This window comes from Pseudarthrobacter sp. NPDC058196, from assembly GCF_042882685.1.
Lineage (GTDB): Bacteria > Actinomycetota > Actinomycetes > Actinomycetales > Micrococcaceae > Arthrobacter.
The window spans coordinates 1-56,049 of sequence record NZ_JBHVVN010000015.1 but is presented as its reverse complement, the minus strand read 5'-3'; the positions used below and the strand labels follow the sequence as shown (position 1 = coordinate 56,049).

55 protein-coding genes are annotated in these 56,049 nt (G+C 66.0%); 33 read left to right on the top strand and 22 right to left on the bottom strand.

All coding sequences use genetic code 11. From position 1 onward, the window contains the following. The first annotated feature begins 80 nt into the window (after window positions 1-80). Window positions 81-1,328, top strand: a complete 1,248-nt coding sequence (locus ACFVVC_RS19440) for an MFS transporter (RefSeq protein WP_387457055.1) — start codon at window positions 81-83, stop codon at window positions 1,326-1,328. A 39-nt stretch (window positions 1,329-1,367) separates the two neighbouring features. Here the strand turns inward: ACFVVC_RS19440 and ACFVVC_RS19435 are convergent, their stop codons facing one another. After that, window positions 1,368-1,871: an Lrp/AsnC family transcriptional regulator gene (locus ACFVVC_RS19435; protein ID WP_018760349.1), complete on the bottom strand. Its 504-nt coding sequence runs from the start codon at window positions 1,869-1,871 to the stop codon at window positions 1,368-1,370. Window positions 1,872-2,012: 141 nt separating this feature from the next. Beyond that, window positions 2,013-3,251 carry an MFS transporter gene (locus ACFVVC_RS19430; RefSeq protein ID WP_387457052.1) on the bottom strand — a complete coding sequence of 413 codons (1,239 nt, stop codon included), beginning with the start codon at window positions 3,249-3,251 and terminating at the stop codon, window positions 2,013-2,015. Window positions 3,252-3,409: 158 nt separating this feature from the next. Here ACFVVC_RS19430 and ACFVVC_RS19425 point away from each other — a divergent pair, with 158 nt between their 5' ends. Then, window positions 3,410-4,393: a LysR family transcriptional regulator gene (locus ACFVVC_RS19425; RefSeq protein ID WP_387457049.1), complete on the top strand. Its 984-nt coding sequence runs from the start codon at window positions 3,410-3,412 to the stop codon at window positions 4,391-4,393. After that, complete coding sequence (locus ACFVVC_RS19420; RefSeq protein WP_387457046.1) at window positions 4,390-5,337, top strand: N-acetylglucosamine kinase; 948 nt, start codon at window positions 4,390-4,392, stop codon at window positions 5,335-5,337. The genes ACFVVC_RS19425 and ACFVVC_RS19420 overlap by 4 nt, the downstream gene beginning before the upstream one ends. Here ACFVVC_RS19420 and ACFVVC_RS19415 read toward each other — a convergent pair. Then, window positions 5,334-6,353, bottom strand: coding sequence for a pirin family protein (locus tag ACFVVC_RS19415; protein WP_387457043.1), 1,020 nt, complete (start codon window positions 6,351-6,353; stop codon window positions 5,334-5,336). The two genes, ACFVVC_RS19420 and ACFVVC_RS19415, sit on opposite strands and share 4 nt — an antisense overlap. Window positions 6,354-6,583: 230 nt before the next feature. Between ACFVVC_RS19415 and ACFVVC_RS19410 the strand changes: the two genes are divergently transcribed. The 6 genes from ACFVVC_RS19410 (at window position 6,584) to ACFVVC_RS19385 (ending at window position 12,379) form a co-directional block, all read left to right on the top strand. Then, complete coding sequence (locus ACFVVC_RS19410; protein ID WP_387457040.1) at window positions 6,584-7,684, top strand: ABC transporter ATP-binding protein; 1,101 nt, start codon at window positions 6,584-6,586, stop codon at window positions 7,682-7,684. Beyond that, window positions 7,684-8,406 carry an ABC transporter permease gene (locus ACFVVC_RS19405; protein WP_387457037.1) on the top strand — a complete coding sequence of 241 codons (723 nt, stop codon included), beginning with the start codon at window positions 7,684-7,686 and terminating at the stop codon, window positions 8,404-8,406. Before ACFVVC_RS19410 ends, ACFVVC_RS19405 begins: the two co-directional genes overlap by 1 nt. Then, a complete protein-coding gene (locus ACFVVC_RS19400) occupies window positions 8,403-9,149 on the top strand; it encodes an ABC transporter permease (protein ID WP_387457035.1) in 747 nt (248 codons plus the stop codon). Before ACFVVC_RS19405 ends, ACFVVC_RS19400 begins: the two co-directional genes overlap by 4 nt. Further along, window positions 9,146-10,108, top strand: a complete 963-nt coding sequence (locus ACFVVC_RS19395; protein WP_387457032.1) for an ABC transporter substrate-binding protein — start codon at window positions 9,146-9,148, stop codon at window positions 10,106-10,108. Before ACFVVC_RS19400 ends, ACFVVC_RS19395 begins: the two co-directional genes overlap by 4 nt. A 143-nt stretch (window positions 10,109-10,251) precedes the next feature. Beyond that, window positions 10,252-11,472, top strand: coding sequence for a pyridoxal phosphate-dependent aminotransferase (locus tag ACFVVC_RS19390; protein ID WP_387457029.1), 1,221 nt, complete (start codon window positions 10,252-10,254; stop codon window positions 11,470-11,472). Window positions 11,473-11,524: 52 nt separating this feature from the next. Further along, a complete protein-coding gene (locus ACFVVC_RS19385; RefSeq protein WP_387457026.1) occupies window positions 11,525-12,379 on the top strand; it encodes a polyphosphate kinase 2 family protein in 855 nt (284 codons plus the stop codon). Between the two features lie 17 nt (window positions 12,380-12,396). On the opposite strand, the gene ACFVVC_RS19380 is transcribed toward ACFVVC_RS19385, so the two are convergent. Together ACFVVC_RS19380 and xseA are read right to left on the bottom strand one after the other, a co-directional pair. Next, window positions 12,397-12,615: an exodeoxyribonuclease VII small subunit gene (locus ACFVVC_RS19380; RefSeq protein ID WP_387457023.1), complete on the bottom strand. Its 219-nt coding sequence runs from the start codon at window positions 12,613-12,615 to the stop codon at window positions 12,397-12,399. After that, entirely contained in the window at window positions 12,612-13,946 is a 1,335-nt protein-coding gene (gene xseA / locus ACFVVC_RS19375; RefSeq protein ID WP_387457020.1) for an exodeoxyribonuclease VII large subunit, read from the bottom strand. Before xseA ends, ACFVVC_RS19380 begins: the two co-directional genes overlap by 4 nt. A 162-nt stretch (window positions 13,947-14,108) precedes the next feature. On the opposite strand from xseA, the gene ACFVVC_RS19370 reads away from it, so the two are divergent. Both ACFVVC_RS19370 and ACFVVC_RS19365 read left to right on the top strand, forming a co-directional pair. After that, the gene (locus ACFVVC_RS19370; protein ID WP_387457017.1) at window positions 14,109-14,960 is read left to right on the top strand and encodes a hypothetical protein; all 852 of its coding nucleotides are present in this window, start codon (window positions 14,109-14,111) and stop codon (window positions 14,958-14,960) included. Between the two features lie 9 nt (window positions 14,961-14,969). Next, a complete protein-coding gene (locus ACFVVC_RS19365; RefSeq protein WP_387457014.1) occupies window positions 14,970-16,049 on the top strand; it encodes a 4-hydroxy-3-methylbut-2-enyl diphosphate reductase in 1,080 nt (359 codons plus the stop codon). 131 nt (window positions 16,050-16,180) lie between these two features. Here ACFVVC_RS19365 and ACFVVC_RS19360 read toward each other — a convergent pair whose 3' ends face one another. Further along, on the bottom strand, window positions 16,181-17,407 hold the full coding sequence (locus ACFVVC_RS19360) for a DNA recombination protein RmuC (protein WP_387457011.1): 1,227 nt from the start codon (window positions 17,405-17,407) through the stop codon (window positions 16,181-16,183). Between the two features lie 90 nt (window positions 17,408-17,497). Here ACFVVC_RS19360 and ychF point away from each other — a divergent pair, with 90 nt between their 5' ends. Further along, window positions 17,498-18,583, top strand: coding sequence for a redox-regulated ATPase YchF (ychF, locus tag ACFVVC_RS19355; protein WP_387457008.1), 1,086 nt, complete (start codon window positions 17,498-17,500; stop codon window positions 18,581-18,583). A gap of 138 nt (window positions 18,584-18,721) precedes the next feature. Here ychF and ACFVVC_RS19350 read toward each other — a convergent pair whose 3' ends face one another. From ACFVVC_RS19350 to ACFVVC_RS19340, 3 genes are read right to left on the bottom strand one after another with little or no spacing between them, the layout of a single operon-like run. Then, entirely contained in the window at window positions 18,722-19,489 is a 768-nt protein-coding gene (locus ACFVVC_RS19350; protein WP_387457005.1) for an SCO1664 family protein, read from the bottom strand. Beyond that, window positions 19,489-20,031: a DUF3090 domain-containing protein gene (locus tag ACFVVC_RS19345; protein WP_387457002.1), complete on the bottom strand. Its 543-nt coding sequence runs from the start codon at window positions 20,029-20,031 to the stop codon at window positions 19,489-19,491. The genes ACFVVC_RS19350 and ACFVVC_RS19345 overlap by 1 nt, the downstream gene beginning before the upstream one ends. Window positions 20,032-20,055: 24 nt before the next feature. Beyond that, window positions 20,056-20,748 (bottom strand): histidine phosphatase family protein, encoded by a 693-nt coding sequence (locus tag ACFVVC_RS19340; protein WP_387456999.1) that lies wholly within the window; start codon window positions 20,746-20,748, stop codon window positions 20,056-20,058. Window positions 20,749-20,881: 133 nt separating this feature from the next. Here ACFVVC_RS19340 and ACFVVC_RS19335 point away from each other — a divergent pair, with 133 nt between their 5' ends. From ACFVVC_RS19335 to ACFVVC_RS19310, 6 genes are all read left to right on the top strand, one after another. After that, window positions 20,882-22,513, top strand: coding sequence for a cryptochrome/photolyase family protein (locus ACFVVC_RS19335; RefSeq protein WP_387456996.1), 1,632 nt, complete (start codon window positions 20,882-20,884; stop codon window positions 22,511-22,513). A 90-nt stretch (window positions 22,514-22,603) separates the two neighbouring features. Then, window positions 22,604-24,364, top strand: coding sequence for an ABC transporter family substrate-binding protein (locus tag ACFVVC_RS19330; protein ID WP_387456993.1), 1,761 nt, complete (start codon window positions 22,604-22,606; stop codon window positions 24,362-24,364). Window positions 24,365-24,655: 291 nt separating this feature from the next. After that, window positions 24,656-26,338: an ABC transporter substrate-binding protein gene (locus ACFVVC_RS19325; protein WP_387456990.1), complete on the top strand. Its 1,683-nt coding sequence runs from the start codon at window positions 24,656-24,658 to the stop codon at window positions 26,336-26,338. Between the two features lie 124 nt (window positions 26,339-26,462). Then, window positions 26,463-27,392: an ABC transporter permease gene (locus ACFVVC_RS19320; protein ID WP_018760325.1), complete on the top strand. Its 930-nt coding sequence runs from the start codon at window positions 26,463-26,465 to the stop codon at window positions 27,390-27,392. Beyond that, a complete protein-coding gene (locus ACFVVC_RS19315; protein WP_387456987.1) occupies window positions 27,382-28,326 on the top strand; it encodes an ABC transporter permease in 945 nt (314 codons plus the stop codon). The genes ACFVVC_RS19320 and ACFVVC_RS19315 overlap by 11 nt, the downstream gene beginning before the upstream one ends. A gap of 11 nt (window positions 28,327-28,337) precedes the next feature. Next, window positions 28,338-30,044, top strand: coding sequence for a dipeptide ABC transporter ATP-binding protein (locus ACFVVC_RS19310; protein ID WP_387456984.1), 1,707 nt, complete (start codon window positions 28,338-28,340; stop codon window positions 30,042-30,044). Between the two features lie 58 nt (window positions 30,045-30,102). Here ACFVVC_RS19310 and ACFVVC_RS19305 read toward each other — a convergent pair whose 3' ends face one another. Then, window positions 30,103-30,984, bottom strand: coding sequence for an SGNH/GDSL hydrolase family protein (locus ACFVVC_RS19305; RefSeq protein WP_387457157.1), 882 nt, complete (start codon window positions 30,982-30,984; stop codon window positions 30,103-30,105). Between the two features lie 271 nt (window positions 30,985-31,255). Here ACFVVC_RS19305 and typA point away from each other — a divergent pair, with 271 nt between their 5' ends. Beyond that, window positions 31,256-33,184, top strand: a complete 1,929-nt coding sequence (typA, locus tag ACFVVC_RS19300) for a translational GTPase TypA (protein ID WP_387456981.1) — start codon at window positions 31,256-31,258, stop codon at window positions 33,182-33,184. A gap of 119 nt (window positions 33,185-33,303) precedes the next feature. Here typA and ACFVVC_RS19295 read toward each other — a convergent pair whose 3' ends face one another. Then, complete coding sequence (locus tag ACFVVC_RS19295; protein WP_387456978.1) at window positions 33,304-33,540, bottom strand: hypothetical protein; 237 nt, start codon at window positions 33,538-33,540, stop codon at window positions 33,304-33,306. A 136-nt stretch (window positions 33,541-33,676) separates the two neighbouring features. Here ACFVVC_RS19295 and fdxA point away from each other — a divergent pair, with 136 nt between their 5' ends. The 3 genes from fdxA (at window position 33,677) to ACFVVC_RS19280 (ending at window position 36,693) form a co-directional block, all read left to right on the top strand. Continuing rightward, the gene (gene fdxA / locus ACFVVC_RS19290; protein ID WP_009356972.1) at window positions 33,677-34,003 is read left to right on the top strand and encodes a ferredoxin; all 327 of its coding nucleotides are present in this window, start codon (window positions 33,677-33,679) and stop codon (window positions 34,001-34,003) included. A gap of 14 nt (window positions 34,004-34,017) precedes the next feature. Further along, on the top strand, window positions 34,018-35,169 hold the full coding sequence (gene dapC, locus ACFVVC_RS19285; RefSeq protein WP_387456975.1) for a succinyldiaminopimelate transaminase: 1,152 nt from the start codon (window positions 34,018-34,020) through the stop codon (window positions 35,167-35,169). Between the two features lie 237 nt (window positions 35,170-35,406). After that, complete coding sequence (locus ACFVVC_RS19280) at window positions 35,407-36,693, top strand: citrate synthase (protein WP_018760317.1); 1,287 nt, start codon at window positions 35,407-35,409, stop codon at window positions 36,691-36,693. A gap of 196 nt (window positions 36,694-36,889) precedes the next feature. Here ACFVVC_RS19280 and galE read toward each other — a convergent pair whose 3' ends face one another. Beyond that, window positions 36,890-37,903 carry a UDP-glucose 4-epimerase GalE gene (gene galE / locus ACFVVC_RS19275; RefSeq protein WP_387456970.1) on the bottom strand — a complete coding sequence of 338 codons (1,014 nt, stop codon included), beginning with the start codon at window positions 37,901-37,903 and terminating at the stop codon, window positions 36,890-36,892. A 101-nt stretch (window positions 37,904-38,004) separates the two neighbouring features. On the opposite strand from galE, the gene ACFVVC_RS19270 reads away from it, so the two are divergent. Together ACFVVC_RS19270 and ACFVVC_RS19265 are read left to right on the top strand one after the other, a co-directional pair. Continuing rightward, the gene (locus ACFVVC_RS19270; protein ID WP_387456968.1) at window positions 38,005-38,610 is read left to right on the top strand and encodes a TetR/AcrR family transcriptional regulator; all 606 of its coding nucleotides are present in this window, start codon (window positions 38,005-38,007) and stop codon (window positions 38,608-38,610) included. A 120-nt stretch (window positions 38,611-38,730) separates the two neighbouring features. Further along, a complete protein-coding gene (locus ACFVVC_RS19265; protein ID WP_387456965.1) occupies window positions 38,731-39,342 on the top strand; it encodes a hypothetical protein in 612 nt (203 codons plus the stop codon). A 10-nt stretch (window positions 39,343-39,352) separates the two neighbouring features. On the opposite strand, the gene ACFVVC_RS19260 is transcribed toward ACFVVC_RS19265, so the two are convergent. Both ACFVVC_RS19260 and dapD read right to left on the bottom strand, forming a co-directional pair. Beyond that, entirely contained in the window at window positions 39,353-40,210 is an 858-nt protein-coding gene (locus ACFVVC_RS19260; protein ID WP_387456963.1) for a hypothetical protein, read from the bottom strand. A gap of 7 nt (window positions 40,211-40,217) precedes the next feature. Further along, window positions 40,218-41,240, bottom strand: coding sequence for a 2,3,4,5-tetrahydropyridine-2,6-dicarboxylate N-succinyltransferase (dapD, locus tag ACFVVC_RS19255; protein WP_387456960.1), 1,023 nt, complete (start codon window positions 41,238-41,240; stop codon window positions 40,218-40,220). A gap of 51 nt (window positions 41,241-41,291) precedes the next feature. On the opposite strand from dapD, the gene dapE reads away from it, so the two are divergent. Further along, window positions 41,292-42,461 (top strand): succinyl-diaminopimelate desuccinylase, encoded by a 1,170-nt coding sequence (dapE, locus tag ACFVVC_RS19250; protein WP_387456957.1) that lies wholly within the window; start codon window positions 41,292-41,294, stop codon window positions 42,459-42,461. Between the two features lie 75 nt (window positions 42,462-42,536). Here the strand turns inward: dapE and ACFVVC_RS19245 are convergent, their stop codons facing one another. From ACFVVC_RS19245 to ACFVVC_RS19230, 4 genes are all read right to left on the bottom strand, one after another. Further along, on the bottom strand, window positions 42,537-43,388 hold the full coding sequence (locus tag ACFVVC_RS19245; protein ID WP_285248739.1) for an amino acid ABC transporter permease: 852 nt from the start codon (window positions 43,386-43,388) through the stop codon (window positions 42,537-42,539). Continuing rightward, on the bottom strand, window positions 43,385-44,032 hold the full coding sequence (locus ACFVVC_RS19240; protein WP_387456954.1) for an amino acid ABC transporter permease: 648 nt from the start codon (window positions 44,030-44,032) through the stop codon (window positions 43,385-43,387). Before ACFVVC_RS19240 ends, ACFVVC_RS19245 begins: the two co-directional genes overlap by 4 nt. A gap of 62 nt (window positions 44,033-44,094) precedes the next feature. Next, entirely contained in the window at window positions 44,095-44,997 is a 903-nt protein-coding gene (locus ACFVVC_RS19235; protein WP_387456951.1) for a glutamate ABC transporter substrate-binding protein, read from the bottom strand. Window positions 44,998-45,049: 52 nt separating this feature from the next. Further along, the gene (locus tag ACFVVC_RS19230) at window positions 45,050-45,805 is read right to left on the bottom strand and encodes an amino acid ABC transporter ATP-binding protein (RefSeq protein WP_387456948.1); all 756 of its coding nucleotides are present in this window, start codon (window positions 45,803-45,805) and stop codon (window positions 45,050-45,052) included. A gap of 104 nt (window positions 45,806-45,909) precedes the next feature. Here ACFVVC_RS19230 and ACFVVC_RS19225 point away from each other — a divergent pair, with 104 nt between their 5' ends. The 4 genes from ACFVVC_RS19225 (at window position 45,910) to ACFVVC_RS19210 (ending at window position 48,864) form a co-directional block, all read left to right on the top strand. Next, a complete protein-coding gene (locus ACFVVC_RS19225; protein WP_387456945.1) occupies window positions 45,910-46,692 on the top strand; it encodes a TIGR00730 family Rossman fold protein in 783 nt (260 codons plus the stop codon). 69 nt (window positions 46,693-46,761) lie between these two features. Continuing rightward, window positions 46,762-47,211, top strand: a complete 450-nt coding sequence (locus ACFVVC_RS19220; RefSeq protein WP_387456943.1) for a DivIVA domain-containing protein — start codon at window positions 46,762-46,764, stop codon at window positions 47,209-47,211. Continuing rightward, the gene (locus tag ACFVVC_RS19215) at window positions 47,208-48,464 is read left to right on the top strand and encodes a hypothetical protein (protein WP_387456940.1); all 1,257 of its coding nucleotides are present in this window, start codon (window positions 47,208-47,210) and stop codon (window positions 48,462-48,464) included. Before ACFVVC_RS19220 ends, ACFVVC_RS19215 begins: the two co-directional genes overlap by 4 nt. A gap of 232 nt (window positions 48,465-48,696) precedes the next feature. After that, complete coding sequence (locus ACFVVC_RS19210; protein WP_009357720.1) at window positions 48,697-48,864, top strand: DUF3117 domain-containing protein; 168 nt, start codon at window positions 48,697-48,699, stop codon at window positions 48,862-48,864. A gap of 55 nt (window positions 48,865-48,919) precedes the next feature. Here ACFVVC_RS19210 and ACFVVC_RS19205 read toward each other — a convergent pair whose 3' ends face one another. Continuing rightward, complete coding sequence (locus ACFVVC_RS19205; RefSeq protein WP_285248745.1) at window positions 48,920-49,552, bottom strand: O-methyltransferase; 633 nt, start codon at window positions 49,550-49,552, stop codon at window positions 48,920-48,922. Window positions 49,553-49,781: 229 nt separating this feature from the next. On the opposite strand from ACFVVC_RS19205, the gene sigE reads away from it, so the two are divergent. The 3 genes from sigE to ACFVVC_RS19190 all read left to right on the top strand — a co-directional run bounded on the left by sigE (window position 49,782) and on the right by ACFVVC_RS19190 (window position 51,714). Beyond that, entirely contained in the window at window positions 49,782-50,396 is a 615-nt protein-coding gene (sigE, locus tag ACFVVC_RS19200; protein ID WP_387456937.1) for an RNA polymerase sigma factor SigE, read from the top strand. Between the two features lie 7 nt (window positions 50,397-50,403). Further along, on the top strand, window positions 50,404-51,240 hold the full coding sequence (locus ACFVVC_RS19195) for an anti-sigma factor (protein ID WP_387456934.1): 837 nt from the start codon (window positions 50,404-50,406) through the stop codon (window positions 51,238-51,240). Window positions 51,241-51,309: 69 nt separating this feature from the next. Next, window positions 51,310-51,714 (top strand): Sec-independent protein translocase TatB, encoded by a 405-nt coding sequence (locus ACFVVC_RS19190; RefSeq protein WP_387456931.1) that lies wholly within the window; start codon window positions 51,310-51,312, stop codon window positions 51,712-51,714. An 8-nt stretch (window positions 51,715-51,722) separates the two neighbouring features. Here the strand turns inward: ACFVVC_RS19190 and ACFVVC_RS19185 are convergent, their stop codons facing one another. The 3 genes from ACFVVC_RS19185 to ACFVVC_RS19175 form a co-directional block, all read right to left on the bottom strand. Further along, entirely contained in the window at window positions 51,723-52,868 is a 1,146-nt protein-coding gene (locus tag ACFVVC_RS19185) for an Mrp/NBP35 family ATP-binding protein (RefSeq protein WP_387457154.1), read from the bottom strand. A 67-nt stretch (window positions 52,869-52,935) separates the two neighbouring features. Further along, the gene (locus ACFVVC_RS19180; protein WP_387456928.1) at window positions 52,936-53,634 is read right to left on the bottom strand and encodes a DUF1003 domain-containing protein; all 699 of its coding nucleotides are present in this window, start codon (window positions 53,632-53,634) and stop codon (window positions 52,936-52,938) included. After that, entirely contained in the window at window positions 53,618-54,901 is a 1,284-nt protein-coding gene (locus tag ACFVVC_RS19175) for a magnesium transporter MgtE N-terminal domain-containing protein (protein WP_387456926.1), read from the bottom strand. The genes ACFVVC_RS19180 and ACFVVC_RS19175 overlap by 17 nt, the downstream gene beginning before the upstream one ends. Window positions 54,902-54,978: 77 nt before the next feature. On the opposite strand from ACFVVC_RS19175, the gene ACFVVC_RS19170 reads away from it, so the two are divergent. Beyond that, the gene (locus ACFVVC_RS19170; protein ID WP_387456923.1) at window positions 54,979-55,953 is read left to right on the top strand and encodes a general stress protein; all 975 of its coding nucleotides are present in this window, start codon (window positions 54,979-54,981) and stop codon (window positions 55,951-55,953) included. Window positions 55,954-56,049 lie beyond the last annotated feature (96 nt).

Genomic DNA, 56,049 nt, shown 5'->3' with positions numbered 1-56,049 from the left:
GCACCCTTGAAGCATCACAGTTGTATCCGCGCCGGCGTCCCACAAGGACTGGCCGCTGCGGCGATCCCTAAGGCGGCACGATGACGGTCTTCAGCGAACTGCGCATGCGCCCCACAGCGGCAACGCGCGCCGGGTGGAATGCCTCCACCACGGCCCGGCTGGTTATTTCGGGTGCGGTCATTTTCATGCTCCTCGTGGGCGCCAACCTGGCCACACCGCTGTACCCCCTCCTGCAGTCCAGCCTTGGACTCTCGAGCCTGGATGTCACTGCAGCGTTCGCCAGCTACGTCCTCGCGCTGGTGGGAACATTGCTGCTGGCCGGCCACTGGTCGGACCACATCGGACGGCGGGCAGCCCTCTTGGTGGCTGTGCTGATGGGTCTGGCCGGCGGCTGGATCTTTGCGGAAGCGCAGACGCTGGGAGCGCTCTGTGCCGGCCGGGCCCTGCAGGGAACTGCTGTGGCACTTGCCACCGGAGCCAGTGCCGCCGCCCTGCGGGAGCTGCTCCCGTCCCGGCCGGAGTGGGCATCCCGCTTCACGCTCCTGGCGTCCTCGGGGGGCGTCGCCGCCGGCCCGGTTATCGGCGGCCTGCTGTCGCTGCTTCCCGGCGCCACCACGGCCCCGTACGTCGTCCACTCCCTGCTGCTTGCCGGGCTCCTCGTTCCGCTCTACCTGATCCGCGCACGCCCCGCCATCGTGGCCCCGGCCTCGACCCGGCCGCTCCACGCCCTGGCGCCCCGGCGCCCTTCAGTTTCACGCCAGGCGCGCGGAGCCTTCTGGCTGGCGTCCGGCGTCGGCTTCCTCAGCTTCGCTGTGTTCGGCTTCAGTCTCTCGCTGGCTCCGGGCTATTTCGCCCAGGTCCTTGCTACGGATTCCCGGCCGCTGATCGGCGTCCTGGCAGGGTTGCCGCTGGGGGCTTCGGCCATGAGCCAGCTGGTCACCGTGCGCAGCCGGTTCACAGTGCCGGCAGGCCTCGCCGTCCTTGGCGTTTCGGTGGTGATGCTGGGAGCTGCCGGCGCCTGGCACAGCCCGGTGCTGCTGGTGGCCGCGGCGGTCGCCGCCGGAGTGGGGCAGGGACTGGCGTTCCGGACCGTATTCAATGACGTCGCGGCCAGGGTGGAGCCGGCGCGGCACGCCCAGATCATCAGCACCGTCTATGTCATTACGTATCTGGGAAGCGCGGTCCCGGTCCTTGGCCTGGGGTGGGCCGGCACGGCGATGGGGATGGGCGCCGCGGTCCAGGGTTTCGTGCTGTTGTGCGGCGCGGCGGCGCTGGTTCTTTCCGCCAGGACGTTCGTCCAGTCAGTCAGGCGGCGCGCCGCCGCCTGACGGCATGGCCGGGTAATCCGGTCACAGCCTGGTGCCCCACTACTCCGGGAGCGGTCCGTGATTGCCTTGGATGTGCTCGAAGACCAGGGTGGTTTCGGTATGGCCCACGACGGGGTCGGTCGCCAGGTTGTCCAGCACCCAGTCCCGCAAGTCTTCGGTGCTGCCGACGGCGATGTGCAGCAGGTAGTCCACCGAGCCGGACGTGTGGAAGGTGGAGAGCACAGCCGGCAGATGCGGTACGCGGGCCGTGAAACGGTCGATTTGGTCGCGGTCATGGGCCCGAAGCCGTACGGCCACCAGCGCCTGCACGGACCTGCCGATCGCCGACAGGCTCAACTTTGCCTCGTAGCCCTGCACAATGCCCCGCTCGGACAGGGCCCGCGTGCGCATCAGGGCTGTCGACGGCGCAATGCCCACCATTTCGGCGAGTTGCTTGTTGGAGATCCGGGCATCGGCCACAAGGGCTGCCAGGAGCCTCTCGTCAATGGCATCCAAGGGTTCCAGGTGCGCCCCGGGCCTGATGTTCCTGGCATTCGTGCTCACTGCGTTTCCTTCCAAAGGGTCCTCTGTTCATCCTAGACCGCAGAAACGCCGTCATCCGCGGTGCCGGAGCACGCCCCGCCGAACATTCAGGCTGCCCGCCGGGGCCTTGAAGCCCGTTAATTCGAGTATGGTGCGGAGCCGTCAGGCGGCGGCGGGGTCCGTTCCGGGATGGACGACGGCGACAGTTGCGGCCGTCAGGCAGGCCAGGACGATCACTGCTCCCGCCAGGGCGTTCCAGCCCCAAGCCTGGAAGACCAGGCCGCCGGCCCAGCCGAGCAGGCTGGAGCCAAGGTAATACGCCAGGTTGTACAGCGACGCTGCCTGGGCCCGGCCGGTGCTGGCTATGGCGCCCGTCCAGCCGGAGCCGATGCTGTGGGCCGCGAAGAAACCGCCGGTAAACACCACCAGGCCGGCCAGGATCAGCACCAGGTTTGAGGTCAGGGTCAGGGCGAGTCCTGCCATGGCAAGGGCAAGCCCTGCCAGGAGGACGTTGCGACGCCCGAACCGCGTGGTCATGGTGGCTGCCGAGCGGGAGGAGAACGTCCCTGAGAGGTACGCCAGGAAGATCAGGCTGATCAGGGTGGCCGGGAGTCCGAAGGGTGCGCCCGACAACCGGAAACCCAGGTAATTGTAGACGGCCACGAAACCGCCCATCATCAGGAAGGCCTGTGCATAGATGGCCAGCAAGCGGACATTGCGCAGGTGGCCGCCGAGCATCTGCAGGGCTCCGCGGAGTCCGGACGCTTGGGCGCGGACGAAACCCTGCGCCTTGGGTACGAGGACCAGGAACGCGACGGCGGCGGCCGTCGCGAGCAGGGAAACGGCCAGGGCCGCGGTCCGCCATCCCCAGAGCTCGCCAACCGGGCCCGCCACGAGGCGCCCGGACAGGCCGCCCAAGGTGGTCCCGGCTACGTAGCTTCCTGCCGCGAGCGCCGCGTGGGCTTTGCTGACCTCCTCGTTGAGATAGGCGATGGCAATCGCAGGGATGCCGCCCAAGGCCATTCCTTCCAGCAGGCGCAGGACCAGCAGCATCGCGAACCCGGAGGACAGCGGCACCAGCAGTCCCAGGACAGTGGCAGCGGAGATGCCCCACGCCATGGCTTTGACCCGGCCGATCCTGTCGGCCAGGAATGACCAGGGAATGACGGTGGCGGCCAGGCCAACGGTGGCCAGCGAGATGGTGAGGGCGGCTTCGGCGGCGGTGACCTGCAGGTCGGATGCCAGCAGCGGGAGGACGGCCTGCGTGGAGTAGAGCTGAGCGAACGTCGCCACACCGGCGCAGGACAGTCCGGCGAGGATCCGCCCGTAGGCCTTGGATCCCTTCGCGTGGCCGGTCCAGCGTGGGGGAGCGGCAGTGCCGCCGCGCTGAGTCTGTGGCATCCTGCCAGCGTAGTCCCGGTGCAACTGATGCATCCAATGCATGTTTTATGCAGAACTTATAGCAAAATTGAATAGACTGGCGGTGTGCGCCGCCGGGTGACCCAAATGGACCGGCCCCCAGGGCAGGCGCCCGTATTGGGCGAGGAAGGAAACGGGCAGTGGAACCGGACCGTAAGCAACTGGCGCAGCTCCTTCCGCTTCTTCCGGTGCTGGCCGAACTCGGCCGGACCGAGCACGTCACGGAAACCGCGGAGCTGCTGGGCGTACCCCAATCAACGGTGAGCCGGGCGCTGGCCCGGGCGAGCGCCGCCGTCGGCACCGAGCTCCTGGTGCGGGACGGCCGCGGGGTCCGCCTGACCCCTGCCGCCCGCACACTCCTGCCCTACATCGAGCAGGCGCTCGCGGAGTTCCAAGCCGGACTGGACCTGGTGCGCAATGAGTCCGAGGTGGTCCGCGGCACGGTTTCCGTGTCCTTCCAACACACCTTCGGCGAGGCCATGCTGCCCCTGCTGATCAGCACCTTCCGCGCCCGGCATCCCGGGACCGGGTTCCGGCTGAGCCAGGGCGCCAGGGACGCCTGCCTTGAGGAGCTGACAGCAGGGGAAGCCGATCTGGCCCTAACGGCCCCGGTTGCCGTCCCCGGACGCACCATCGATTCGGCGCCGCTGTACCGTGAGCCGCTCCGGCTGGTGGTCCACCATGGCCACCCGCTGGCGCAGCAGCGGCTGGCCCGGCTGGCTGACATCCGGACCGAGCCATTCGTGGCGCTCGGCCCTGGCTATGGACTGCGTTCACTGACCGACGCCCTGTTCCGGGACGCCGGGTTCCGGCCGCGAATCGCCTTCGAAAGCCAGGACTCCCATACTGTCCGCGGACTCGTCTCGGCCGGCCTTGGCGTTGGCATCCTGCCGCCCGCCGCAGGGACACCGGGGCGAAGCGGGCGCCCCGAAACAGGCGACCTCGGCTGGGTGGAAGTACCGCTGGATTCCCCACTGGCCTTCCGGGAGGTCGGCGTCAGCTGGCGGCGCCGGAAACCCGGCGCCGAGCCTGTGCCGGCGCGGTTGTTTCGCGAACTGGTGGTGGCCGAAGGGCCGGGCCTGGTGGCAAGCCTGGCCACCCGGGCAAGTACCCTTGTGACGTGACGAACACCCAGAATCCCTCCACCACCCACGTCGGGCAGGCTGCAGATCCCGCCAATCCACTGCACGGCATCACCATCGGGCTGGACATCGGCGGCACCAAGACGCACGGCGTCCGCTTCGAGAACGGAATCCCCGTCGCCGACGAATCCGCCGGAAGCTCCAACGTTCAGAACGTCACCCGGGACGAAGCAGCCCGCAACCTGGCGGACCTCTTCGCCCGGATCGGGGCCGGCCCCGTGGCACGGGTCTATGCCGGATCCGGTGGCATCGACACCGACGAGGACGCTGCCGCCCTTGCCGGGCTGATCCAGCCGCTCGTCCCGGGGGCCACCGTCACCGTTGTGCACGACTCGCGACTGCTGCTTGCAGCCGGAAGGGCCGGAACAGGAGTGGCGGTCATTGCGGGCACCGGCTCGGCCGCCTGGGGCCGCAATGCCGACGGCGGCGAGGCCAGAGCCGGAGGCTGGGGCTACCTCCTCGGGGATGAAGGCAGCGGGTATTGGCTGGGCCGGGAAGCTGTGCGGCACAGCCTGCGCCGGATGAACCAAGGACTGCCAATCGATCCGCTCACCTCCGCCTTGCTCAAGAGCTGCGGACTGGACCACCCGAACAAGCTCATTGCGCTGTTCCACTCACCCGAAACAGGGAGGCGGTTCTGGGCGCAGCAGGCCAGGCACGTCGTGGCGGCGGCTGCCGCCGGACACGCGGACAGCGAAGCCTTGCTGGGCCAGGCCGGCAAGGACCTTGCCGGCCTGGCCGGACAAGTGCTGGGGCAGCTGGGACTCGACGGGCCGGTGATCCTTGGGGGCGGCCTGGGCATGAACGTGGTGCCCCTGCAGGAATCCTTCCGCCGGAACCTGGCCGACGCCGGCATCACCGACGTCAGGGTCCTGGACCAGGAACCCGTCTTCGGTGTGCTGGAGTTGGTGGCGGGGGCCGCCTAGTCCACGGTGCGCTTCCTGGGCGTCAGCCGGACCCCCGGAAGCGGCGGGGCCGGGATGCGGCCGGCTTCCGCACCGGCATCCGGCCCGTGTCCACGCACCAGGCCGTAGCGGGCGCCGGCGGCCATGGCTTCCGGAAGGGCTGCCTGGGCCTCCCAGTCCTCGCGGGCCTGTTCCATTTCCTCGTGCGTGCGGCCCACGAAGTTCCACCACATCAACAGTTCCTCGCCGAAAGGCTCACCGCCGATCAGCAGGAACCGGGTGCCGGGGCGTGCCTGAACCTTCAACTCGCTCCGGCCCGCGCCCAGGTAGCCCAGCGGTCCCGCAGGCAGATCCTGCCCGTCCACCGCCAGGCCGCCGTCGAGCACCAGGACACCGTGCTCAAAGTCCGGGTTCAGCGGCAGCACCGCGTCCCCTTCACAGGCGACATCTGCGCCCACGATCGGCGAGTACATCGTGGCGGGGGACACCACGCCGCCAAACTCACCCACCATCACCGTGGCGGCGAAGCCGCTGCCGCCCGCCACCGGCAACTCCCGGTGCTGTTCGAAGGCCGGCGCCCGGTGCCGGTCGGCATCGGGAAGGGCAACCCAAAGCTGCAGGCCCCGCTGCAGCGGCAACCCGTTGCCGTCGGCGGGAAGCACCGCGAACTCGGAGTGCGACACCCCGTGCCCGGCGGTCATGATGTTCAACTCTCCGGGCCGCACCACCACGTCGCTGCCCACGCTGTCCCGGTGCCGGATCTGTCCCGCCAGGGGCCACGTCACGGTCTGCAGACCGATGTGTGGATGGGGAAGGACCGACATCGCCGTCCGGTCCGGACCAAAACTGTCCAGGAAGCACCAGGCCCCGATCGTCGGCAACCCGCGCTGCGGCAGCGTGCGTTTGACGTTCATGGCGCGCACCCCGCCCAGCGGCACCTCGCGCTCGGGCCACAACTGCAGGCAGGGCCCGGATCGCCCTTCCGACGGGGCCGGGGGACAGATCTCCTGTTGGGGTGAAACTTCCAAGTTGGTCACGCCTCCACTTTAGGCGCGCCCCGGCCGGCCCGGCACGCACGTTTCCCCGCCCGGATACCCATCCGCACCTGCGGGGGCACCGAATGGTCACAGTAGGGATTCCTTTGCGGGGTTTGGGGCCAGATCTGGTGAAGCCGGCCCCCGATTGGGTTACCGTAACTATCAGCGTGCTGATGGCAATGTCGCGGTGCTGGGATCAGCCCGTCCGAGAGAACAGGTAAGTCCGCACCATGGACCAGGCGATGATCGAGTTCCAGAGCGTCACCAAGCAGTATCCGGGCGGCCAGCCTGCCGTGGACGGGTTGTCCATGTCCATCGCCAAGGGCACTGTCACCGTCTTTGTCGGTCCTTCAGGCTGCGGCAAGACGACGTCGCTGCGGATGATCAACCGCATGGTGGAACCAACCTCCGGAACCATCACGGTGGACGGAAAGGACGTCACCTCCGTTCCGGCCGCGGAACTGCGGCGCTCCATGGGCTACGTCATGCAGTCCGCGGGACTGTTGCCGCACCGCTCGGTGCTGGACAACATCGCCACCGTGCCCAGGTTGAACGGTGTCTCCAAGGCTGAAGCCCGCAAACGCGCCGTGGAACTCCTGGACGTGGTGGGCCTCGCCTCGTCCCTCGGCAAGCGCTACCCCTCCCAGCTCTCCGGCGGCCAGCAGCAGCGGGTGGGCGTGGCCCGCGCCCTCGCAGCAGACCCGCCCGTGCTGCTTATGGACGAGCCTTTCAGTGCCGTGGACCCCGTTGTGCGTGACGAACTCCAGCAGGAGCTGTTGCGGCTGCAGAAGGACCTCGCCAAGACCATCGTCTTCGTCACCCACGATATTGATGAGGCCACCATCCTGGGGGACAAGGTGGCCGTCTTTGCCACCGGCGGCAAACTGGCCCAATACGCCACGCCCGAGGAGATCCTGCGGGCGCCCGCCAACAATTTCGTCGCCTCCTTCGTGGGGCGCGACCGCGGCTTCCGCCACCTGGGATTCACCCCGTCCGACGGCGTGCTCCTGCACCCGGTGCCCACAATCATCCGCGGCGCCGGAGGGAACGTGTCGGACCACGGCGCGGCTGATGGCTGGCAGCTGGTGGTGGATGCAGACAAGCGGCCCCTGGGCTGGTCGGCGCCCGGCACCGAAACTGAACTTGTTCCCGGCGGGTCGCTCTTCCGCCCCGGTGAGAGCCTGCGGCGGGCCCTGGACGCGGCCCTGTCGTCGCCGTCGGGCCTTGGCGTTGCCGTGGACCCCGACGGCCGGGTGCTGGGGGTAGTCCGTGGCGGCGAGGTCCTGGCACTGATCGAGGAAGCGCGGCAGCTGCGGCAGGCGGCACTCTGATGGAGTGGTTCCTGGCCAACAGCGGCATGGTCTTCGAGCGCGGCAGCCAGCACCTGGTCCTGGCGCTCGTTCCCATGATCCTGGGACTGGTGATTTCCATTCCGCTCGCCCAGCTGGCCCGGCAAAATGGTGCCCTGCGCTCCGTGGTGCTGACGGCGTCGTCCCTGCTGTACACCATCCCCTCGCTGGCACTGTTCATCATCCTCCCCACCATCCTGGGCACCCGCATCCTTGACCCCCTCAATGTGGTGGTCGCGCTCACCATCTATGCTGTGGCGCTGCTGGTCCGCGCGGCGCTGGACGCCTTCGACTCCGTGGATGCCGAGGTCAGCCAGGCCGCCCAGGCCATGGGGTTCAAACCACTTGCACGCTTCCTGAAGGTCGACCTGCCGCTGTCCCTTCCCGTGATGTTCGCCGGCTTGCGGGTAGTGTCGGTCAGCAATATTTCCCTGGTCAGCGTTGCCGCCCTGCTGGGGATTGGCAACCTGGGCATGCTCTTCACTGACGGGCTCCAGCGCGACTTCGTCACCGAAGTGGTGGTGGGGATCATCGCCATCCTGGTACTGGCGCTGGTGATGGATGCCCTCCTCGTCCTGCTTGAACGCGTCCTCACGCCTTGGGAACGGACGGGCAAACGGAGCGGCCGCGGGGACGGCGGCCGACCCACGGCGTCCGCCGCCGTGGGTCCCCTCGCCGCAAGCGGGACGGGAGAGCGAGCGTGAGCAACGTCGTCTCCGATACCGCCGCCTGGCTCGCCGATCCGACGCACTGGTCCGGGAGCATGGGCATCCCCACCCGGCTGGGCGAGCACCTGCAGTACACCGGGCTGGTCATGCTGATCGCCTCCGCCATTGCCGTTCCCGTTGGATTGTTCGTTGGCCACACCGGGCGGGGGAGGGTGGCCGTGGTGGCCTTGGCCGGTGCGCTGCGCGCCCTGCCCACGCTGGGCCTGCTGATCCTGTTCGTGCTGCTGGCCGGGATTGGGCTGATGCCCCCCATCTGGGCCTTGGTGATCCTCACCGTCCCGCCGCTCCTGGCCGGGACCTATGCCGGTATTTCCAGCGTGGACCGCAATGTGGTGGACGCCGCCCGGGCAATGGGCATGACCGAACTGCAGGTCCTGTTCCGGGCCGAGTTGCCCAATGCCCTGACGGTCATGTTCGGCGGTTTTCGGACCGGCGTGCTGCAGGTGATCGCCACCGTTTCCGTGGTTGCTTACATCAACCTTGGGGGCCTGGGCCGCTACCTCTTCGACGGCCTGGTCCTGAGCGACTTCCCCCAGATGCTTGGAGGTTCCCTGCTCATCGCTGTCCTGGCCATCGCCGTGGACCTGGTCCTGTCCCTATTCCAGAGGCTGTTCCTGGCAACAGGCGCCTCGAAGCAGTCCCACCGCAGCCAGGAGGCTGCGGTTGATCTCACAGACCCCGTGGTTGCGGAGACTGTTGTACAAGGAGGTAAGTCATGAAAGATAGCCGTCCCCCACGCCTCGGCAGGCGGGCCTTCGGCGGCCTGGCCGCCGGGCTTGGCCTGGCAGTGGCGCTGTCCGCCTGCGGTGGTTCGTCCAACCCGCTGAGCAACGCACCGGCATCCAGCGGCGGCGCCTCCGGTGAGGCAACGTCCCTGGTGGTCGGTTCCGCTGATTTCCCGGAGAGCCAAATCATCGCCGAACTGTATGCCGGCGCCCTGAATGCCAACGGAATCACCGCCACCACCAAACCGAACATCGGCTCCCGTGAGGTCTACTTCAAGGCCGTCCAGGACGGTTCCGTGGACGTGGTGCCGGACTACAGCGGCAACCTGCTGCTCTACGTGAACAAGGAAGCCACCGAGGTTTCCGCCGGCGACATCGCCAAGGCCCTGCCGGGCAAGCTCCCGGACGGCCTGGCGGTGCTCGACGCGTCCAAGGCAGAGGACAAGGACGCCATGGTGGTCACCAAGGCAACGGCGGAGAAGTACCAGCTGAAGTCCATCGACGACCTCGCCAAGGTCTGCAGCGACATCGTGGTGGGTGCCCCGGCCACGTTCGGTGAGCGCGCCTACGGCCTGCCGGGCCTGAAGAAGAACTACAACTGCGTGCCCAAGAAGCTGGAGCCCTTCAGCGACGGCGGCGGCCCGGTGACGCTCAAGGCGCTCCTTGAGAATCAGGTACAGGTGGCCGATATCTACACCACCACGCCATCGATCGCCGACAACGACCTGGTGGTACTCGAGGACCCCAAGAACAACTTCATTGCCCAGCAGGTCCTGCCGCTGTACAGCAAGGCGAAGATGACGGACAAGGCCAAGCAGGCCCTGAACTCCGTGTCCAGCATCCTCACCACAGATGACCTCATCAACCTCAACCGGGCTGTCAGCGGCAGCCAGAAGCAGGATGCCAAGACGGCAGCAGCCGCCTGGCTCAAAGACAAGGGCATCGTCAAGTAACAGCTGACCTTCCCCGCCTGCCCGGGAGGATCAACAGGTGATCACGACGGCGGCTGCCGGACTTCCAAAGGTCCGGCAGCCGCCGTCGTCCGTGTGGCGGAGGTCTCAACGGTGATGCATCCTTCCTGTGGCATATTTGAGGGATGGCAGAATTCAGGCAGTCCACAAAGCTCAACAACGTCCTGTATGACATCCGTGGACCGATCCTGCAGGCCGCCCAGCAGATGGAAGCGGAGGGCCACAGGATCCTCAAGCTGAACATCGGCAACCCTGCGCCGTTTGGATTCGAGGCGCCCGACGCCATCCTGGTGGACATGATCCGCCACCTGCCCCACGCCCAGGGCTACAGTGACTCCCGCGGCATCTTTTCCGCACGTACCGCCGTGTCGCAGTACTACCAGACCCGCGGTATCCAGAACATCCACGTTGATGACATCTACCTGGGTAACGGCGTCAGCGAGCTCATCACCATGTCCTTGATGGCGTTGCTGGATTCCGGTGACGAGGTCCTCATCCCCACGCCGGACTACCCGCTCTGGACCGCTTCCGTGGCGCTCGCCGGAGGCAAGCCGGTCCACTACCTGTGCGATGAGGAAACCGGCTGGCAGCCGGACCTTGAGGACATGGAAGCGAAGATCACGCCCCGAACCAAGGGAATCGTGGTCATCAACCCGAACAACCCCACCGGGGCCGTTTACCCCGAAGCCACGCTCAAGCGCATCGTGGAACTGGCCGAGAAGCACGGGCTGGTGGTCTTTGCCGATGAGATCTACGAGAAAATCCTGTACGAAGACGCCGTCCACGTGAACCTCGCCAAGCTCACCGGCGACGACGTCCTGTGCCTGACCTTCAGCGGCCTGTCCAAGGCGTACCGGGTGTGTGGCTACCGGGCCGGGTGGATGGCGATCTCCGGGCCCAAGAAGGAAGCCGCCGACTACCTCGAGGGCATCAACCTGCTGGCCAACATGCGCCTCTGCGCCAACGTCCCGGCCCAGCACGCCATTCAGACGGCACTCGGCGGCTACCAGAGCATCAACGACCTCATCCTTCCGGGCGGCCGCCTGCTGGAACAGCGCAACAAGGCCTACGACATGCTGAACGCGATTCCAGGTGTCAGCACGCAGCAGGCACGGGGCGCCCTGTACCTCTTTCCGCGCCTTGACCCGGAGGTCTACCACATCAGGGATGACGAGAAGTTTGTCCTCGACCTCCTGAGGGAACAGAAGATCCTGGTGTCGCATGGCCGTGCATTCAACTGGGTACGGCCGGACCACTTCCGCATGGTCACGCTGCCGAACGTGAAGGACATTGAGGAAGCCATCGGCCGGATGGGGGACTTCCTAAGCCGGTACCAAGGGAACTAGCCTGTGGTCACGGGCGCACCGCGTCCGTGACCCCTCCCAGGGAAGGACCCCCGTGGCCAGCATCGTCGGTTTCGACCAGCACCCCTCTGACACCCTGCGCGTTGGCAAGGGATTTTCCCTGGCCGGGGTGGACCCTGATGCCACTCCGGGCTACGGCGGCAACAAGGCCGACGGCGAAGCGCTGCTGGCTGACCTGGACGGGAAACTCACGGAGATGCAGGAGAAGCTGTTCGCGGAGTCGCGGTTCGGCGGGAAGAAGCGGATCCTGCTGGTCCTGCAGGCGATGGACACCGCAGGCAAGGGCGGCATCGTCAACCACGTCATGGCCACCATGGACCCGCAAGGCGTGCAGTTCAAGGCATTCAAGGCCCCCTCCGAGCAGGAGAAGTCCTACGATTTCCTCTGGCGCATCGAGAAGGAGGTACCGGCGGCCGGAATGGTGGGGATCTTCGACCGCTCCCATTACGAGGACGTCCTCATCCACCGGGTCCACAACTGGGCGACGCCGGACGAAATCACCCGGCGCTACCGGGCCATCAACGAATTCGAGGCACGCCAGACCGACGCCGGCACCAGGATCGTCAAAGTGATGCTCAACATCAGCAGGGATGAGCAGAAGTCCCGGCTGTTGGCCCGCCTGGACAATCCTGCCAAGCACTGGAAGTACAGCAGCGGTGACTTGAAGGAGCGGGCTTTCTGGGACGACTACATGGCGGCCTACCAGGCTGCCTTTGACGCAACCAGCACGGCTGCGGCCCCCTGGTACGTGGTTCCGGCCAACAAGAAGTGGTACGCCCGGATCGCCGTGCAGCAGTTGGTGATGTCGGCACTGTCCGATGTTCGCCTGGAGTGGCCTAAAGCAGAGTTCGATGTGGACATCGAACGGGAGCTCGTAGCCCGGTCCTGACCGGGAGCTGCGGCGGCTTAGAGCGGCTGGTCGCGCGCGGCGGCCAACCTCTTCCTTGCGCCCTCCAGCCACTCCTCGCAGCGTGTGGCCAGCGCCTCCCCGCGCTCCCACAATGCCAGAGATTCTTCCAGGCTTGCCCCGCCGGCCTCGAGCCTGCCCACCACCGCGATGAGCTGCTCCCGGGCTTCCTCATAGCTCAGCCCCGCGACGTCCGGCTCCGGTTTTTGTTCGGTCATGCTTTCTCTTCCAATCCCTGGTGATGGTCTGGGTTACCTGGTTGCAGCGCCCCGGTGGACGTGGCGCCAAAACGGCCCTCCGCCACCCGGATGGACAAAGCGGAGCCTGCCGGCGCCTCAGCGGGGCGGCGGACGACGGCATGCCCGGACGCTGCAATCCGGGCGCTCTGGTCACCTGCCAGTTCGACGACGGCGTACCCCCGGTCGAGCGTCTTCTGCGGGGACAGTGCGCGTACCTGGGCTTTGAGGTGCTCCAGCTGGTCGGCCGCCCGGACCACCGTGGAATTCACGGCCGCCGAGGAACGTCGCAGCAGCCGCTCTATTTCCTCGGCGCGGACGGAAACCATACCTTCGGGTGCTGCCATCACGGGCCGTGAGTGGAGCGCCGCCAGGCGGTCCGACTCGCGGTCCACCAGCCGTTCCATGCAGCGTCGCAGCTGTTCCCGTGCCTGGCGGACGCCTGCCAGTTCTTCGGAGACTTCCGGAACGATCCGCTTGGCAGCGTCGGTAGGCGTGGAGGCCCGAAGATCGGCAACGTAGTCCAGCAATGGACGGTCCGCCTCATGCCCGATGGCACTGACCACGGGGGTTACCGCCGCAGCCACTGCCCGGACCAGGTCCTCGCTGTTGAACGGCAGGAGGTCTTCCAGGGCTCCGCCGCCCCTGGCAATGACAATGACGTCAACCTCCGGCAGCGCGTCCAGTTCACGGAGTGCGCGGACAACCTGGGACACAGCGGTGTTTCCCTGCACCGCCACTTCACGGATCTCAAACTCCACTGCCGGCCACCGCAGTGCTGCGTTGCGCAGGATGTCTTTCTTCGCGTCCGAGTCGCGGCCGGTGATCAGGCCGATGCGATGCGGCAGCAACGGCAGGGGCTTCTTCCGGGAGTCGGCGAACAGGCCCTCCGCCGCGAGGGCCTGGCGCAGCCGTTCGATCCTTGCCAGAAGGTCGCCCAGGCCGACGGGACGGATATCCCGCACCAGCATGTTCAACCTGCCGGTCTTCATCCAGAACTCGGGCTTCAGCAGTGCCACCACCCGTGAGCCGCGCTCCAGCGGAAGGTTCTGCCGCTCCAGCACTTTCGTCCAGACCGACGCCGGCAGGGATACTTCCGCATCGACGTCGCGAAGGGTGATGTACGCGTTGGTGCCGCGGCGGTTCAGTTCGATGACCTGGCCTTCCACCCACGCCGACGGGGTCCGGTCGATGTGCGCCTTCAGCTTCTGCGACAACAGCTGGAGTGGCCAGGGATTATCCGGGCTGGTTTCCGCTGCGGTGGCCGGCAAAGTCGTGGACGCGGTACCTGGAAGGGACGCCTGGTCAGACATGCGGACGCCGGTGCGGGGCTGGTGCTGCGGGCATGGGGTCCTTCAACTGTTGTGGGGCGGACAATCAACCTTATCCATAAGGTGTAGCACCCGGGGCTGACACGGACTGCCCGGCCGGCCTGCCTAGGATGGAGTGAGGCCCCCAACCCCGAAGGACCTGCCGTGCGCACTTTCATTTCCGCCATCGCCACCGTGCTGGGCATCCTCCTGGCATCCGTCGCCGTACCTGCCATGTGGGTGGACCGGAACATCATCCAGGAAGACGGATTCGTCCGGCTCGCGGCACCCCTGGGCAAGAACGCGGACTTCCAGAAGAAACTCGCTGCCGCGGCCGTGGGAACGATCGATACCGGTTCGGTTCCCGGCGCCCTGTCGGGGCTGGTCGATTCAGTCCTGGCGAAGGCCGCGGAGTCCTTGACCCAGCTTCCCGGCTACCCCGCAGCGTGGGAGGAAACCCTGCGCAGGAGCCACCGCCTGAGCTTCGCAAGCCCCTCGGGGGAGTCCTCCGGCAACGCTCCGGCGTCGTCGCTGACCCTTGACGTGGCCCCGCTGGTTGCCCTCGGCTCGGAGGAAATCTCCCGTACCACCCGGCTTCCCCTCAACCCGCCGGACCAAACGTTGATCAACGTGGGCCAGCCCGCACACCGCGAGTGGGCGGAGCGGCTGGCCACTTACGCGCCCATGGGCTACATCGCCGCCTTCGGTTCCGGCATTGCGTTCCTGTTGGCACTCGTTGCAGCCCGCCGCCGCTGGACCGTGCTGTTCGTCGGAGGCCTTGGCGGCCTGGCACTCGCCGGGCTCTGGTCGCTCGGACTGCAACTGGGATCGGCCCGTGCCTCGGCCACGGACACGGGCAGCTCGGTGGCGAACATGTTCCGCGACGAATTCGTGGGCGTGGCCGCGGCAGACTTCCAGGCGTGGGTCGGCGCCACGGCGGCGACCGGCGGCGTCCTGGTGGCAGTGGCGATTGTGACGTTGTTCGCCTCCCGGAAACGGGTGCGGGCCAGCCGGTAGCATGGAGGGATGACCACCTCGGCTGTACCCCTTTCGATGCCAACCGTTCCGCGCCGGCGCCGCTCGCCCCAGGACGTGGCGGCGGCGGCCCCCGTGAACGGAACCAAGAAAGTACTGCTGGCCGCCCCGCGTGGCTATTGCGCCGGTGTTGACCGGGCAGTGATCGCCGTCGAGAAGGCGCTGGAGCACTACGGGCCGCCCGTGTACGTCCGCAAGCAGATCGTCCACAACGTCCACGTGGTCAGCTCGCTCGAGGAAAAAGGCGCCATCTTCGTGGACGAGACCGACGAAGTCCCGGAGGGCGCGCTGGTGATCTTCTCGGCCCACGGCGTTTCCCCGGCCGTCGTCGAATCGGCAGAGAGCCGCGGACTCCGAACCATCGATGCCACTTGCCCCCTGGTCACCAAGGTGCACAAGGAGGCCGTCCGCTTCGCCAAGGACGACTTCGACATCCTGCTGATCGGCCACGACGGCCACGAGGAAGTGGAAGGCACCTCCGGTGAAGCGCCGGACCACATCCAGATCATCAATGGACCCCACGAGGTGGACAAGGTGACCGTCCGCGATCCGGAGAAGGTCATCTGGCTGTCCCAGACCACCCTCAGCGTGGACGAGACCATGGAAACCGTCCGGTTGCTCAAGGACCGGTTCCCCACCCTGCAGGACCCGCCCAGCGATGACATCTGCTATGCCACGACAAACCGCCAGGTGGCCATCAAGAAGATCGCACCCAAGGCGGACCTGGTGATCGTGGTGGGCTCCGCCAACTCCTCCAACTCGGTCCGGCTGGTGGAGGTGGCGCTGGAATACGGCGCCAAGGCCTCGTACCGGGTGGACTTCGCGAACGAGGTTGACGAAGCCTGGTTTGAAGGCGTCGCCACCGTGGGCGTCACCTCCGGCGCCTCAGTTCCGGAGGTCCTGGTGCAGGACGTCCTCCGGTTGCTGGCCGACTACGGCTACGGTGCGGTGGAAGAAGTGGTCACCGCCGAAGAGGACCTGCTGTTCTCGCTGCCTAAGGAGCTCCGTGCAACCCTCAAGGAAGCCGGCGACGTCAGCCGCGCCCTGGGTGGCCGCCGGAACCGCAGCTGACCACCACCGCAGCTGAGGAACATCGCGCCTGAGGACCCATCGCAGCAGGCAGATGGTGGCAGGGCAAGTGTGAAAAGGAAGGGCCGGGCAGTCTTGAACTGCCCGGCCCTTCCGGCATCCACGGACGGTCCTCAGGCCGCTTCGTCATCGCCCTGGAGTTCGGGCGCCACCAGCGCGCGCGGCGTTGCCTCCACCAGGGCAGGCGTAACGAGGCCTGAATCTTCCAGGGTGTTAAGCTTCCGGGCCGTGGGCAGGATCCGCGCTTCCAGGGTGCCCACCATGGCGTTGTAGCGATCCACTGACGACTTCAGGGACGAGCCGAGTTTTCCGACGTTCTCACCCAGCGTCCCCATCCGGTCGTACAGCTGCCGCGCGAGCTCGAACAGTTCGCGTGCGCTGTCTGTCAGGACATCCTGGCGCCAGGTGAACGCCACGGACTTCAGGACCGCCAGAAGGGTGCTTGGCGAGGCGAGGACCACGTTCCGCGACAATGCGTGGTCCAGCAGTCCGGCGTCTGCCGTCAGCGCCGCCGCAAGAATCGATTCTGCGGGAATAAAGCAAACCACCAGCTCAGGGGAATTCCCCGGGATGTCCCAGTACTTCTTGGTGCCCAAAGCGTCCACATGTGCCCTCAACGCCTTGGCGTGCGCCGCCTGCAGCGCCTGGCTGCGGGCATCATTCCCGGACCGCGCCACGGACGGCTGGAGCGTGCGGGGATCCGCCACACCGAGATCCTGAGCCTCCAGGTAGGACGACAACGGCACTTTGGCGTCCACCACCAGTTGCTTCCCGCCCGGCAACTGCACCACCAGATCGGGGCGGACGGACGAATCGTGCCCCGCACTGTGTGCCTGCTCCACGAAGTCCACGTGGCGGAGCATCCCCGCAGCCTCCACGACCCGCCGAAGCTGTACCTCGCCCCATTGGCCCCTGGCGCTGTTTGACCGCAAAGCCGATTCCAGCGCGTGCGTGGAGCGGATCAGCTGTTCGTCGGACAGCCGGGCTTCCTGCAATTGCTGTGCCAGCTGGCCATACTGTTCCACCCGGTCCCGTTCCAGGAGTGCCACCTGTTGTTGGACCGCGGACAGTTTTTCCGCCACCGGGGCCAGGGCGCGCAGCACGCTGCCGTCCTGCGTCCGGGCCTCACCCAGCTCACGGTTCTGGACAGCCAAAAGCCGCCGCTCGGCGTCGGCCGCCGCCAGCTGGGCCGTCACCTCCGAAAGCCGGGACGAGACTGCGTCAAAGTCCGCCTCCAGTCCGCGGGAGTTCCTGCGCAGCAGGACGTACGTGGCCGCGGCACCGGCGAGTGCGCCCAGCAGCAACATCAGAAGGGCCAGAATCAAGGCAAAAGCATCCATGGCTTCACTGTTGCACGGGCCTCTGACAATCACGGCCAGTGACATCCCCGGGTACTGGCTGCAGGGACCCGGCAGGTAGAATCAATGCTCGTGGCTCTTACTATTGGCATCGTCGGACTGCCCAACGTCGGCAAATCAACTCTTTTCAACGCACTGACCCGCAACCAGGTGCTCGCGGCGAACTACCCGTTCGCCACGATCGAGCCCAACGTCGGTGTCGTCAACCTGCCGGACCCGCGGCTGGAGAAGCTGGCTGCCATCTTCGGCTCCCAGCGTGTGCTTCCCGCCGCCGTGTCCTTCGTCGACATCGCCGGCATCGTCAAGGGCGCCTCGGAGGGTGAAGGGCTGGGAAACCAGTTCCTGGCCAACATCCGTGAGGCTGAGGCGATCGCCCAGGTGGTCCGCGTGTTCGATGATCCCGACGTCATCCACGTCGACGGCAAGGTGGACCCCCGGTCCGACATGGAAACCATCAACACCGAGCTGATCCTCGCCGACCTGCAGACGATTGAAAAGGCCGTCCCGCGGATCGAAAAAGAAGTCAAGATCAAGAAGCGCGAAGCCGCCGAACTGGCCGCCGTCAAGGCCGCCCAGGCGGTGCTGGAACGTGGCGACACGATCTTCTCCTCGATCAAGAGCGACAAGCTGGAGATGGAGCACCTGAAGGAACTCGGCCTGCTGACCGCCAAGCCGTTCATCTACGTGTTCAACGCCGACGAGGGAATCCTCGGAAGCCCCGAGAAGCAGGCTGAGCTGCGCGCCCTGGTGGCCCCGGCCGACTGCATCTTCCTCGACGCGAAGCTGGAATCGGACCTCGTCGAACTCGACGAGGACGAAGCCCGCGAGATGCTCGAGATGAACGGCCAGGACGAATCAGGCCTCGACCAGCTCGCCCGTGTCGGCTTCCACACCCTTGGGCTGCAGACGTACCTCACCGCCGGGCCGAAGGAAACCCGCGCCTGGACCATCCGGCAGGGCGATACAGCACCGCAGGCTGCCGGTGTCATCCACTCCGACTTCCAGCGCGGATTCATCAAGGCCGAGGTGGTGTCCTTCAACGACCTCGTTGAAGCAGGCTCCATGGCCGAGGCAAAGTCCCGCGGCAAGGTCCGGATCGAAGGCAAGGAATACGTCATGGCCGACGGCGACGTGGTGGAGTTCCGCTTCAACGTCTAGTCCTGGAGCTCCGGAGACCACCTGCGATGGCCGCTAAGAACGGTGGTTCTTAGCGGCCATCGCGCTGAGTCACCGATTGCCGGGCATCACGCGGCCGCCCTTTCGCCCAGTGGCCGCGAAGCCGGCAACGTCGGGTCCTCAGAACAGCGGCCAAGGCACCGCCGACATCTCGCCGCTCGGAGCCGGAAACCGCCCCGCCAGGCGCAACCGGGCACAGCGCGCGGCGAGCGATGCGATTTCTTCGGCGCTGATCAGGTCCGCCAGGGTCCGGCCCAGTTCACCGTGAAGACCTTCGCTGACACGGTCGATGCCGGCGTGTTCGTCGGCGGTCAGGGCCTCTCCCAGCCATCCCCACAGCACCGTGCGGAGCTTGTGTTCGCTGTGAAAGGTGAGCCCGTGGTCCACACCGTGCCGGTGTCCGCGGGGCATGGCAAGGACGTGGTCGCCCTTGCGGTCGGCGTTATTGACGATGATGTCGAACACTGCCATGCGCCTGAGGGCCGGCGAGTCTTCGTGGACGAGCGCGACCATCCGTCCACGCTCATCCTGTCCTTCGAGGATTTGTTTCCAGCCCGTCTCCGGCACCTGCTCCGTCGCGACAAGGTCCACGGGGCTTTGGGCGGGATCCCGCTCCTGCCAGAGCTGGACCATTCCTTCTCCCATCGGACCGTCGCGCAGCCAGGTGTGGGGCACGATGTCCCAGCCCAGGACCTGCGAGACCCGGTAGGCGGCGACCTCCCTGTGGGCCAGGGATCCCGCGGGAAAATCCCACAGCGGCCTCTCGCCTGCAATCGGCTTATAGACGACGACCACGTCGCCGATGCTGCCCAGGAACGTAGCGTTTGAGGCCGTCGTGATGCGTCCGGTGAGGGTCAGCTCGGCGGCCATCAGGTCCGGCGCCGGCATCAGGCCTCGGGAAGGGTGCAGGTGTGCCCGTCGGCGTCTATGGGGTAGCCGCAGATCGGGCACGCTGGACGTCCGGCGCCCACGATCTCGCGGGTACGCTTGGCGAAGGCACGGGCCGTGCCGACAGGCATCCGCACCACCAGCATTTCCGACTCGTCGGAGTCCTCGTCCAACGATTCGTCGTCATCAGCATCAGTGATGGGATGCGCCTCAATCACCACCTGGGCCGTGGTGGGGTCCCACCCCAAGCTCATGGCCCCGGTGCGGAACTGCTCCTGGACGGCCTCGAGCTGGTCGTTATCGACAAGTTCAGGGGGCGTGCCCGTGGGAATGCTGAAGGGGTTGCCCTCGACGGCGATGAGCTGGTCGAGGATTTCGTCGATCTTCTCCGCGAGCAGGGCGGACTGCTGCTTTTCCATGGCGATACTCACCACCTGCGACCCTGCGCGGACCTGAAGGTAGAACGTACGCGCCCCCGGCTGGCCAATGGTGCCAACAACCACCCGATCGGGCCAGTCAAACTCGTGAACACGTGTAGGCATGTCAGTATTCTAGGCACATGAGGTTCACGGCGCCTTGTGCCCTGCGCCACCGCCCACCGGCGCATCGACGGCGTCCACGCCGTTCGCCAGCCACGACAGGTCACCCGCATCGGTGTTGGTGGCGTAGACGCTCGGCCGGTTGGCGCCGTAGCGCACGACCGATACCGACGCGGGACCCACGTTGATCCGCTGGAACAGATCAAGGTGCATGCCGAGCGCGTCAGCGAGGATTGACTTGATGATGTCGCCGTGGCTCACCGCCGCCCAGACGGCCCCTGGCCCGTACTCGGCTTCGAAGGCTGCGTCGTGGCGTCGGACAGCTGCCACCGACCGCGCCTGCATTGCAGCCATGGATTCGCCGCCCGGAAAGACGACGGCGGACGGTTGCGACTGCACGACCGGCCACAGAGCCTCTGTCGCGAGTTCGCTGAGCAGGCGGCCCTGCCACTGGCCGTAGTCGCACTCGGTGAGATCCGGATCGGTTGGCGCATGTGGCGCACCGGCCTGGCGATCCAGGATGAACCGGGCGGTCTGCAGGCACCGCTCAAGGGGGCTGGACACCACCCCGACCAATGGCACGGGCGCGAGCCGGTCCCCGGCCAGAGCTGCCTGGTCCCGCCCGATCTGGTCCAGGCTGACGCCGGCGGCCCGGCCGGCCAGCAGTCCCGTGGCATTGGCTGTGGTGCGGCCGTGCCGCACGAGGATAACGGTCGCCATGCACCCAGCCTAACCACCTTGTCGATCCATCCTGGGCAGTGGCCCACCGGGAATTCCGCACCATGGGGTGGCCGGGCATTCGAGATTTGCAGCGGCGGCTCCGGCCGAAGCCGAGGCACCCTATGGTTTCCATATGACCGATGGACCATGCCTGAGACTCGTGCTGCCCCATCAGCTCTTCGAGAAACACTGGGAAGAGACAGGCACGGACACCGTCTTCGTACTCATTGAGCATGATCTCTACTTCCGCCAGTACTCCTTCCATTCCCACAAGCTGGTCCTGCACCGCGCGTCCATGGCCAGGTTTGCCCGCAGGCTGCGCGGGCTCGGGTACGACGTGGTGGTCCTCGCCAGTGACCGGAACAGGACGTCCCGTGTCCAGCTTGCCGAGCTGGTCAGGCAACGTCGCCCGCGGTCAGTTACCTGTTTCGACGTCGTCGACGACTGGCTCGAGCGGGACCTGACGGCAGGCCTGGCCGACGGCGGGTACCGGCTACGCACGGAAGACGTCCTCGAGACGCCGAACTTCCTGACCACCCGCACGCAGGTCGAGGACTGGTTCACCCATAACCGGCCACGGATGCAGGACTTCTACGTCTGGCAGCGCCGGCGGCTGGACGTCCTGGTTGATAACGGCGAACCCGCCGGCGGCAAATGGTCCTTCGACGCGGAGAACCGCAAAAAGCTTCCGCGGGGCCATGTTCCCCCTACCGTAAGCCGTTTCAGGGACCATCCCGCTCTCCATCGGCAAGGCGCCTTCGACCTTGATGCGCTGGCGGAGTCCTCCCTCCCGGCCGGAAGCCGACACGGCGACGAGGCATCCCGCGACGTCGGCCTCGCGATTGACTGGGTGGCGCAGGAATTCCCGGATGCCCCGGGCGACCCTGGCCTGTTCGCCTGGCCCACCACGACCCGGGAGGCCCGGGAACATCTGCAGGAATTTGTTACAGAGCGCCTGGGCGGCTTCGGACCCTACGAAGACGCGATCTCGGCCGAGCATCCGTTCATCAACCACGGCCTCCTTACTCCGGTCCTGAACATCGGCCTGCTGGATCCGCGCGAAGTCCTCCAAGCTGCCCTGGACGGCGCCGGCGACAACACGCCTCTGGCCTCCCTTGAAGGATTCGTGCGGCAGGTGATCGGCTGGCGCGAGTATATGCGGGCCACCTATCGGTTGCGGGGGCGCCGGATGCGCACCGCCAACCTGCTCAACCACCGGAACCGGCCCGGTGCGGGCTGGTGGGATGCCGGGACAGGGCTGGCCCCCGTGGACCTGGTCATATCGCGCGTGTTGGCCACCGGTTATGCCCACCACATCGAACGGCTGATGGTGCTGGGCAACGCCATGTCCCTGCTGCGGATCCACCCTGACGATGTCTATGCGTGGTTCATGGAAATGTTCATCGACGCCTATGACTGGGTGATGGTCCCCAATGTCTACGCCATGAGCCAGTTCGCTGCGGGGGCGGACATCACCACCAAACCCTACGTCTCGGGCAGCAACTACCTGCGGAAGATGTCGGACCTGCCGGCGGGGGAGTGGATGGCTGACTGGGACGGGTTGTACTGGTCGTTCATCGACGACCACCGCCCGGTCTTCGAGCGGAATCCGCGCTCGCGGATGGTCGTGTCTTTGTTGGACAAGATGGATCCGGCGGTCAGGGACAGCCACCGGGCCCGTGCCAGCGCGCTGTTGGACGAACCCGGCCGGGACCGGCTGGTCCGTAAGCCCCCGAATAATGGCGAGGGGGACAGGATTCGATGACTGGGCAGCGGCACCGCGTATCCTGATTTCACAGGGCGTGCTCATGGCGGCCCGTTGCCCTCCGGAGAGGGAAATCACAAAGGAGGCGGCATGCCGGTCAGGCAGCTGATGCAACTGCTCACTGCTGCGGTGGCGGCCGCCCTGATTCTGTCCGGATGTTCCGGCGGGGGCGCCCCGTCAGTGGTGGTGGGGGAGGCCAAACGCGGCGGCAGCGTGACCGTCGCGGAAGTGAACGCCTTCTCCTCCTTCAACCCGTACAGCGCAAACGGCAACACCGATATCAACACGAAGATCGGCGCCATCACGCACTCCGGCTTCTTCTTCCTCGATGACAGCTCCAAGGTGGTCCGCAACGACAAGTTCGGGCACTACGAGAAAGTTTCGGACCAGCCGCTCAAAGTGAAATACACCGTCAACGAGGGAGTGAAGTGGTCCGACGGGGCTCCGGTAGGCGCAGCCGACCTGCTGTTGAGCTGGGCCGCCGGATCCGGCTATTTCGACGACGTCGACCCCGGCACCGGGAAAGGCGCCAAATACTTCGCAACAGCCTCCAACGCCACCGGCCTGGCAGGCACGGTCTTTCCGGAACTCGGCTCGGACGGCAGGTCCATCACCATCGAATACGCCGCGCCGTACGCAGACTGGGAAGTGGCGTTCGACGTCGGGCTCCCCGCCCACGTGGTCGCGGCCAAGAGCGGGCTCAGCGACGAAGGAGACCTGGTCAACCTCCTCAAGGACACGCCGCGCGGCAATCCTGAGAAGCCGGTGACCGTCCCGGCGCTCAAGAAGGTCAGCGACTTCTGGAACACCGGTTTCGACACGAAGAAAATTCCGGATGATCCGGCGCTCTACCTCTCCAATGGCCCCTACATCGTCCGGGACATCGTCCCGGAGGTCTCCATGAAACTGGTCCGGAACCGGGATTACACGTGGGGCCAGGAACCTTGGCTGGACGAAATTAACGTCCGGTTCACCGGGGCCGTTCCTGCCGCCGTCGATGCCTTGCGCAACGGGCAGGCGGACATCATTTCGCCACAGCCGTCCGCTGCCACCGATGCGCTGCTCACGGGCCTGTCAGGGCAGGGCATCACCGTGCAACGGTACAAGCAGGCCGGCTACGACCACCTCGACCTGAACTTCACCGGGCCATTCAAGGACAAGGACGTCCGGGAGGCCTTCCTCAAAACGGTTCCCCGGCAGGACATCGTGGATGCCGTGCTGGGTGGCCAGGCGCCGGACAACAAACCCCTCGATTCACAAGTCTTCCTTCCCGATCAGCCCAAATATGCCGACACCGTGAAGAAGAATGGTTCCTCGGATTACGCCGAAGTGGACATCGACGCCGCCAAAAGCCTCCTGAAGGGGGCCACGCCCACCGTCCGGATCCTCTACAACCGGGACAACCCCAACCGCGCCAAGGCCTTCACCCTGATCCGGGCCTCGGCCGAACGTGCGGGCTTCCGGGTGGAAGACGGCGGCCAGGCAAGCGCCGACTGGGCCGCAGCGCTCAGCCGCGGCGGCTATGATGCGGCGTTGTCCGGGTGGATCGGCACGGAAGCGGGGGTCAGCCGGGTGCCGCAGATCTTCCGCACCGGTGGCGGCAGCAACTTCACTGGCTACTCCGACGTCGACGCGGACAAGGTGATGGCGCAACTGGCCGTGACCACCGACCTTGGCAAACAGGACGAACTCCTCGCCGACATTGACAGGCACGTCTGGGAGGACGCGTACGGCCTGCCGCTGTACCAGACCCTGGGCACCACCGCGTTCAACTCCCGGGTTACCGGCGTGAAAACCAGCCCCGGCCCGGTGGGTGTCTGGTGGAATGTCTGGGACTGGCGCCTGGCCTAGGCCGGAAGCCCCCCTCCGCGGCGGACGGGCACGACGGAACGTGAACGATCACGGCCCCGATTCGCCGTCTGGCGTACCGGCGAGTAGCATGTGACGTGCGTAACTGCCCACCACTCGCGGGGTATTTGACTGCTCCGGTCACGGTTTGGCAACGGAGTACCAGTATCCGGACTTCGTGCGGTTAGGCTAACCCGTATATGTAGGTTTCGTCACAGCGCTCAGCTGTGTCCAACCTGCGGGGAAGCACAAGATTTCCCCAATATCTCTCTCCCACAACTCATAGGAGGCGGAATGCGTTTTACGCGCACTTCCAAAGCACTGGGCATCGTGGCAATCGCCGCGCTTGCCCTGACCGGGTGCGGCGGCGGCGGCAGCACTGGCGGGTCCAGCACTGCTGCCGGCGATCCGAACAAGGTCATCACCGCTTACAGCAACGAGCCACAAAACCCGTTGCTGCCGGCGAACACCAATGAGGTTTACGGCGGCCGCGTCGTAAACCTGCTTTTCGAAGGTCTCCGCAGCTACGACGCCAACGGCAAGGCAGTGAACGCACTGGCCGATTCCATCGATTCGTCCGACGCGCAGAACTGGACCATCAAGGTCAAGCAGGGCCAGAAGTTCACCAACGGGGAAGCCATCACGGCCAAGACCTTCGTTGACTCCTGGAACTTCGCCGCGAACTCCAAGAACCTGCAGAACAACGGATTCTTCTTCGAGTCCATCGCCGGCTACGACGACGTCTCGGCCGTGAACTCGGTGAAGGGTGCTGACGGCAAGACCACCACCACCCCGGCTCCCAAGGCCGACACGATGTCCGGACTGCAGGCAACCGATGATTCCACCATCACGGTCAAGCTCGCCCAGCCTGAGGCCGACTGGTCCCTGCGCCTTGGCTACTCCGCCTTCTACCCGCTTCCTTCCGCCGCCCTGGCCGACCCCAAGACCTTCGGTGAAAACCCGGTAGGCAACGGTCCCTACAAGTTCGAAAAGCAGGGCTCCTGGGTTCACGACCAGTCCATCACCCTGGTGAAGAACGCCGACTACAAGGGCACCCGCGAGGCCAAGAACGGCGGTGTGACCTTCAAGTTCTACACCGATCCGGGCCCCGCATACACGGACCTGCAGTCGGACAACCTGGACATCACTGACGTCCTGCCGTCCAACGCGCTGAAGACCTACGTCAACGACTTCCCGGACCGCAACGCCACCAAGGCTGTTGCCACCGACTCCACCCTGAACATCCCGGGTTACAACCCGAACTTCCAGGGTGAAGCCGGCAAGCTGCGCCGCCAGGCTCTGTCCTACGCCATCAACCGCGAGGAAATCGCCAAGGTTGTCTTCAACGGCACCCGCACGCCGGCCAAGGCCTTCGCTCCGCCGGTCATCGACGGCTTCAAGGAAGGCCTCAAGGGCAGCGAAGTCCTGAAGTTCGATGCCGCCAAGGCCAAGGATCTGTGGGCCCAGGCTGACAAGATCCAGCCGTACGACGCCTCCAAGCCGCTCCAGATTGCCTCCAACACTGATGGTGGCAACAAGGAATGGATCGACGCTGTTGCCAACGGCTTCAAGAACAACCTCGGCATCCAGGCTGAAATCCAGCCGTTCGCCAAGTTCGCCGAGGTCCTCAACCTGCGCAAGTCCCAGCAGCTGCCGGGCCTGACCCGCGCAGGCTGGCAGGGTGACTACCCGTCGCTCTACAACTTCCTGGGACCGGTATGGGCCACGGGCGCTTCCTCCAACTACGAGAAGTACTCCAACCCGGAGTTCGACAAGCTGCTGAAGGAAGGCCTGGCAGCCAAGAGCACGGACGAGGCCAACGCCAAGTTCAACCAGGCCCAGGAGATCCTGTTCCAGGACCTGCCCGGCCTGCCGCTCTGGGACCAGGCACGCCCGATCGTGTGGAGCAACAACATCGTGAAGGCCGAGACCGGCTGGAACGGTGAAATCCTCTACTACGGCATCACCGCCAAGTAGGCCCAGATCTAACTTGCCGAAGGCTGATGGGGGTTCCGGTTACGTCCGGGCCCCCATTGGCTTGCAAGCGGCAGGAAGGCATTCATGAACGCGTTTTTCCCCCTACCGGAAGGCAGGTGATCCTGTGATCCGGTTTATCCTGCGCCGACTCCTGCAGGTGATCCCTGTATTCCTCGGCACGACCCTCCTGGTGTACTACATGGTGTTCGCGCTGCCCGGCGATCCCATCGCCGCGCTCTTCGGCGACCGCCAGCCCCCGCAGGCAGTCATTGACACCCTGCGCAGCCAGTACCACCTGGACCAGCCCTTCTGGGTCCAGTACGGCCTGTTCCTCAAGAACCTCTTCACCTTCAACCTGGGCAACGACTTCACAGGCCAGCCCATCGCGGCAAGCCTTGCCCGGGTCTTCCCCGTCACGGCCATGCTGGCCGTCGAGGCGTTGGCCATCCAGGCAATCTTTGGCGTCGCTTTCGGCGTGTTCGCAGGCCTGCGCCGCGGCGGCTGGTTCGACTCCACGGTCCTGGTGGCTTCGCTGGTGGTCATCGCCGTTCCCACGTTTGTATTGGGCTTCGTCTTCCAGCTCGTCTTTGGCGTCAAGCTCGGCTGGGCAAAACCCACCGTGGGCGCCAACGCCGACTGGGTAACCCTGCTGCTGCCGGCAGTGGTCCTGGGGCTCGTCTCCTTTGCCTACGTTCTCCGCCTGACGCGTGCGTCCGTGAGCGAGAACATGAACGCCGATTACGTGCGGACCGCCACCGCCAAGGGGCTCTCGCGGCCCCGGGTGGTCCTGGCGCACATCCTGCGCAACTCGCTCATCCCTGTGGTTACCTACCTCGGCGCCAACCTTGGCGGCCTGATGGGCGGTGCCATCGTTACCGAGGGCATCTTCAACGTTCCCGGCGTTGGCAACAAGCTCTACCAGGCAGTCCTCCGCAGTGAAGGCCCCACCATCGTCTCCATCGTCAGCGTGCTGGTGCTGGTGTTCGTGGTGGCCAACCTGCTTGTCGATCTCCTGTACGCCTGGCTTGACCCGAGGATCCGCTATGACCAGTAATAAAAACCACTTTGTGGCACCCATCGACGAGACCCCGCTGCAGGCAACGGACGCCGTCAAGACGGACCAGGCCCCGCTCAGCCTGTGGGCGGACGCCTGGCGCAAGCTCCGCCGTCGTCCGCTGTTTATCATCTCGGCACTGTTGATCCTTGCCTTGGTCGTGATTGCGCTGTTCCCCGGCCTGTTCACGTCCACGCCCCCCAACGAGGGCTGCGAACTGGCCAACTCCGAAGGCGGCCCCACCGCCGGGCACCCGTTCGGTTTCACCTTCCAGGGCTGTGACGTCTACTCCAGGGTCATCCATGGCACGCAGGCGTCGCTTTCCGTGGGCCTGCTTTCGGTCCTGTGCGTCCTGGTCATCGGTGTGACGCTCGGCGCCCTCGCCGGCTATTACGGTGGCTGGATCGACGCCGTGCTCGCACGCCTTGGCGACATCTTCTTCGCCCTGCCGCTGGTCCTGGGTGCGCTGGTCATCACGCAGCTTCCGGTGTTCCGCGAGAACAAGAGCGTGTGGACCGTAGTGTTCGTCATATCGCTCCTCGCATGGCCGCAGATGGCCCGCATTACCCGCGGCGCAGTGATTGAGGTGCGCAACTCGGACTTCGTCACGGCGGCACGTGCGCTGGGCGTGTCCAAGTTCGGCGCACTGATCCGGCACGTCCTGCCGAACGCCCTGGCACCGATCATCGTCCTTGCCACCCTGGAACTGGGCGTGTTCATCGTGGCGGAAGCCACCCTGTCCTTCCTGGGTATCGGCCTGCCGCAGAGCATCATGTCCTGGGGCAACGACATCGCCGGTGCGCAGGCGTCGATCAGGACCCGGCCGGAAATCATGCTCTACCCGGCCGCGGCGCTGTCCATCACGGTGCTGAGCTTCATCATGCTGGGTGACGCCGTGCGCGACGCCCTCGACCCGAAGAGCCGTCAGCGATGAGAGATAAAGAGATGACAACTCCAGACGTCCGCATTGATGAGGCCGGCACCACCGGGGTCAGGCCGCTGCTCGAAATCCGCGACCTCGCCATCACCTTCAAGACCGGTGGCGGTGAAGTCAAGGCCGTACGGGACGCCCACCTGACCATCATGCCCGGCGAAACCGTGGCCATCGTGGGGGAGTCCGGCTCCGGCAAGTCCACCACCGCGCTGGCGGCAATTGGCCTCCTGCCCAACAACGGCAAAGTATCCGGCGGCCAGATCCTGCTCGACGGGGAGGACATCGCCCACGCCAGCGAGCAGCGCATGATCGAACTGCGCGGCAACACCATCGGCATGGTCCCGCAGGACCCCATGTCCAACCTGAACCCGGTCTGGAAGATCGGCTACCAGGTCCGGGAAACACTGCGCGCGAACGGACGGCCCAGCGGGCCGGACGATATCGCCAAGGTGCTCTCCCAGGCAGGGCTGCCGGACGCCAAGCGCCGCGCCAACCAGTACCCGCATGAGTTTTCGGGCGGCATGCGCCAGCGTGCCCTGATCGCCATCGGCCTGTCCTGCCAGCCGCGGCTGCTGATTGCGGATGAGCCGACGTCGGCCCTTGACGTCACGGTCCAGCGGCAGATCCTGGACCACCTGGAAACCATGACCAACGAGCTGGGCACCTCCGTCCTGCTGATCACCCACGACCTCGGCCTCGCAGCCGAGCGTGCGGACAAGGTCGTGGTCATGTACCAGGGCCGCGTCGTCGAAGCGGGACCGTCTCTGGAACTGCTCCGCAACCCACAGCACCCGTACACCAAGCGGCTCGTCGAGTCGGCTCCGTCCCTGGCCAGCCGCCGCATCCAGGTGGCCAAGGAACAGGGTGTGGAGACGACGGACCTGCTGGCGCCCGCCGCCGAAACTACGAAGTCCGATACCTTCCTGCAGATCGAGGACCTGCGGAAGGTGTACAAGCTCCGCTCGGGGCTGGGCAAGGCAACGGACTTCGCGGCCGTCGACGGCGTGAGCTTCGACGTCCGGCGCGGAACCACGACGGCGATCGTGGGGGAGTCGGGGTCCGGCAAGTCCACGGTGGCCAAGATGGTGCTCCAGCTGGAGAAGCCTACGGACGGCAGGATCCTGTTCGACGGCGTCGACACCTCGGCCCTGAAGCCTGCCGAACTGTTCAAGTTCCGCAGGCGGGTCCAGCCGATCTTCCAGGACCCCTACGGCTCCCTCGATCCGATGTACAACATCTACCGCACGATCGAAGAACCGTTGCGGGTCCACAAGATCGGGGACCAGGCCAGCCGGGAAAAGAAAGTCCGGACCCTGCTGGACCAGGTGGCGCTGCCCCAGTCCGCCATGCAGCGGTACCCGAACGAACTCTCCGGCGGGCAACGGCAACGTGTTGCCATTGCCCGCGCCCTGGCGCTGGATCCCGAGGTGATCATCTGTGATGAGGCTGTGTCCGCCCTCGACGTCCTGGTGCAGGCACAGGTCCTGAACCTGCTCGCCGACCTCCAGGCCAACCTGGGGCTGACCTACCTCTTCATCACCCACGACCTCGCCGTGGTGCGGCAGATTGCCGACCACGTGTGCGTGATGGAAAAGGGCCGCCTGGTGGAAACGGGCTCGACGGACGACGTCTTCGAGTCCCCCCAGCAGGAGTACACGAAGGCGCTGCTCAACGCCATCCCCGGTGCGAAGCTGATGCTTCCGCCCGAGGTGGCGTAAGGCGCAGCCCAAACAGGTGGAGCCGGGACCGTGGGTCCCGGCTCCACCTGTTTAAGCCTCAGTCCTGCAGCCCGCTGGTGCCACCGGGGACCGCCGCCAATGAACCCGGGCCGGCAGTCGACGTCCGGTCAAGTTTCAACTCCCTGAGCCGTCGCTCAAGGATCCCGCCCAGGGCCACGCGGCCGGCGGCGTTCATATGAACGGCGTCAGCCAGGTCCTTGGCCAGTCCGTAGCGGGTCAGCCAATCCCCGGCTGAAACAAAAGGCAGGCCGTGGGCGGCGGCCACTGACCCCACCAGGGCGTCCACTTCGCTGCGGCGCCCGCCGCCGTCGTCCGCGCCGCGGGCCAAGGTGCCGATCATTGCCATCGGAGTGCCGGGGTAGCGGGTTTTGAGATCGGCAACCAGCCGCTCGGCGTTGCGGACAATCTGGGTATTGCTCGCGCCGGTGGCCGCGTCATTGCCGCCACCTTCGATGACGATCAGCGCCGGGCCGCCTGAGGGAAGCAGCCAGTCTCCGCGTTCGAGCGCGTCAACGTAGTTGCCAGTGGCCCCGTTTGCCGCGACATACCCCGTACCGCCCCGGCCGCAAAAATAGACGTCGTACCCGGCAGCGGCGAGGCCCAGGCGTGGCCAGCCGTCCGAGGGCTCGGACTGGGAATCCCCAATCAGCAGGACAGTCCGGCTGATGTCCGGCAGCACCGCCTCCAGCCTTCCGTTCCCGGCGTTCAGCAGCCGGGACGTGGCTGCCACGTTGGTCTTCATGGCGGCGGCCGGCGCCTGTCCACCGGACGCCGCCCGCGAAAGGGAATTGACTCCATTGCCGGTGGGCGACACGCACCCGGCGAGCCCCAGGACCCCGGAGGCCACCAGGAGGGCGGACGCCACAATGGTGGCTGCCCGGGCTGTGCCGCTGGGCGTGATGGCCGTGGCACGGGGCATCATGGTCTCCGACTTGCTCTGAACGTGGGCGCTGCGTCACAGCAATCATGCCACGTTGCCGGAAGTGCCAGTGAATTTCGTCACACTCCGCGGCACCGGCCCGTGCCGGACGCAGCCGGCGGACCCCTGCTCCCGCCGGATTTTAGGCCAACAAATGGCTCACCGGCTAGAATAGATGCAGGCGCCCTGTGCCAAGGGCCTTGTCCGTCGTGCGTTCCAGTTGGAAATGTCGCGATACAACAGCTGACTCCACTGAATCGAGCCTTTACGCATGTCTGAAACCACCACCAACACCGCGGTAGCCACTGCATCACGCAGTGACCTCCGCAACGTCGCGATTGTGGCCCACGTTGACCACGGCAAGACCACCCTGGTCGACGCCATGCTCAAGCAGACCAACTCCTTTGCCGAGCACAACCACCTCGAAGACCGTGTGATGGACTCCGGTGACCTGGAGCGTGAAAAGGGCATCACCATCCTGGCCAAGAACACCACGGTGGCCTACAACGGCCCGTCCTCCAACGGCGAGACCATCACCATCAACGTCATCGATACCCCCGGCCACGCCGACTTCGGCGGTGAGGTCGAGCGCGGCCTGTCCATGGTCGACGGCGTCGTGCTGCTCGTGGACGCCTCCGAAGGCCCCCTGCCGCAGACCCGCTTCGTGCTCCGCAAGGCCCTCGCCGCTCACCTGCCGGTCATCCTGCTGGTCAACAAGACCGACCGTCCCGATGCCCGCATCGAAGAGGTCGTCCACGAGTCCATGGACCTGCTCCTGGGCCTGGCCTCCGACCTCGCGGACGAAGTGCCGGACCTGGACCTGGACAAGATCCTCGAAGTGCCGGTCGTCTACGCCGCCGCCAAGGTTGGCCGCGCCTCCCTCGAGCAGCCGGCCGACGGCACCGCTCCGGAGAACGAGGACCTGGAACCGCTCTTCAAGACCATCATTGAGCACATCCCGGCCCCGACCTACAACCCGGAGGGTGTGCTGCAGGCACACGTCACCAACCTGGACGCCTCCCCGTTCCTCGGCCGCCTCGCGCTGCTCCGCATCTACAACGGCACCCTGCGCAAGGGCCAGACCGTTGCCTGGGCTCGCGCCAACGGTGAACTCAAGAACGTCAAGATCACCGAACTGCTGGCCACCAAGGCCCTCGACCGCGTGCCGGCCGAATCCGCCGGCCCCGGCGAAATTGTCGCCGTCGCCGGCATCGAAGAGATCACCATCGGCGAGACCCTGACCGACGCCGAGAACCCGCAGCCGCTGCCGCTGATCACGGTGGACGATCCCGCGATCTCGATGACCATCGGTATCAACACCTCGCCGCTGGCCGGCAAGGTCAAGGGCGCCAAGGTCACCGCACGCCAGGTCAAGGACCGCCTCGACAAGGAACTGATCGGTAACGTCTCCATCAAGGTGCTCCCCACCGAGCGTCCCGACGCCTGGGAGGTCCAGGGCCGTGGCGAGCTGGCGCTGGCCATCCTGGTCGAGCAGATGCGCCGCGAGGGCTTCGAACTGACCGTGGGCAAGCCGCAGGTTGTGACCAAGATCGTGGACGGCAAGATCCACGAGCCGATGGAGCACATGACCATCGACGTGCCCGAGGAATACCTCGGCGCGGTCACCCAGCTGATGGCCGCCCGCAAGGGCCGGATGACCAACATGGCCAACCACGGCACCGGCTGGTGCCGGATGGAATTCATCGTTCCGGCCCGTGGCCTCATCGGCTTCCGCACCCGGTTCCTCACGGACACCCGCGGTGCCGGTATCGCCGCCTCCATCTCCGAAGGCTACGAGCCGTGGGCCGGTCCCATCGAGTACCGCACCAACGGCTCGATGGTTGCCGACCGTGCCGGCGTCGTGACCCCGTTCGCGATGATCAACCTGCAGGAACGCGGCTCCTTCTTCGTCAAGCCCACCTCTGAGGTTTACGAGGGCATGATCGTCGGCGAGAACTCCCGCGCCGATGACATGGACGTCAACATCACCAAGGAAAAGAAGCTCACCAACATGCGTGCTGCTTCCTCGGACACCTTCGAGAACCTGACCCCGCCGCGCGACCTGACCCTCGAAGAGTCACTCGAATTCGCCCGCGAAGACGAGTGCGTCGAGGTTACCCCGGAATCCATCCGCATCCGCAAGGTCATCCTGGACACCAACGAGCGTGCCAAGGCCAACCGCGCCCGCGCCAAGGCATAACAACGCCCTGAACGCAAAGAATGCCACCGGTACTGCACCGGTGGCATTCTGCTTTAAGTTCCGTGCTGCGCGGCAACCCCTCGCCTGGCTGCGCAGGGGCGGCGCGCCGAGAGGGTCCCTCAGCGCGCGTGGCGCCGCGGGGGAGCGGGCGGGACCTCCTTGGCCGCCACTACGCGTTCCAGGGGGATGACGACGTCGGCCCGGCGGGTGCGGATGGTGCAGGAACCGGCGTCGCACGCCAGTAAGTGGCCCAGGGCGTCCGTCAGGCCTCCGTCAATCCGGTAGCGAACCACGACGCGGGTACCGGGGGCCGCGGCCGTAAGGAACCGGGCGGGCGCGGCAACAGGCAGACTCACCAGTTCATACTAGGGTGCCGGCTAGGTTCGCGGGAATGGGCTGGGAGATAATAGGCTCAGATGTCAAGAGTCCGGCCGTGCTGCCGGATGCAAGAACCGGCGGGTCGCCGGAACCCAACGTGGAGAGGCCAGGGACGTGACGTACGTAATCGCGCAGCCGTGTGTGGATGTTAAGGACAAGGCATGCATCGAAGAATGCCCCGTGGACTGCATCTATGAGGGCGAGCGTTCGCTGTACATCCATCCGGACGAGTGCGTCGACTGCGGCGCCTGCGAACCCGTCTGCCCGGTGGAAGCCATCTACTACGAGGATGACACCCCGGACGAGTGGGCAGACTACTACAAGGCGAACGTCGAGTTCTTCGATGACCTGGGATCCCCGGGCGGCGCGGCCAAGATCGGAAACACGGGCAAGGACCACCCGATGATTGCCGCCCTGCCGCCGCAGAACCAAGACCACTGACCCGGACAAGAGCCGTGACAGCAGCAGTGAATTCGTTTGGCCTGGCCCTGCCCGATTACCCGTGGGAGGCCATGGCACCCTACCTGGCCAAGGCGTCCAGGCACCCCGGCGGGGCAGTCAACCTGTCGATCGGAACCCCGGTGGATCCCACGCCAACATTGGTCCAGGACGCCCTGAAGGCTGCCGCCGACGCCCCCGGCTATCCCACCGTGCACGGCACCCCGGCGCTCCGGGAGGCCATCGCCGGGTGGTTCGAACGCCGGCGCGGCGTGTCCGGCCTGGACCCCCGCAACATCATGCCCACCGTGGGTTCGAAGGAACTTGTTGCGTGGCTCCCGCTGCTGCTGGGCCTCAAGCCCGGCGACGTCGTCGTACGCCCCAAAGTGGCGTACCCCACCTACGATATCGGCGCGACCCTTGCCGGCGTCACCTCGGTGGCCACGGACAACCTGGACGAGCTCGACGACGCCACCCGCGCCAGGGTGCGCCTGATCTGGGTCAATTCGCCCGGCAACCCCACCGGCAGTGTGCGGGATGCGGAGTCGCTCAGGGCGCTGGTGGTCCAGGCCCGGGAACTGGGTGCCGTAGTGGCCTCGGACGAATGCTATGCGGAGCTTGGCTGGGGGGACTGGGACGTCCAGCGCGGCGGCCGTCGCGTACCCAGCATCCTCGATCCCCGGGTGGCGGGCGGCTCGCACCAGGGCCTGCTGGCTGTCTACTCGCTGAGCAAGCAGTCCAACCTGGCCGGCTACCGTGCGGCGTTCGTGGCCGGCGACCCGGACCTGATGCCCAACCTCGTCAACAGCCGGAAGCATGCGGGCATGATCGTCCCGTACCCGGTCCAGGAGGCCATGCGCGTGGCGCTTGGCGACGACGCGCACGTTGAGGCGCAGAAGGACCTCTACCGGGGCCGGCGTGAACGGCTGGTGCCGGCACTGTTGGAGTTCGGCCTGGAGATCAAGGAATCCGACGCCGGACTGTACCTCTGGTCCACTGCAGGGGAGGACACCTGGGACACGGTGGACCGCCTCGCCGACCGCGGCATCGTAGTAGGCCCCGGGGTCTTTTACGGTGATGCCGGCAACGGCTTTGTCAGGGTTGCCCTGACCGGCACAGACGAACGCATCGACGCAGCGGTGGCCAGGCTGGCAGGAGCGGACTCCTAGAAGCACGTAATATTCGTGTGACTCGTCCCACATCCGGGGCATTTTAGGCTGTATCGACGGGCCCCGGATTAGTGACACCCGCCAAGGAGCGGTAGTTTTTAAGTGACTATCAATGGTGGCTTTCTACAAGATGGCAGCCCGGGTGTTGGAACCTGTCTTCTCAGGATCAGTGCGCGGCTCACCTGATGTTGGATCAAGCTTTCGACAGAGGCCCAGACGCCTCATGAAGGGGACTCCATGACTGAGACCAACAATGCTGCGACCCTGCTCCATGCAGGTGGCGAGCTGAAGCTCCCGCGCATCCAGGTTGTTGAAGGGAACGAGGGTTACGACGTCTCCAAGCTGCTGAAGCAGACCGGCGCCGTGACGTTTGACCCCGGCTTCATGAACACCGCAGCAACCACCTCGGCAATCACCTACATCGATGGCGATGCGGGCATCCTGCGCTACCGCGGATACCCCATCGAGCAGCTGGCGCAGCACTCCAGCTTCCTTGAGGTGTCCTACCTGCTGATCTACGGCAACCTGCCGACGCCCACCGAGCTGGATGAGTTCGACCAGAAGATCCGGCGCCACACCCTGCTGCACGAGGAGCTCAAGGGCTTCTTCGGCGGCTTCCCGCGGGATGCGCACCCGATGCCTGTGCTTTCTTCCGCAGTGTCCGCGCTGTCCACGTTCTACCAGGACTCGCTGGACCCGTTCAACGCCGAGCAGGTGGAGGTTTCCACCATCCGCCTGATGGCCAAGCTGCCGGTCATCGCCGCATACGCGCACAAGAAGTCCATCGGCCAGCCCATGCTGTACCCGGACAACTCCATGAACCTCGTGGAGAACTTCCTGCGCCTCAGCTTCGGTCTGCCGGCCGAGCAGTACGAGCTCGACCCCGTCATCGTCAAGGCGCTGGACCTGCTCCTGATCCTGCACGCGGACCACGAGCAGAACTGCTCCACCTCCACCGTGCGCCTGGTGGGCTCTTCCAACGCCAACCTCTTTGCTTCCGTTTCTGCGGGCATCAACGCCCTCTTCGGCCCCGCCCACGGCGGCGCCAACGAGGCCGTCCTGAAGATGCTCCGCCAGATCCAGGCCGAGGGCCTCAAGCCCGAGGACTACATGGAGAAGGTCAAGAACAAGGAAGACGGCGTCCGGCTCATGGGCTTCGGGCACCGGGTCTACAAGAACTACGATCCGCGCGCCAAGATCGTCAAGGCCACGGCCCACGAGATCCTCACCAAGCTCGGCGGCAACGACGAGCTGCTGGAGATCGCCCTCCGCCTGGAAGAGAAGGCGCTCAACGACGACTACTTCATCCAGCGCAAGCTCTACCCGAACGTGGACTTCTACACCGGCCTGATCTACAAGGCCATGGGCTTCCCTGAAAAGATGTTCACGGTCCTGTTTGCGATCGGCCGCCTGCCGGGCTGGATCGCGCAGTGGCGTGAAATGATCAGCGATCCCAACACCAAGATCGGCCGCCCGCGCCAGCTGTACATCGGTGAGCCGGAGCGTGACTACCCGGCACGCTGACCTGCCGCCAGGCAAAGGCTGAATGACGACGACGGCCGCCCACCTTCCATAGGTGGGCGGCCGTTGCGCGTTGGTCACCATCCATTGCTCCCCACCGGCTCCCTGCCCTCGCAAGCTCGGGCCGGGGCCCTCGCCGGCGTGGGCCCCACTTGTCGTTGAGGGGAGTCAAAACGACAAGTAGGGGCAATCGATGGGTTCAGCTGGCGTAGCCCTGCGGGTTGTTCTTCTGCCAGCGCCAGTGGTCCTCGCACATCTGGTCCACGGTCTTGGTGGTGGACCAACTCAAATCCGCCAGCGCGGACGTGGCGTCGGCCCAGAATGCCGGCAGGTCGCCCGCGCGGCGGTCGGTGATCTCGTAGGGGATCGGCTTGCCGACGGCCTTTTCAAAGGAGCGCAGGACCTCCAGGACGGAGGAACCCTTGCCGGAGCCCAGGTTCCAGCGGAAGACTCCGGTGCGGGCCGCAATGTGGTTCAGCGCAGCCACGTGCCCTTCGGCCAGGTCGACGACGTGGATGTAGTCCCGCAGGCAGGTTCCGTCCGGGGTGTCATAGTCGCCGCCGAACACCATGAGTTTCTCGCGCCGGCCCACGGCCACCTGGGCTATGAACGGAACCAGGTTGTTGGGAATGCCCTGGGGGTCTTCGCCGATCCGGCCGGACGGGTGGGCGCCCACCGGGTTGAAGTAGCGCAGGAGTGCTATGTGCCAGCGGGTATCCGCTGCACCAAGGTCCGAGAGGATGTCCTCGATCTGTTCCTTGGTGCGCCCGTACGGGTTGTTGGCGCCGATCTCCATCTTCTCCACGTACGGAATGGGGTTGTGCTCGCCGTAGACGGTGGCGGATGAGCTGAACACGATGGAGCGGACGTCGTGCCGGTCCATGGCGCGGACCAGGTTCAGGGTGCCCACCAGGTTGTTGTAGTAGTAGTTCAGCGGCTCCCGGACCGACTCGCCGACGGCCTTGAGGCCGGCGAAGTGGATCACGGCGTCGATGGAGTTGCCGGCAAAGACCTTTTCGACGGCGGCCTCGTCCACCAGGTCGACGTGGTGAAACTCGGCGGCCTTGCCACTGAGCTCGGCAACCCGGCGCAGCGACTCTTCGCTCGAGTTGACCAGGTTGTCGATGACAACGACGTCGTGGCCGGCTTCCTGCAGGGAAAGAACAGTGTGGGAACCGATGTAGCCGGTGCCACCTGTAACCAAGATTTTCATGCCTCAACGCTATCCCACGGCAGGCGCAGGCCGCCCCTGCTATCCGGATGGCGGGCGCGATGTGACACCCGGAAAGAAGCACAAGTGTGCTAATAAGGATGGTGCCCAAAATTGTTGATGCAGATGCCAGGCGGCAGGACGTGGTCGAAGCCGTTCTCCGGATTATTGCCGTTGACGGCCTGGAACGGGCCTCGCTGCGCGAAGTGGCCGACGAAGCAGGCCTGGCAGTCGGTTCCGTCCGGCACTACTTCGCGGGCAGCGAGGAACTCCTGGCCTTTACGTTCGGGGCAGTCGTGGACCGCATCGTCGGCCGGCTCCAACGACTGCTGCCAGCCGTGGACGGAGCCGTCCCGGGCAGCCCGGAACACCGCAGGGCCGTTTTAACCCTGCTGGGCGGCTTGCTGCCCCTGGACCAGGACAGCGCGGTGGACGCCTGCGCGTGGCTGGCCTTCAAGAACGCGGCGCGGATCAGGCCATTCCTTGCAGCCGTCGCGGACCGCAGCCACCGGGAGGTTGCTGCCGTCGTCGGGAGCGTGGTTTCCTCGCTGCTGCCGGACGAACCGCAGGAGGTCCTGGTGGTGGAGGCGGAACGCTTGCTGGCCACCCTGGACGGCTTGTGCATGCACGCGTTGCTGCAGCCGGGCTGGATGACTGCGCAGATGTGCGGCGACGTCCTTGAGCGGCACCTGGGCGGGCTGGCACGATGAGCGGGCGGCAGCTCGAGCATGTCCGGCACTACCGCGGATGGCCTGCGGGAATAGACTGAAAGCCGGTACGCCGGACTCCAGCACGATGCCCGGCGGAAGTCGGCCAGGGAAGGACTTTGAATGCACCACGCAAGCGGTTCAGGATGGCAGATCATCACGGATACGTCCGGGCCGATGATGATTGCGCTCTACGTCCGGGACGCGGCCGGCCTCAACGGAGTGGGCCGTCCAATGCTGTCCCATGCGGCCCCCAAAGTCAGGCCCGCCGACCACACCCACCTGACCGCAGAGGTTGGTGGGCTCAGCGCCTTGAAGACCGAATGGGAGGCCTGGTGGGAGCAACTTCTCAAGGCGCACCCGCAGACGGCCCCCGAGCTCTCCCCGCCGGAATTTGGGGCCTTCGGCAATTCCCCGGCCCTCCAGCGGGTCCTGCAGGCGCACTTCGGCTCCGCCCTGACGTGGGCCAGGGAACGCAGGAGCGAGTATGCAGAGCTGGAGGGGGAGCGGGGCGCCAGCGGAACGGACCAACTCATTGCGGACATGGTGGATGACAGGCTGATGGAAATCGGCCGGGATTCGCGGGACTTCCGCCTGACCATCATCGAACTGCCGCTGGAGGAGCAGCGGGCGTGGTACCTGGAACCCGACAAAATCATCATGAGCCAGGAATTGATGGGCCAGCCTGAGCTGTTCCGCAGCTACGTCCAGCCGGTGCTGGAAATCCTGGTCTGACCCCGCGGCCTCAACTGCCGCCGTCGTTCTGCCGCACCGTAATGCGCACCTGCCCGTCCGACGTCGTGGAATCCTGCCAGCCGTTGCCGCCCGAACGCTGCCAGGCGCGCCCGGCGACATCAACCCGGGTGACCGAGAGGTCCTTGGCGTTGGCAACCGCCCATTGGGCGATGGACCACGCCATCGGTCCGTTGGCTTCCACCACCAACGTGGCACCCTCAGCCTGGGAGTCCACGCCGCCGTAGGCCTGCTCCAGTTCGCCGGCCACCGCGGCCGCGTCCCCTGCGGCGGTGGCCGAGCGCAGAGTGCACTGGACTCCCTCAGGTGTTTGGCCAGTGAATCCGGAGGCGAACGCCCGCCCCATGTCCTCGTGCTGGGCGTAGGCCTCTGGATGGGCAGAACGCTGGACCCGCTGGGCGGCATCGGTGATGTCGAGTGTCTCGTACCCCGGAATCTTCACCAGGGCATCGTAGAAAGCGTTCACGGCGAAGTACGGGTCCATGATCTGCGCTTCGGTGCCCCAGCCCTGGGAGGGCCGCTGCTGGAAGAGTCCCCGTGAATCCGGTCCGGCCTGGTCACCGTGGCCGATGTTGCGGAGCTTCGATTCCTGCATGGCGGTGGCAAGGGCGATCGTGGCTGCCCTGGCCGGCAATCCACGCCGCACCGCCACAGCGGTGATGAGGGCGGCATTGGCCGCCTGGTCCGGCGCCAGCTCACCTGTGCGGTTGCCCGCAGAGGCGGTGCAGCGTTCCGAAACGAGGGTTTCGGAACGCTGCACGAAGTACACAGCGGTATAAATGCCGCCCACTGCCAGCGCGAGGGCAAGCAACAGCACCGCCAGGCGGCGCAGGCCGCGTCTGCGTCCCACTGACGGATCAGTTGGCGTGCAGGGCGTCGTTCAACTCAACGGTCTGGCCCGCGCGGGGGAGTGCCTCGACGGCGCCCGTGGTGGAGTTGCGGCGGAAAAGCAGGTTGGGCACGCCCGAGAGTTCAGCGGCCTTGACGATCTTGGTGGTATCTTCGCCGACCTCGTCCTTGGGGCCGGGAATGCGTACGCGGGTGCCCGCCGTGACGTAGAGGCCGGCTTCGACGACGGAGTCGTCACCGATGCTGATACCCACGCCGGAGTTGGCGCCGAGCAGCACACGCTCACCGATGGTGATCTTCTCCTTGCCGCCTCCGGACAAGGTGCCCATGATGGACGCGCCGCCGCCAACATCGCTGCCGTCGCCGGTCACGACGCCGGCCGAAATACGGCCCTCCACCATGGAGGCGCCCAGGGTTCCGGCGTTGAAATTGACGAAGCCCTCGTGCATGACGGTGGTGCCGGCGGCCAGGTGCGCGCCAAGGCGGACCCTGTCGGCGTCGGCAATCCGCACACCGGTGGGCACCACGTAGTCCACCATGCGCGGGAACTTGTCGATGCCGTAGACGGTGACGGCGCCGCGGCGGCGGAGCCGGGCACGGGTCAGTTCGAAGCCTTCGACGGCGGCGGGGCCGAAGTTCGTCCACACGACGTTGGGGAGCTTGCCGAAGATGCCGTCGAGGTTGATGGTGTTGGGCTTGGCCAGCCGGTGCGAGAGGAGGTGAAGGCGCAGGTAGGCGTCGGCGGTGTCCGCGGGGGCTTCATCGAGGTTGATCTGGACGAAGACCACCTTCTGCTCGGTACCGCGGTCCTCGTCTGCTCCGTTCTCGGCGATGCGGGTCAGGGTTTCGTCGGCGTGCTCCACCGAGCGGAGGTTTTCGGCGGCGACACCAAGCGCCGGTGCCGGGAACCAGACGTCCAGGACGCTTGCATCGCCGGTAGCGATGGTGGCAACGCCAAAGCCGTGGGCGGAACGGTCATCGGTGTCAGGGGTGAGGGTTTCGGGCACGGCAGAGGAAGCGGTCTCAGTCATGTGCTCCAGTCTATCGAGGGGCGGGCAGGCGGTTCGAACTAGACTGGCTTCGTGACTGCTGAAACGGCCCCTGACTCGTCCCTGTCCATCCTTGACCTGCACCAGGACGTGGCGTTGCTGACCGCAGCGGTGATGGACATCAACAGCGTGTCCGGCAACGAGAAGCAACTTGCGGACGCCGTGGAGGCCGCATTGGCGGAGATCCCCCAGTTGAGGGTGCTTCGCGATGGGGACGCCATTATCGCCCGCACAGAACTTGGCCTGGGCGAGCGCGTGATCCTGGCCGGCCACCTGGACACCGTCCCGCTGCCCTTGACCGAGGGCTCCCGGGGCACAGTCCCGTCGACGTGGGACTCCGGAGTCCCGGGTGAGGGCGTCCTCTACGGCCGTGGCGCCACCGACATGAAGGGCGGCGTGGCGGTCCAGCTGGCCCTGGCCGCAGGCTTGTTCGACGGCGGCAGGCAGCCCAGGCGGGATGTCACCTTTGTGTTCTATGACCACGAAGAAGTGGAAGCGGTGAAGAGCGGGCTGGGACGCCTGGTCCGGAACCACGGCGACCTGTTGCAGGGCGATTTCGCCATCCTGTTGGAGCCTACGCACGGCACGGTGGAAGGCGGCTGCAATGGGACCAGCCGGTTCGAAGCCACCACGGTGGGGGAGGCTGCCCACTCGGCCCGCGCCTGGATGGGCAGCAACGCCATTCACGCAGCCGCGCCCATCCTTGCCCGCCTCGCCGCCTATGAGCCACGTACCGTCAACGTTGACGGCCTCGATTACCGCGAAAGCCTTAACGCGGTCAAGATCAACGGCGGTACGGCCGGCAACGTCATCCCTGACCGCTGCGTCGTGGAGATCAACTACCGGTTCGCCCCGGATAAGACCCCGGACGAGGCGGAAGCCCACGTCCGGGAGCTGCTCGCCGGCTTCGACGTGGTCCGCACCGACGCCGCCGCCGGCGCCAGGCCCGGCCTGCAGCACCCGGCGGCAGCCTCCTTCGTTGCTGCCGTGGGTGCCGAGCCCAAGCCCAAATACGGCTGGACCGACGTCGCCCGCTTCAGCGAGCTGGGTATCCCGGCGGTGAACTTCGGCCCGGGCGATCCACTGCTGGCGCATAAAGACAACGAACACGTATCCGCCGACGCGATCCGCACCTGCCTCCGCGCCCTGCAGGGGTGGCTCGCCGGCCAGGACGACGGCCTGCCGCCAAAGAAGCGCCCCTGACAATGTTGTAAAACGCGGGAAGGGCCCGGAACCTGACGGCTCCGGGCCCTTCCCGCCGGCGGCGCTGCCGGGTGGTTAGACCTCGGCGGGGACTGCAGCCGCAGGGGTGACTGCTGCGCCGGGCTTGCGGGAAAGCCTGCGCTCCAGCCACTTGGCGAAAGCGGCCAGGATGAGGCACATCCCCACATAGAGCACGGCGGCAACAATGGCTGCCGGGATAATCGGGGACCCGTACTGGATCTGGCTGCCGAAGTACTTCGCCTGGAAAAGGATCTCGTTGTAGGTAACGATGAACCCAAGAGCGGTGTCCTTCAGGATGACCACCAGTTGGGAAATGATCACCGGAAGCATGGACCGGACGGCCTGGGGCAGCAGGATGCTGGTCATGACCTTGCTCTTGGGCAGGCCAATGGCGTACCCGGCTTCGCTCTGGCCCCGGGGCAGGGACTCGATGCCGGCCCGGAAAACCTCGGCGAGGACAGATCCGTTGTACAGCACCAGCCCGGCGACCACAGCGGTGAATGGCGTGATGCCCTGGACCCCGATGGTGGGCAGGCCGTAGTAGAAGATCATCATCAGGATCAGCAGCGGAACGGCGCGGAACAACTCCGTGAAGCCGTAGCAGGGGGCACTGATCCAGCGACGGTCGGACAACCGGCCAAAGGCCAACAGCACGCCGAGCACCAGGCTCAGCACTGCTGCGGTGGCGAAGGCCGAGAGGGTGGCGCCGACCGACTGGGCAATGGTCTGCTGCACCAGCGGGAAGGTGAACAACTGCCATTTCTTCGCGTCGAACTGGCCGCTCTGGGCGAAGCGCAGCACGACGAATCCGACGATCAGCAGGATCACCAAGGCCGTGACGACGCCCAGAATCCGGTACCGGGAGCGAGCCTTGGGGCCGGGGGCGTCAAAAAGGATTGAACTCATCGTGAAACCTTCCACTTTTGTTCAAGCTTTCGCTGCAGCGCGGAAAGGATGAAGACAAGGATGATGAACACCAGGGCGACCCAGAGCAGACCGGTCAGCGCGGGTTCGCCGCGCTCGGAGAGGTTTGCCCGGATGGCGCCGGCTTCAAAGACCGAGAAACCGGCGGCGACGGTGGTGTTCTTGAGCAGGGCGATGAACACGCTGAACATCGGCGGGATGACGGCGCGGAAAGCCTGCGGCAGGATCACGAGGGTCAGTGTCTGGGTGAACGGCAGGCCGATGGCGCGGGCAGCCTCGGCCTGGCCTACCGGCACCGTGTTGATGCCGGAGCGAACCGCTTCGGCCACGTAGGTGGCGGTGTACAGGCTCAGGCCAATGATGGCGGCAGTGGTGAAGTCGATCGGCACCAGGCCCAGCTTCGGGTACCCGAGGGCGAAGAAGAAAAGAACCAGCGTCAGCGGGGTGTTGCGCACCACGTTGACGTAGAGCGTTGCCGTGGCGCGCATGGCGGGAACGGGGGAGACCCGGAGCGCGGCAACTACGGTCCCGAGGACCAGGGCGAAAATCGCCGAGATGAAGAAGAGTATGAGTGTGTTCCGGAAACCCGTAATGAAGAGATCCGAATTGTTCAGCAGCGTATTCACAGAATCGTCGCTTTCGACAGTGGAAGAGGGGGCGGCTGCATGGCCGCCCCCTCAACTTTGGTTTAGTAGTTCTCTACCTTGGGCTGTTCGACCTTCGTGCCCGACTGGCCGAGCGTCTGGTCGTAGATCTTCTGCCACACAGAGTTACCGTCGGTGAACGTCTTGTTCATGAACTGGCGCAGCGCGGTGTCGCCCTTCTTCAGGCCGACGCCGTACTTTTCAGTGGTGAACGGCTGGCCGACAACCTTCAGGCTGTCCGGTTCCTGGGCGGCGTAGCCGAGCAGGATGGCCTGGTCCGTGGTGACGGCGTCAACCTGGCCGCTCTTGAGCGCCTCGACGCACTGTGAGTAGGTATCAAACTCGGTGGTCTTGGTGCCCGGGAAGTTTGCCTTGATGTTCTGGATCGGAGTGGAACCCGTGGCCGAGCAGACGTTCTTGCCCGAGAGGTCCTTCTCGCTGTTGATGCTGGAGTTGTCCTTCTTCACCAGCAGGCCCTGCCCGGTGACGAAGTACGGTCCGGCGAAGTCAATGAGCTGCTTGCGCTTGTCCGTGATGGAGTAGGTGCCCACGTAGTAGTCGATGTCGCCGTTGGTGATGGCGGACTCGCGGTTGGCGGACGGAATCGGCTTGAACTCGATCTTGTCCTTGCTCACGCCCAGGGACGCTGCCATCCACTTCGCGATTTCGATGTCGAATCCGGTGTACTCACCGGTCGCGGCGTCCTTGAAGCCGAGGCCGGGCTGGTCCTGCTTGACGCCGATGCGGACCTTGCCGCTGGATTTGATCGCGTCGTAGGTGGGGCTGCCCGTAAGGGTGACGTTGTCAGCTACTTTGTACGGAGTCTCGTCCGCGCCGGAGGAAGCCGTGCCGCCGCCTCCGGAACCACCACAGGCGCTGAGGGAAAGAGCCAGCGCCGCGGTTGCTGCGACAAACAATGGCTTCTTTCGGGTAAAGAAGTTCTTCATCAGATACCTTTCATTGGCCGGCCGCCGCGGCGGCCGGAGGGGTGCGGTGTGCTTAGTGGGTGAGGAGCTTGGACAGGAAGTCCTTGGCGCGGTCGCTCTTCGGGTTGGTGAAGAATTCCTCCGGCGACTCGTCTTCGACAATTTGTCCGTCGGCCATGAAGACCACACGGTCGGCAGCCTTGCGGGCGAAGCCCATCTCGTGGGTGACCACGATCATGGTCATGCCTTCCTTGGCCAGCTGGACCATGACGTCCAGGACCTCGTTGATCATTTCGGGGTCGAGCGCGGAGGTGGGCTCGTCGAACAGCATGACCTTCGGCTTCATTGCCAAGGCACGGGCAATTGCGACGCGCTGTTGCTGGCCGCCGGAGAGCTGGGCGGGAAGCTTCGGCGCCTGCTGGCCGACGCCGACGCGCTCCAGCAGGGCCATGGCTTCTTTTTCAGCCTCCGCCTTGGACACGCCCTTGACCTTGATGGGTCCGAGGGTGACGTTTTCAAGGATGGTCTTGTGGGCAAAAAGGTTGAAGGACTGGAACACCATTCCGACGTCGGCACGAAGCTTGGCCAGCTCCTTGCCTTCTGCCGGCAGGACCTTCCCGTCGATGCTGATGGTTCCACCCTCGATGGTCTCCAGGCGGTTGATCGCCCGGCAGAGGGTGGACTTACCGGAACCCGAAGGTCCGATGACCACAACAACCTCGCCCTTGCGGACCTGGAGGTTGATGTCCTTCAGAACGTGCAGCTGGCCGTAATGCTTATTTACGGCGTTCAGGGAGACGAGAGCATCGCCGGGCACATGAGTAGTCATAGGAAAGAATCTAGCGAACAACGGTGGGTTATGACGCCAATCACCCCAAGTTCATGCCGATCGTGATTCAAGAGATACCTGGAGTTGGAGGTTAGCCTAGGGGAATGAGTACCAACGCTGATCCGGCCAAGACGACCCAGCCACGCCGCAAGGGGCCACTTGAGCTGCGCCGCAAGCAGGCCGCAGTGGAAATGTCCGACCAGCATCTGCTCGACACCAAAGGTCCCGGCCAGTTCGTCCATACCGACCCCTGGCGGGTCCTGCGGATCCAGAGCGAATTCGTCGAGGGATTCGGTGCGCTGGCTGACATCGGAAAGGCCGTCAGCGTTTTTGGTTCGGCCCGCACCAAGCCCGGCAGCAAGTACTACCAAATGGGCGTGGAGGTGGGACGCAAGCTTGCCGAGGCCGGCGTCGCGGTTATTACCGGCGGCGGACCCGGATCCATGGAGGCGGCCAACCGGGGCACGGTGGAAGGCAACGGCGTATCCGTGGGCCTGGGTATCGAGTTGCCCTTCGAGCAGGGCCTGAACCAGTGGGTGGACCTGGGCATCAACTTCCGCTATTTCTTCGCCCGCAAGACCATGTTCGTCAAGTACGCGCAGGGTTTTATCGTGCTGCCGGGCGGCCTGGGCACACTGGATGAGTTGTTCGAGGCCATGGTCCTGGTCCAGACGCGGAAGGTGACGTCGTTTCCGATCGTGCTCCTTGGCGTCGAATTTTGGGGGCCGATGATCGAATGGATCCGGGGCACCCTGGTTGCTGAGGGAATGGTCTCGGAGAAGGACTTGGACCTGATCCAGCTCGTTGACGATCCCGCCGAAGCGGTGGACCGTGTGCTTCACGTCGCCGTGACCCCGTCCATGAACGGTGAGCAGCGGCCGGAGTAGCAGTAGGACCACGGCCGGATCCGCGCCGGGGCCACTGGCCCGACGCGATGGATCTGGCACGATGGGACAGTGAGTTTCTTTCTGGTTTTCCTCGCCGTCGTCCTGGTGGCAGCGGTCCTGTGGGCCGGCCTGGGCCGGCGCACCCGCCGTACCGGCGGTGCCGGGCTGCCTTCCCTGCTGGGTGCCGGCCTCGAGGACCCGCCTGCAAACCTCCCGCCGGTGCTGCTGCCCGCACACGCCGGACCGGAGGACGTGGATCAGCTGCGGTTCTCGCTCGGACTGCGCGGCTACCGGATGGACCAGGTGGACCAGGTCCTGGAAGACCTGCGGGACCAACTCGCCGCCAAGGACCGGGAAGTGGCGGAGCTCCGCAGCCGGCTGGCCGCGATGGAACACGATGTGACGGAACAGGATTCCAACGACGCCCCCGCGGACCCGGCACTGGTTGACCCGGGCACCACCAGGGCTGCGGACCCGGAAGCCCGCGGCACCGCCGTGCCGGGGACGGGCGGCCCGTGAGCGCGCTGGACCGCCGCAACCCGACGGCGTCTGCCCACAATGCCGCCGTCCGTGCTGCTTCCGCGGTCCGCGGCTGGCCGTGGTGGATCCAAGCCACTGCCCTGTATGCCGCCGGCCGCCTGGTCTCGGCGTGCATCTTCATGGCCGCGGCGCTCCACCAGGGTGTCAACCCCTGGTTCCCGCCAAAGCCGGACTACTGGAACTTCATCAACATCTGGGATGCCCGCTGGTACGCCCAGGTCATCACCAACGGCTACCCTTCCGTGCTTCCCACGGACGCCGCCGGTAACGTGCAGGAAAACACGTGGGCCTTCTACCCGCTCTTTCCCGCGCTGGCAGGCGGCCTCAGCAGCCTCACCGGCATGAATCCCGCCGCTTCGCTGACCGTGGTCGCCATGGTGGCCGGCTGGGGCGCCGCGTTGCTGGCCTACGTTTTGTTCCGGCAGAAGGCGGACCATGGCCAGGCGATGTGGGGCGTCGTGTTCTTTTCAACTTTTCCCGTCTCGGGCGTGCTGCAGGTGCCGTACGCAGAACCACTGTCCCTCCTGCTGCTTGCATGGGCCCTGCTGCTGGTGCTGCGCCGCCAGTACCTGTGGGCCATGCCGGTGGTGTTCGTGCTGTGCCTGTCCCGGCCCGTCGGAGTTCCTTTCGCGGCCATGGTGGGCCTGCTGCTGGTCTGCCGCGCCGTGGCCCGTCTCCGGGGCGCCACCGTGCCGGGTACGGAAGAAGAACCCCACTCGGTGCGGGACCTTGCCGCACTGACCGGACTCACCGCCGTCGCAGGTGTGTCCGCACTGGTCTGGCCCGCGGCGGCGTGGGCCGCCACGGGTGACCCGCAGGCGTATACCAAGACAGAGACCGTCTGGCGGGGTCAGGACCTGGTGCCGTTCAAGCCCTGGTTCGATACCGGCGTCGAACTTTTCGGCCCCCTCCTGGGCCTGCTGGCGCCGTTGGTCTTCGTGGCACTGTTCGGCGTGATGCTCTTCCTTCCCCCGGTAGTGCGGCTCGGAGCCGAACTCAGGCTGTGGTGCGCCTGCTACGTGGGATACCTGCTGATGTTCCTCCACCCGCAGACCAGCACCTTCAGGATGCTGCTGCCCCTGTTTCCGCTGGCCCTGGGCGCCGTCTTCCTGTCCCGGTCCCGGGCTTACCGCGGAACCGTGGTGGCCATGTTCGTGCTGTTGCAGATCGTGTGGATCGTGTGGCTGTGGGCCTGGGCCCAGCTGCCCGGCGGCGGCGATTATCCGCCCTAGCAAACGGGGCTTCCGCGCAGGTCAGGCCGGGAATGCCCGGCGCACGGAAATGTCCATCGATTAGCTACGTGCGGGTAAATCCGCGATAATGGTAAGTAAGCAAGGACACAAGCATCCAGAAAACGCGCAGCCTCGGCGGGGCACCACGATCCCGCCACAGCCGCCTGATCGACATGCGGACCCAGCCCGCCCGGGCTGATCAGTCCTGGAACAAAATGGAGGGGAATTCCTCATGGCGGCTATGAAACCACGCACCGGCGACGGCCCAATGGAAGTCACCAAGGAGGGCCGCAGCCTGATCATGCGCGTCCCGCTCGAAGGCGGCGGGCGCCTCGTGGTCGAGCTGAACGCTGCCGAAGCAGCCAACCTCAAGGAATGCCTGGTAGGCGTTACCGAATAGTCGTGCCGGACAGGGTCCGTGGCCTCGTGCCGCGGACCCTGTCCTGTTTTCCGCCCTACTTCTTGACAGCCACCAGCAGGCCGTCGCCGGTGGGAAGCATCGCCGACGCCAGCCGCTCGTCGTCGCGGATTGCCCTGCCCACCTGGCGCAGCACCACCGTGGTGGCCTCGCGGCCGGCCGGGTTGGCCACCTTGTCCTTGTCCAGGGCGTCATTGATAATCAACAGGCCCGACCTCTTGAGGAGCCGGATGGCCTGCTCAACGTAGCCAGGCAGGCCGGGCTTGTCAGCGTCGATGAAGACCAGGTCATAGGCGCCGTCAGTGAGGCGAGGCAGGACATCGCCGGCACGGCCGGAGATGGTGCGGGTGCGGTTGGCCGGGCTGCCGGACTCGGTGAATGCCTCGCGGGCCGCGCGAAGGTGTTCGACGTCCACGTCAATAGTGGTCAGGACAGCGTGCGGGCCAAGGCCCCGCAGCAGGCAGACGCCGGAGACACCGGCGCCGGTGCCGATCTCGACGGCGGTCTGTGCTTTGGACGCGGCAGCAAGGACCGTAAGCACCGCGCCGACACCAGGGCTGATGGCGCTGACGCCCAATTCAAATGAACGTTCCCGGGCCCGAAGCATGACCTCATCCTCAGCGGGCAGATCTTCTGCATAGGACCAGCTGCTGGACTTGTCGGCGCTCATGAATTATCGCTTTCTGGGCGTGAAGGGGGAATGTCCCCTTTAGCCTACTGTGTCCGGCCCTGCCGGCCGGGGAAGGAGCTGTTGCGCCGAAGGCTGAAGTTACCCTGCGGTCAGGAAATTCCCAGCGAAGTTTGACATGATTGGAATCCGCTCATCCAAAAGGTGACCGGCGCCGAATCAGAGATGTCAACAGTATCCGGGCGTTAGCATTCCACGAGGGGAGTGGACGATGTCATCTTCAGTTGTGGCACCTGTCCCTGCAGTCAACAATCCCAATGATGAGTGGGTCCGTCCCACCTGGGAAGAAGTGGTCACCAATCACTCCGCGAAGGTCTACCGGCTGGCCTACCGCCTGACCGGCAACAAGTTCGACGCCGAGGACCTCACCCAGGAGGTGTTCGTACGCGTCTTCCGTTCACTGGAGAACTTCAAGCCGGGCACGCTGGACGGCTGGCTGCACCGCATCACCACCAACCTGTTCCTCGACCAGGCGCGCCGGAAGACGCGCATCCGGTTCGACGCCCTGGCAGAGGACGCCGAATCCCGGCTGCCCGGCCGCGAACCCGGCCCCGAGCAGAGCTTCGAGCTGAACAACCTGGACCTCGATGTCCAGGCAGCGCTGGAGGAACTCCCGCCGGACTTCCGTGCCGCCGTCGTCCTGTGCGACCTCGAAGGCCTGTCCTACGACGAAGTGGCGGAGGCACTCGGTGTTAAACTCGGCACCGTCCGTTCCCGTATCCACCGCGGAAGGACCATGCTCCGGGAAAAGCTGGCACACCGTGACCCGCGCCCGCAGCAGGGACGCCGCAAGCTCTCCATGCCGCGCATCGCGGGCATCCTCTGATCGGCGCATGAGGTCCCAGTTTCCTTTCGGCGGCAAGCACCAGCGCTCCGGCAGCCACCTCGAGGCGTGCCAGGAGTGTGCCGCCACTGTCCGCCGGGAACGGCAATACCTCGAGCGCCTCAGGCAGGCGCCGGTCCCGCCCGCCAGCGAGGACCTGACGGCACGGCTGCTGGCACGCACCCATGAACTCGCGGCGCAGCCTGAACCACCCGTGGGCCACGGCGGAAGCCGGATGGCCGCCCGGGCGCTGGCGCTCACCGCAGGGGGGACCATGGCCGCGGCCGGCGTGCTCGCCGTGGGGGCCTTCACCGCGGCAGGAGATCCGGTGGCGGGCGAACCGTCCGGAACGGAGGCGGCCTTTTCCCACGTTTCCTCGCAGACCCCAACGGGTGGACGCCCGCTGGACCCTGCCCAACTTGCCTCGCTGCGTTCCGAAGGCTGGGCCTGCCCGGAACTGCAGGCCATGGGATTCCACCTCGAAACCGCCCGCGCGATGCTGGTGGAAGGGCAGCCGGCTGTGGAGCTGCGCCTCACCGACGGTGCCCACCACGCCACCGTTACCGAACAGCACCCGTCCAGCCAAGGGGCCGGCCCGTCGCAGGCGTGGTCCACGTCCCCGGCGTCCGCTACCTACCGGACGGCCGGACTCACCATCACGTACCGTTCGGACCTTCCCGCCGGGCAGGCCGACGACGCCCTTCCGATCCTCAAGAACGTCGCCGATACCGCTTCCGAGGGTGTTGCAGCCGCCGTTCCGGAACCGCCCGCAGGAGAGTCAGGGGAACCGCTGGAATCACGGCTGGAGCGCGGAATCAGCAAGATCGCAGCTCTGTTCACCCCGTGATGCGGACTGTTTCCCCGTCCGCTGGACGGGAATCGTCACTGGCAGCCCGGAGAGGGTAATCTTCCTAAAGTGTTTGGTATCAACGGCCCGGAATTCATTATTCTGCTGATCATCGGAGTTCTCGTGATCGGCCCCCAGCGGCTGCCCGAATATACCCAGAAGCTGGCAAACCTGGTCAAGGAAGTCCGCCGGATGGCTTCCGGAGCCCGCGAGCAAATCAAGGAAGAAGTTGGCATCGACATCGACGATGTCGACTGGAAGAAGTACGATCCCCGCCAGTACGACCCCCGCCGCATCATCAAGGAAGCACTCTTCGACGACGACACCAAGCCTGTCAGCGCGGGAGCCCCGGCCGCAGTGGCCGCCGTTTCCGGTGCGGCCGCGGTGGCCGACGCCGCACCGGCCCGCCCTGAGCGGGTGGTGCAGCGGCTCGCCCCGGGTGAAACCGCTCCCTACGACACCGAAGCCACCTAGGACGCTCGTCAGCGGGGCTGGAGGCCCAGCTTCATCCCGGCAAGGCCCCGCGGTGTGGCGGCAAGCTGCGCCGCAATGCCTGCCAGCGCCACTCCTGCTGCGGAATCGGGCTTGCCAAGCACGATCGGAACCCCGGCGTCCCCGCCCTCGCGGAGTTGGATGTCCAGCGGAATCTGGCCCAACAGGGGCACCGGAACGCCGAGCGTGGCGCTGAGCCGCCCGGTAAGGACCGTCCCGCCGCCGCTTCCGAACAGTTCCATCCTGCCACCGCCGGGCATGTCCAAGTACGACATGTTCTCAATGACACCGGCGATCTTCTGGCCAGTCTGGGTCGCGATCGCACCGGCCCGTTCGGCTACGTCCGCCGCCGCCGCCTGGGGCGTGGTGACAACCAGGATCTCGGCCTTGGGCAGCAACTGGGCCACGGAAATAGCGATGTCCCCGGTGCCCGGGGGAAGGTCCAGGAACAGGGCGTCCAGGTCTCCGAAGTAGACGTCGGTGAGGAATTGTTCCAGGGCCCGGTGCAGCATGGGTCCCCGCCAGGCGACCGGCTGGTTTCCGGTGACGAACATGCCGATGGAGATGACCTTCACGCCGTAGGCAACCGGGGGAAGGATCATGTCATCCACCTGGGTGGGAGCCTGGGAGATGCCCATCAAGGCGGGGACGGAGAAACCGTAGACGTCAGCGTCCACGATGCCCACGCGCAGGCCCCGGGCGGCCAAGGCAGTGGCCAGGTTCACGGTGACCGAGGATTTTCCCACCCCGCCCTTGCCGCTGGCCACCGCGTAGACCTTGGTCAGCGACTCGGGCTGGTTGAACGGGATGGTACGCGCGCCGCCGGGGCCGCGCAGCTTCTCCTTGAGGGCGTCACGCTGGGCCTGGTCCATGACCTTGAGATCGACGTCGACGGCGGTGACTCCGGGGACTGCGGACAAGGCCCTGCGGGCATCGGCGGTGATCGTGTCCCGCAGCGGGCAACCCGCGATGGTGAGCAGGACTGCGACGGTGACCCGGCCGTCGTCGGACACCCGGACGGAGTCCACCATGCCCAGTTCGGTGATGGGGCGGCGGAGCTCAGGGTCGATAACCGTTGCCAGGGCGTGGGTGACGGCCTGGAGCAGCGGGGAGTTGCCGGCTGGTGCCGGATCCATGGGGGCGCTCACGGGAGGGGCCTCGGCTTTCGTGCTGGTGCGGCGAAGGACTGCCGGATGATCCGGCCTAGCGTTCGTTGGTGGAATGGCCGGGTTTGACCCGGGGGATCTGCTGGGTGCGCGGGCCGCGCTGCCGGTCCCTTTGCTCGCGCAGTTTGTCCTTGACCTTGTCCCGTGGTGACTCATGGGAACCGGGGCCGGAGCCGTCGTGCGTCCTGAGTTCCTCCTGGGCTTCCAGCATGTCCTCCAGGAGTGAGCGCAACTCTGCCCTGACGTAGTCACGGGTGGCAACTTCGCGTAGCGCGATCCGCAGGGAGGCCAGCTCCCGGGTGAGGTATTCGGTATCGGAGAGATTGCGTTCCGCGCGTTGCCGGTCCTGCTGCAGCGACACCCGGTCCCGGTCGTCCTGCCGGTTCTGGGCCAGCAGCAGCAGGGGGGCCGCATAGGACGCCTGGAGCGAGAGCATAAGGGTCAGCAGGGTGAAGCCGAGGTCCCTCGAGTCGAACTGCCACTCCGTGGGGGCCCAGGTGTTCCAGCCCAGCCAGAAAATGCAGAAGATGGTCATGTACACCAGGAACTGCGGCGTGCCCATGAACCGGGCAAAGCCCTCGGTCGCGTGCCCGAAGGCATCGGGGTCCGGGCGGAATGCCGGCAGGATCCGCTGCCGGCCGCTCAGTGGCGTGTCGAGACTGCCTTTTGTATCCGCTTTGGCCAGGTTCCGCTGGGTGGGGTTCTTCGGAGCGCTGTTATCAGCCAATGCGGCCACCGAGCTTCCTTATCGGGGCTTCGCCATCATGGGCGCGCCAGTCGTCCGGCAACAAGTGATCCAATACGTCATCAACAGTCACCGCCCCCACAAGCCGGCCGGCGTCATTAACCACCGGGAGGGAGTTCAGGTTGTAGGTGGCCAGGGTCCGGGCCACCTCACTGATGTGGGCCTGGTCTGACAACGGTTCAAGGTTCTTGTCCACGAGGTTTCCCAAGGCCTCGAACGGCGGGAAACGCAGCAGCTGCTGGATGTGGACCACCCCCAGGAAACGGCCCGTGGGCGTTTCCAGCGGTGGCCGGGCAATAAAGATCGACGACGCCAGGGCGGGGGAGAGCTCCTCTCGCCGGACGTGGGCCAGGGCTTCGGCGACGGTGGCTTCCGGCGGCAGGATCACGGGCACGGGCGTCATCAGGCCGCCCGCAGTGTCTTCGTCGTATTCGAGCAGGCGGCGGACGTCCTCGGCGCCTTCGGGTTCCATGAGCTGGAGCAGTTCCTCGGCCTGGGCGGAGGGCAGTTCGCCCAGGAGGTCGGCGGCGTCGTCGGGATCCATCTCTTCGAGGACGTCGGCGGCGCGCTGGACATCCAGGGCCGAGAGGATTTCCACCTGGTCGTCTTCCGGCAGCTCCTGGAGGACGTCTGCCAGCCGCTCGTCCTGCAGTTCGCTCGCTACCTCGAAGCGGCGTTTGTCGCTCATCTCCTGGAGGGCTTCGGCGAAGTCGGCCGGCTTCAGGTCCTCGTGGTTGGCCACGAACTGGGTGGCTGCCTGCGGCTCGGTGCGCGGACCCTGCTGGGCGTCCGCCCAGTCAATGATCAGGGTCTCGTTGCGGCGCAGCCGGCTGAGCGGAGAGAGCGAGTGGCCACGGCGGACAAAGAGCTTGCTGACGAACCAGTCCCGGGACCTGTGCTGGTCCATGGCGATGTCCTCGATGGTGGCGTCGCCGCTGCCGTCCCGCAGCGTGACCCGGCGGTCGAACATTTCCGCCACTACCAAGGTCTCCGCGCCGCGCTGTTCGAAGCGGCGCAGGTTGACCAGGCCGGTGCAGATAATCTGCGTCTGGTCGATGGAGGTGATACGCGTCATGGGCACGAAGACGCGCTTCTTCCCCGGAACTTCCACCACGATACCCACCACGTGCGGCGCGCCCTGGGTGCCCCTGGACAGCACAACAACATCGCGCAGCCGGCCCAGGCGATCGCCCAGGGGGTCGAAGACGTCCAGGCCCAGGAGGCGTGCCACGAAGACACGGGTAGGTGTTGTGCTCACCACTACAGGCTACCGAGTCTGCTCTCTTTTAGCTGAATTTACAGGCAGCACCCACTTTGATGGGCAAGAATGGGTGTATGTCCAACATTTTTGGTGCTCCCAAGACCGGCGGCCCCACCGGACCGGATGACGCCCGGGCCGTACCCACCGGTGACACCGTAGGGTCCTACACCTCCTACCTCGACGCCCAGAAGGCGGTTGACTACCTGGCGGACCAGCAGTTCCCGGTCCAGATGGTCTCCATCGTGGGCAACGAGCTGAAGATGGTGGAGCGGGTGACGGGGCGCCTGAGCTACCCCCGGGTGGCCCTTTCCGGAGCACTGAGCGGCATGTGGTTCGGCCTCTTCGTAGGCGTCATGCTGTCCTTCTTCGCGCCCTCGCCCGGCTACTTCTCGATCATGACGTCGGTGCTGATGGGTGCGGCCTTCTTCATGCTCTTCGGCATCGTCACCTACGCCATGCAGCGCGGCAAGCGGGACTTCACCTCCACCAGCCAGGTGGTGGCCACGAACTATGACGTCATCGTGGCCCCCGAGGCAGCCCATGAGGCCCGGCGCCTGCTGCAGCAGCTGCCGATGTCCCGCTCCGATGCGGCGTCAGGACACGGCCCGTACACACAGCATGACTACTACAACCAGCCGAACCAGCAGCAACACCAGGCGGGGCAGGATCAGCATCCGGGACAGGGCCCGGCCCGTCCCGCGGGCTGGAACGACCCCTACGGCCAGCGGCCCACAGCTTCCCCGGCGCAGGAAGGCCACGGCTACCCGGGCGCCGAAAGCCAGCAAGAGGCCGGACAACAGTACGACGACGGGCAGCAGCCGGCCCAGCCGGTCCGTACCGTGCGGTATCCCGACCTGCCGGACGGCCGGCCGCAGTACGGAGTCCGGCTTCCGCAAGGCCCCGCGGCCGACGCGGCGCAGCACGATGCAGCCGCCCCGGAACACACCCACGAGCCGGCCGCCCAATCCGCCGCAGGCCACAACCCGGAGCGCAACGCAGGGCAGTACAAGCCGGATGAGGAAACGCACCGAGGCGGCAACGGACAATAGTGCTGCCGGGGCCGCAGACGCTCCAGCCCTCCTGGGGCCACCCGCAGGATGATGGCCATACGAAAAAGAGCGTGGCCACCGGACCCGGTCCGGTGG

Bases quoted from the DNA above. Each gene is read 5' to 3' on its own strand.
- ACFVVC_RS19185 (WP_387457154.1), bottom strand. From the start codon at position 52,868: ATGGATCCGGCACCAGCCGGCAACTCCCCGCTGCTCCAGGCCGTCACC.
- ACFVVC_RS19390 (WP_387457029.1), top strand. From the start codon at position 10,252: ATGGCAGAATTCAGGCAGTCCACAAAGCTCAACAACGTCCTGTATGAC.
- ACFVVC_RS19440 (WP_387457055.1), top strand. From the start codon at position 81: ATGACGGTCTTCAGCGAACTGCGCATGCGCCCCACAGCGGCAACGCGC.
- ACFVVC_RS19230 (WP_387456948.1), bottom strand. From the start codon at position 45,805: ATGACTACTCATGTGCCCGGCGATGCTCTCGTCTCCCTGAACGCCGTA.
- ACFVVC_RS19380 (WP_387457023.1), bottom strand. From the start codon at position 12,615: ATGACCGAACAAAAACCGGAGCCGGACGTCGCGGGGCTGAGCTATGAG.
- ACFVVC_RS19280 (WP_018760317.1), top strand. From the start codon at position 35,407: ATGACTGAGACCAACAATGCTGCGACCCTGCTCCATGCAGGTGGCGAG.
- ACFVVC_RS19245 (WP_285248739.1), bottom strand. From the start codon at position 43,388: ATGAGTTCAATCCTTTTTGACGCCCCCGGCCCCAAGGCTCGCTCCCGG.
- ACFVVC_RS19360 (WP_387457011.1), bottom strand. From the start codon at position 17,407: ATGGATGCTTTTGCCTTGATTCTGGCCCTTCTGATGTTGCTGCTGGGC.
- dapD (WP_387456960.1), bottom strand. From the start codon at position 41,240: ATGACTGAGACCGCTTCCTCTGCCGTGCCCGAAACCCTCACCCCTGAC.
- ACFVVC_RS19395 (WP_387457032.1), top strand. From the start codon at position 9,146: ATGAAAGATAGCCGTCCCCCACGCCTCGGCAGGCGGGCCTTCGGCGGC.
- ACFVVC_RS19210 (WP_009357720.1), top strand. From the start codon at position 48,697: ATGGCGGCTATGAAACCACGCACCGGCGACGGCCCAATGGAAGTCACC.
- galE (WP_387456970.1), bottom strand. From the start codon at position 37,903: ATGAAAATCTTGGTTACAGGTGGCACCGGCTACATCGGTTCCCACACT.
- ACFVVC_RS19405 (WP_387457037.1), top strand. From the start codon at position 7,684: ATGGAGTGGTTCCTGGCCAACAGCGGCATGGTCTTCGAGCGCGGCAGC.
- ACFVVC_RS19330 (WP_387456993.1), top strand. From the start codon at position 22,604: ATGCCGGTCAGGCAGCTGATGCAACTGCTCACTGCTGCGGTGGCGGCC.
- ACFVVC_RS19305 (WP_387457157.1), bottom strand. From the start codon at position 30,984: ATGCCCCGTGCCACGGCCATCACGCCCAGCGGCACAGCCCGGGCAGCC.
- ACFVVC_RS19340 (WP_387456999.1), bottom strand. From the start codon at position 20,748: ATGGCGACCGTTATCCTCGTGCGGCACGGCCGCACCACAGCCAATGCC.
- ACFVVC_RS19195 (WP_387456934.1), top strand. From the start codon at position 50,404: ATGAGGTCCCAGTTTCCTTTCGGCGGCAAGCACCAGCGCTCCGGCAGC.
- ACFVVC_RS19170 (WP_387456923.1), top strand. From the start codon at position 54,979: ATGTCCAACATTTTTGGTGCTCCCAAGACCGGCGGCCCCACCGGACCG.
- ACFVVC_RS19310 (WP_387456984.1), top strand. From the start codon at position 28,338: ATGACAACTCCAGACGTCCGCATTGATGAGGCCGGCACCACCGGGGTC.
- xseA (WP_387457020.1), bottom strand. From the start codon at position 13,946: ATGTCTGACCAGGCGTCCCTTCCAGGTACCGCGTCCACGACTTTGCCG.
- ACFVVC_RS19345 (WP_387457002.1), bottom strand. From the start codon at position 20,031: ATGCCTACACGTGTTCACGAGTTTGACTGGCCCGATCGGGTGGTTGTT.
- ACFVVC_RS19335 (WP_387456996.1), top strand. From the start codon at position 20,882: ATGACCGATGGACCATGCCTGAGACTCGTGCTGCCCCATCAGCTCTTC.
- typA (WP_387456981.1), top strand. From the start codon at position 31,256: ATGTCTGAAACCACCACCAACACCGCGGTAGCCACTGCATCACGCAGT.
- ACFVVC_RS19235 (WP_387456951.1), bottom strand. From the start codon at position 44,997: ATGAAGAACTTCTTTACCCGAAAGAAGCCATTGTTTGTCGCAGCAACC.
- ACFVVC_RS19430 (WP_387457052.1), bottom strand. From the start codon at position 3,251: ATGCCACAGACTCAGCGCGGCGGCACTGCCGCTCCCCCACGCTGGACC.
- ACFVVC_RS19325 (WP_387456990.1), top strand. From the start codon at position 24,656: ATGCGTTTTACGCGCACTTCCAAAGCACTGGGCATCGTGGCAATCGCC.
- sigE (WP_387456937.1), top strand. From the start codon at position 49,782: ATGTCATCTTCAGTTGTGGCACCTGTCCCTGCAGTCAACAATCCCAAT.
- ACFVVC_RS19365 (WP_387457014.1), top strand. From the start codon at position 14,970: ATGACCACCTCGGCTGTACCCCTTTCGATGCCAACCGTTCCGCGCCGG.
- ACFVVC_RS19315 (WP_387456987.1), top strand. From the start codon at position 27,382: ATGACCAGTAATAAAAACCACTTTGTGGCACCCATCGACGAGACCCCG.
- ACFVVC_RS19410 (WP_387457040.1), top strand. From the start codon at position 6,584: ATGGACCAGGCGATGATCGAGTTCCAGAGCGTCACCAAGCAGTATCCG.
- ACFVVC_RS19205 (WP_285248745.1), bottom strand. From the start codon at position 49,552: ATGAGCGCCGACAAGTCCAGCAGCTGGTCCTATGCAGAAGATCTGCCC.
- ACFVVC_RS19225 (WP_387456945.1), top strand. From the start codon at position 45,910: ATGAGTACCAACGCTGATCCGGCCAAGACGACCCAGCCACGCCGCAAG.
- ACFVVC_RS19265 (WP_387456965.1), top strand. From the start codon at position 38,731: ATGCACCACGCAAGCGGTTCAGGATGGCAGATCATCACGGATACGTCC.
- ACFVVC_RS19350 (WP_387457005.1), bottom strand. From the start codon at position 19,489: ATGCCGGCGCCGGACCTGATGGCCGCCGAGCTGACCCTCACCGGACGC.